The organism is Campylobacter sp. B0100352/1 (assembly GCF_020135855.1).
In the GTDB taxonomy this organism is placed as follows: domain Bacteria; phylum Campylobacterota; class Campylobacteria; order Campylobacterales; family Campylobacteraceae; genus Campylobacter_D; species Campylobacter_D taeniopygiae.
Genome location: NZ_JACHTP010000001.1, coordinates 57672 through 115154 on the forward strand (window position 1 = coordinate 57672; position 57483 = coordinate 115154).

The following is a 57483-nucleotide window of genomic DNA, read 5'->3' on the forward strand; positions in this document are numbered from 1 at the left end:
TTTAAATACAAATTTATCTTTAAGATTTCAAGAAATTGTCGAAAAATGCAATATTTTTTTTCAAAAAGATGAAAATCTTGAAGAATTGCTTTTGTTTTTAAGCAGTGAAAATTTGCAAAGTTTGTTTAGTGATTTTGATTTTTTTATAAAAGAAAATTCTTTTTATGAAGGTTTGCAAAAGGATAAACTTTTTAAACAAATTTTAGCTAATGAATTTAGAAAAAAGCTGATTTTTTTTAAAAAAAATTTATTGAAAAATTTTGAGAATGAAAAATTTTCAAGGAGTTTTTCAGAATTGTTAATTTTTTTAGAATATTTTTGCAATTTTTTTGATATAAAATCTTTAAATAAGCTCAATGAAAAATTTTTTCTTTTTGAAACTAGAGAAAAAATGATTGCAAAAATGATTAAAAAAAGAGAAAAATTCTTTAAATTAATTTCTCGATCAAATAAAGGATTAAAAATTTATAAAGGGTATTAATGCAAAAACAAGATAAAATCATAGAAATGTTCAATGAAATTGCTCCAAGTTACGACAAAGCCAATAGAATTTTAAGTTTCGGGGTTGATATAAGTTGGCGTAAATTCGCTTGCAAAAAGGTTTTAAAGTATTACAAACCTGATTTTATCAATATAGTTGATGTCGCTTGCGGAACAGGCGATATGATCGCTATATGGCAAGAAAAAGCTAAGATGCTTTCTAAAAATATTGCAAGCATTAAAGGCATTGATCCAAGCGAAGGTATGCTAGAGATTGCTAAGCAAAAATTTCCAAACATTGATTTTATACAAGCAAAGGCTCAAAATTTACCTTTAGAGAGTCAAAGCGTTGATATCGTAAGTATAAGTTATGGAATTCGCAATGTAGTAGAGAGGAAACAAGCTTTAAATGAATTTTTTAGAGTCTTGAAAAAAGGCGGAATTTTTGTTATTTTAGAATTTACAAAAAGAGAAAAAGGCGGATTTATAGCAACTCTGAGGGATTTTTATTTGAAAAATATTTTACCAACTTTAGGTGGAATTATCAGTAAAAATAAAAGCGCGTATGAGTATTTGCCTAATTCTATTGATGAATTTTTAAGCAAGGAAGAATTTATAAAAGAATTGAGTGACTCTGGTTTTGAAATGATAGATTTTAAAAGCTTTAGTTTTGGTGTTAGTTCAATGTTTATAGCTAAAAAATTATGACTCCAAGTGAATTAAATTTAAAAGCTAAGGCTTTATTAGAAACGCATTTTGTTGATATTGTGCTTAGTGGTGAAATTTCAAAAATCACTATACATGGTTCAGGACATTGGTATTTTGATTTAAAAGATGAAAAATCAAGCATAGCTTGCGTTATGTTTAAAAATAATAATTTAAAAGTTCATTTTAAGCCCGAAGTAGGGGATTTGCTAGAATTGGTTGGCAATGTTAGTTTATATCCTGAAAGTGGAAGGTATCAATTTGTTGCTAATAGTATGAAAAAATCTGGATTTGGTGATTTAGAAAGTCAATTCATTGCCCTAAAAGAAAAATTGCAAAAAGAGGGTATGTTTGATAGTATCCATAAAAAAGCTTTGCCTAAATTTCCAAAAAAAGTAGGAATCATCACTTCAAAAACTTCAGCGGCTTTGCAAGATATGTTAAAGCTTATTGATCAAAAAGAATATTTTTTGGCCAAAATTTATATTTTTAATGCTTTAACCCAAGGCAATACAGCACCAAACTCTTTAATCAATGCTTTAAGAAAAGCCGATGCTATGGATCTTGATATTCTTATTATAGCTAGAGGAGGTGGCAGTCGAGAAGATCTTTTTTGCTTTAATGATGAAAATTTAGCAAGAGAAATTTTTAAAACCAAAACCCCTATTGTTTCAGCTATTGGACATGAGATTGATTATGTTATTAGTGATTTTGTTGCTGATTTTAGAGCGCCAACTCCTTCGGCAGCGATAGATTTTTTATTTTATTCTAAGTTAGATTTAGAGCAAAATTTGGATAATTTAGAGGAAAATTTTAGAAAAACGATGAATCAAAAGATGCAAAATTACCAAGACTTGCTTTTAAATTTGTATCAAATTTTTAAAGCTAAATCTTTAAAAAAAACTATAGGGGATAAACAAGATCAAATTTCACTTTTAATGAAACAAATCAAGCTTTTAATTAAAAATAAATTAGAAAAAGCAAATTTAAAATTGGAAAAAATAGAAAATTCTTTTTTTCAGCATGAAAATTTTTTTAAAAAAAGTGAAAATTTAATTTCATTAAGTCAAAATGGTAAAATAGTAAAATTGCAAGATTTAAAAGATGGTGATACCGTGCTTTTAAGCTCTCAAACTGTGCAAAAACAAGCAAAAATTTTAGAGGAGTGAAAGATGAGAAAGATTAATTTTAGTGCAGGTCCTTCTACCTTACCTTTAGAAATTTTAGAGTATGCAAGAAATGAATTATGTGATTATCAAGGCAAGGGATATTCTATTATGGAAATTTCACATCGCTCTAAAGTTTTTGAAGAAATACATTTTGGAGCTATGGAAAGAGCAAAAGAAATTTATGGTTTAGATGATGATTATGAAGTTCTCTTTTTGCATGGAGGCGCTAGTTTGCAATTTGCAATGATACCGATGAATTTATCTTTGGGTGGAATTTGTGAATATGCTAATACAGGGGTTTGGACAAGTAAGGCTATTAAAGAAGCTCAAATTTTAGGCGTTGATGTTAAAGTAGTTGCTAGCAGTGAAGATGATAATTTCAATCACATTCCAAATATCGATTTTAGCGATCATGCTGATTATGCTTATATTTGCTCTAACAATACTATTTATGGAACGCAGTTTAAAGATTATCCTAAAACAAAAAGTCCTTTGATTGTAGATGCATCAAGTGATTTTTTTTCTAAAAAAGTTGATTTTTCAAATATAGCTCTTTTTTATGGCGGCATACAAAAAAACGCTGGAATTTCCGGCTTGAGTTGTATTTTTATACGTAAAGATATGATCGAAAGATCACGTCAAAAAAATTTAACTAGCATGCTTAAATATGCTATCCATGTTGAAAATCAATCTTTATATAATACGCCTCCAACTTTTGCTATTTATATTTTTGATTTGGAAACAAAATGGATTTTAAAACAAGGTGGACTTGATCAAATATATGATAGAAATTTAAAAAAAGCTACAATGCTTTATGATTGTATAGACTCAAGTAAAGGATTTTATCAAGGACATGCTCATAAAAAAGATAGATCTTTAATGAATGTTAGTTTTTCAATCAATAAAGATTTAGATCCTATTTTTGTTCAAGAGGCTGAAAAAGAAGGATTAATAGGTTTAAAGGGTCATAGAATTTTAGGTGGAATTAGGGCAAGTATTTATAATGCCATCACTTTAGAACAGGTGCAAATTTTATGTGAATTTATGAAAGAATTTAGAAGGAAATATCAATGATAAAACGTTATGATGAATGTCAAAGAATGTCTCAAGTTGTCGTTTATGATGATTATTTTAAAACAGCAGGACAAGTAGCTTTTGATCCTAAAGGCGATATTAAAAAACAAACCCAAGAAGCTTTGCAAGAAATTGAACTTTTGCTTAAAAAAATAGGTGCCAATAAAAATTCTCTCATACAAATTCAAATATGGCTTGCTAATATGGATGATTTTGAAGCTATGAATGAAATTTATGATGAATGGATTAAAGATTATGCTAAACCTGTAAGAGCTTGTGTTCAAAGCATTTTAGCAGAAGGCTATCTTGTGGAAATTCAAGCTTTTGGAAAAATAAGCAATAATTAATTATTGCTTATAATTTTCTCCACCAAATTTTAATAAAGCAGAACCCCAAGTAAATCCTCCTCCAAAGGCGTCAAGCAAGATTAAATCTCCTTTTTTAAGACGTCCTTCCTCATAGGCATCATTCATAGCCATAGGTATAGATGCTGCTGAAGTATTACCGTATTTATGGACTGTAACAACACACTTTTCATCGCTTAAATTTAGTCTCTCTTGAACAGCTTTAATGATGCGCAAATTAGCTTGATGAGGGATAAAAAGATCTATATCTTTAGAATCAATATTGTTTTTTGCTAAAATATCAACAACATCATTGCTAAGTGTTTGCACTGCTACTTTAAAAACTTCATTTCCTTTCATTTGCATCATTAAAGGATGGCAAATGCTAGATTTTTGGGCTCTTTGAGTCATTAAAAGATTTCCAAAATTACCATTACTTGCCGTATGGACATCAAGGATGATATTTTGCTCATCAAGACTGACAATACCAGCTCCTGCACCATCTCCAAAAAGGATACACATGCTTCTATCACTATAATCAATAATAGAACTTGTTTTTTCTGTTCCTACAATAAGAACATTTTTTTTAAGACCACTTTCTACAAAAGCTTTGGCTTGTTCTAATAAATAAATAAATCCAGTACAAGCAGCTGAAACATCAAAAGCCGTAACATCTTTAAGTCCTAAATTTGCAGCAATTTTACAAGCTGTAGATGGCATGGTAAAATAATCAGGACTTAAAGTCGCAACAAGTAAGGCATCGATATCTTCAATTTTTAAATTCGCCCTTTCAATGGCCTTTATGGCTGCTTTTGTTCCCAAATCACTAGCTTGTTCATCATCATTAGCAATTCTGCGTTCTTTAATTCCAGTGCGTTTAACAATCCATTCATCGGTTGTATCTACCATTTTTTCAAGATCAAAATTACTTAAAATTTTATCAGGTGCATAAGAAGCTATACTTTTTAAACTTGCTTTAGGCATTGTACTTCTCTAATTCATTTTCTATTAAGGTGTTAATATTGGATTTTCCAAAATTGATCGCTTGAAAAATAGCATTTTTAATCGCCCTAGCATCGCTTTTTCCATGACTAATGATCACACAACCATTCACTCCTAGCAAAGGTGCTCCTCCATATTCTTGCCAATCCATATGTTTTTTAAGTTTTTTAAAGCAAGGTTTCATCATTAAAGCGCCTATTTTTGCAAAAATTGATTGTCGAACTTCTCTTTTTAAAATTTGAAAAATAGCTGTCGCTACACCTTCGCATGCTTTTAAGATCACATTGCCATTAAAGCCATCGCAAATTAAAATATCAATTTCTCCATTAAAAATATCTCTACCTTCAGCGTTGCCGATAAAATTTGGAATTTGCTTCATCATTTGATGTGCTTCTTTAGTGAGTTCATTCCCTTTGCATTCTTCCTCTCCATTGGATAGCAATGCTAAGCGAGGTTTAGAAATTTTCATTAATTCTTTAGCGTAGATATCTCCCATAATAGCAAATTGAAACAAATGATCTGCTTTACAGTCTGTGTTTGCTCCCACATCTAAAAAGAGAGTTTTGCCGACTACATTTGGCATTAAAGTAGCGATCGCAGGTCTTAAAATTCCTTTTAATCTTCCAAGTCTTAAAGTGGCTAAAGACATACTTGCTCCACTATGACCAGCTGAAACAACAGCTTTGGCTTTACCATTTTTGACTAATTCTATGGCTTTGTAAATTGTAGTATCTTTGCGTTTTAAAGCATCAGTTGCATTTTCATCCATAGAAAAAACTTCATAAGCCTCTTCGTATTGGATATATTGTTCAAAATCTTTTGGAATTAGAGGTTTTAAAATTTTAGAGTCACCTACAAGTACAGCATTAAAAGGTTTTTCTTTTAATGCCTCAATAACGCCTTCTATAATAGGTTTTTCCCCAAAATCTCCCCCCATTGCATCAATAGCAATGCTTATCATTGATTTTAATATTCCTTAGTATTTGGGTTTGCACGATGTGACATTTTATAGCTGCCATCTTTATCTTTTATAGGCATAGGAAGACTAACTTTATAGTGAGTTCTTCTTTTTGCTGCACGAGTTTTACTTACTCTTCTCTTAGGTACTGCCATTTTATCTCCTTTTTAATTTAATTAATTTTTATTTTTACAGTGATTACAATAAAAATAATCACTCAAATAAGCTTCAAGTTCGCTAATTGCAACTTCTATAAGATCTATTTGTCCATCGAAAAATTCTATGGTATTGCTTAATTCGTTATTTTCATCTTTAAAAATACCATCGCTTGCAAAAAGCTCTAGATTTTCATGAACACAAAGTTCCAATTCTTCACCACAGCTATCACAAGGTCTATAAACAAAACCTTGCATTATTGCATTTATTTTAACAAGTTTTGTATTTATTTTTGCTAAATTTCCTTCAAAAATTATATTTTCAAGATTAAGTTTAAAAGGATAGTTTGTGTTATTAATCTTTGAAAAACTAATTTTCATTTAGCAAATTTCATTTGATTTAAAGAAAAACTCAATTTCGTTTTTTGCGTTTTCTAAACTATCACTTCCATGAACAGCATTTGCATCGATACTTTCTGCAAAATCTGCTCTAATAGTGCCGGATTTAGCTTCTTTTGGATCGGTTGCTCCCATTAGTTCTCTGTTTTTTAAGACAGCATTTTCGCCTTCTAGTATAGAAATAACAACAGGACCACTGATCATAAAATTTACTAAATCTTTAAAAAAAGGTCTTTCTTTATGAATAGCATAAAAATTCTCTGCTTGTTCGCTTGTAAGTTGAATTTTTTTTAATGCAATTATTTTAAGTCCATTGCTTTCAAAACGATCTAAAATTTTACCTATGAGATTTTTTCGAACAGCATCTGGTTTGATAATTGATAAAGTTTTTTCCATGATAAACTTACTCCTAAAATAATACAAAAATAATAAATTTGTTTTTTGTTATGTTAAGCAAAGTTGGAATTATACTAGATTTTTTTTAAAAAAAATTAAAGAAAAGCTAGTAGAAACTAGCTTTTGGATGGATTAAGCAAAAACTGGAGTATCTCCATTTCTCATATCTGCACCGATATTATCGCGGCTTGGTTGCCCTGAAGCAACTTCGCTCCATACTATACATCCATCAGTTGGACAAGCGCTTGCACAGGCTGGTTGATCATTATGACCTACACACTCAACGCATTTATCTGCATAAACATAATAACTATCTTGACCTTCTGGATTGCTAGCATCATCAACAATAGCACTAACTGGACACTCATCGATACAAGAACCACAAGCAATACAAATATCTGTAATTTTTACAGCCATCTTTTTTCCTTTTAATTTGAGATTTTACGAAAAAATTGTATCATACTATTCTTAAAAAAACTAAAATTTTGATAATCAAAAAAACTAAAATTTTGATAATAATATTTTAATATTTTATAAAGATTATGTTTTGTAAAAATTCCAAAGAATTTAATAAAATACATTAATTATCTTATTTTAAAATTTTTTAAAGATTTAAATGATATAATTTTGTTACTAATAAAATTTATTATTTAGGAGAAAAATATGATCGTTACAAAAAAAGCTTTAGATTTTACTGCACCTGCAGTACTAGGAAATAATGAAATAGTTCAAGATTTTAATCTTTATAAAAATATAGGACCAAAAGGTGCTGTGGTATTTTTTTATCCAAAAGATTTTACTTTTGTATGTCCTTCAGAAATTATCGCTTTTGATAAGAGATATCAAGAATTTAAAGATCGTGGCATCGAAGTAATCGGAATTTCAGGAGATAATGAATTTTCACATTTTGCTTGGAAAAATACTCCAGTTAATCAAGGTGGTATTGGTCAGGTTAAATTTCCACTTGTGGCTGATTTAACAAAACAAATTGCTAGAAATTTTGATGTTCTTTATGCTGAAGCGGTGGCACTTAGAGGTTCTTTTTTATTAGATGCTGATGGAACAGTTCGTCATGCAGTTATTAACGATTTACCATTAGGTAGAAATATCGATGAAATGATTAGAATGGTAGATACTATGCTTTTCACAAATGAACACGGTGAAGTTTGCCCTGCAGGTTGGAATAAAGGTGATGAGGGTATGAAAGCTGATCCTAAAGGTGTTGCTGAATATCTTAATAAAAACGAAAGCAAATTATAATTAAAATGCCTCTTTAAAGAGGCATTCCTCTTTAAAACTTCTTAAATTTATTGAATTTCATCCTTTTTCATTATATAATTTTCTTATCATTTTAATCAGGATTGTTAATGCCAGGCGAAGATCAAGAAAAAACCGAAGAACCCACGTCCAAAAAAATAGAAGATGCCCGCAATGAAGGTAATGTTCCAAAATCTCAAGATGCTGCAGCTATAGTAACTTTAATAATAGGCTTAGCTGTTACTTTATTTACTATGGGTTTTATAGGCCAAAGAATTACAAATTTATATAGATATTATCAAAGTTTTATTGGTGCGGAATTGGATTTGCGTATAGTTCAAGGTATTATGATTAAAAGTATTTTGGAGGTTTTAATCATGCTTGCACCTATAGTTTTAAGTATTATGGTGGCTGGGGTTTTGGGAAATATTATGCAGTTTGGTTTTATTTTTACTACTAAACCCATTATGCCAAATTTAGGAAAAATCAATCCTTTAAAAGGAATTAAAAATTTAATTTCTTTAAAAAAGATATTAGATACTTTTAAAATTCTTCTAAAAGTAGGAGTGGTTTTTAGTATAGCTTTTGTTGTTCTTTTGAAATTTATGAATGAATTGCCCCTTCTTGAGCGTTATAATTTAGTTGAACAACTTAATTGGCTTAGAGATAAAGTAATTATTTTAGCTTCTATTGTGATCATTGCTTTTTTAGTGATCGCTGTTTTAGATGTTTTTTTAGTGAGATTTCAATATTTTAAAAGTTTGCGGATGAGCAAACAAGAGATAAAAGATGAATATAAACAAATGGAAGGAGATCCACAAGTTAAAGGTAGAATCAGACGTTTGCAAATGGAAGCTGCAAGGCGTCGTATGGTGCAAGATGTTGCTGGAGCTGATGTGGTGATCACAAACCCTACGCATTATGCAGTTGCTATACGTTATGATACTACAAAAGAGCAAGCACCTCGTGTAGTTGCCAAAGGAGTTGATTTTCTTGCTTTGCGTATTAAGCAAGTTGCCTACGATAATAATGTAGTGGTTTATGAAAACCCTCCTTTAGCAAGAGAGCTTTATAAGGTTTGTGATGTTGATGATTTGATTCCTAGAGAATTATTTAAAGCGGTTGCTGAGGTATTAGGCTTTGTTTATAATACTAATAATAAGGGGCGTTTAGCAGGGCAAGTAAAGAAAAATAATAGTTAAAAGAGTAAATTTTATTTACTCTTTTCTATAAGATCTAATACAGATTGTTTAGCGTCTTTATCTTGTGTATCAACTTTAAAATAAATTTCTGCCCGATTGTTTTCTAAAGCTTGAGGATTTCCATTTAGAGGATCATTGAGTCCATAGCTTTTTAGAGTGATATTTTTAGTATTAATTCCACCTTTCATAAGGTATTTTAAAACGCTTTGAGCTCTTGCGTATCCTAACTCATAACTTCTAAGAGAAGATTCACTGTTATCCGTATAACCTCTAATTTCAATTTTTACTTGAGGCGGTAGATATGAAATGAGTTGAGCTATGCGTTTTAGATAATCTTGAATATCAGCAGATTCTATTTCAGAGCTGTTTTTTTCAAATTCAACTTTAGAAGGAAGATTGAGTATTTCTTGATTGTCTGATTGATCAAGTGCAGCTTGAAGTTTTTTAATGATTTCTTGCTGATTAAGAGTCATTTTTTTTAATTTATTTAATTCATCATCTTTTTCTTCTTGAGAACCTTTAAATTTATGGGTATCTTGATTTTGTTGTTGCACTGTTTGAGTCGCGGTATAATCAAAAATTTTAACAAATTCGGTTTTTAAAGCTTCTACTTTAGCTGGATTAGACTTTGAAATAGCCCAAAGAGCAATAAAAAGTGCCAAAAGTAAAGATAAAAAGTCTGCATAAGGAACAGCCCATTTTTCACCAGCTGGGCACTCTGGACATTTTACTTTTTTAGCCATTTTTAACCTTTATCAAATTGTGAAATTCTTACATCATCATGGCTTAAGAAATTAAAGAGTTTAGCTTCTAAATCTCTAGGGTTTGCTCCTTCTGCTATTCCTTTGACGGCTTCTGTAATTACAATTTGTTCTTTAACAAACTCCATACCATTGGCTTTTAATTTTCTACCCCATGGAGTATATAAAGCGTATGCTCCAAAGATTCCCGTAACCGTAGCTGTAAATGCACCTGAAATACCTGCCGCCATTGCTTGAGGGTTATCCAAAAGTTTAAGGGCTAAAATCAAACCGAAAACCGCTCCAACTAGTCCCATAGTCGGACAAGTTTCTCCAAAGACTATCCAATATTCGGCACATTCTTTATAATGCTCCTCTAATTGTTCGGTTTGAATTTCCATACTTTCATGAATTTCTTCAAAACTTTTACCATCAACAAGCATCATCATGGCATTTTTTAAAAATTCATTTTCAATTTCATTAGTTCTTGATTCAAGAGCTAAAAGTCCATCTCTACGTGCTATAACTGCAAATTCAATCAATTGAGCTATTCTTTCTGGTAAATTAACTCCTGAACCCTTGAAAACAATTTTTAATTCTTTATAAGCTGCCTTAACAATCTTTTTATGAGTTGAGGTCATTGCACAAAAAGCGGCAGTTGGCATAACGATAAGAAAAGAAGAAAGGTGAATAACATGTAAAGGATTTCCCCCTTCTAATATATCCCCTACAGAAATACTAGTTACCGCAAGAACCATCCCTAGTATGGTTGAAAGATCCATTATTTCTCCTTATTTGCTTAAATCGCCCCATTTTTTGGCGATGCTAGAACTTGTTTGCAATTTTACTTTTAATTTTACTATATTTTCCATAATATCACTAGCTTTTTTAACAAAATTTACACATAAATCATCTCTAACTTCAAAAATCAATTCATCATGAATTTGCAAAATGAGTTTTTTATTTTCATCTAAATCTTTTGAAATTTCTATCATGGCTAATTTTATGATATCTGCAGCCGATCCTTGTAGGATGGAATTAATACTTTCTCTTTCATACATAGCCAGTTGCATAGGTTTTGCATTTTCAAAATCAAAATAACGTTTGCGCCCTAGCAAGGTTGAAATAAAACCATTTTGTTTTGCTTCTTTTTTGACTTTTTCAAAATAATTTTTAATACTAGTGAAATTTTCAAAATATTTTTCTATATAAGATTTTGCAAGATTGGTTTCAATTTTTAAATTTTTGCTTAAAGTTTTATAGCCCATTCCATAAATAAGGCCAAAATTAATGCTTTTTGCTACACTTCTTGTTTGATAGTTGTTTTCACCAAAAATCATTAAAGCTGTTTTAGCATGAATGTCTTCATTATTTTCAAAAGCATTTAAGAGTTTTTCATCTTCGCTAAAATGCGCGAGCATTCTAAGCTCTATTTGAGAATAATCAAGACTAATAAAACTAAAACCATCCTGTGAAATAAAACATGATTTATAATCTTTGGCATATTGTCCATGAGCTGGGATATTTTGCAAATTTGGATCTTTTGAAGAAAGACGCCCTGTGGCGGTTCCAGTTTGTAAAAAACTTGAATAAATACGTGAATTTTTATCTTTTAAAGCTAGTTTTATTAAAGGTTCGCAATAGGTAGAATAAAGCTTTGCAAGCTCTCTATAATCTAGAATTTTAGCTACAACTGGATGTTGATCAATGATTTCATTTAAAACTTTTTCATCTGTAGAATAACCTGTTTTAGTTTTTTTGCCGCTAGGAAGTTTTAATTTTTCAAAGAGTATATCACCCACTTGTTTTGGTGAATTAAGATTGAATTTATCTTGACATAGTGTGTAAATCTCTTCGCTTAAATTTTTGATTTCACCTTCAAATTTTTTCATTAAACTTTCAAGTGCTTGTGTATCAAGTTTAATTCCATTTTCTTCCATCATCATAATGATTTTTATAAAATTAAATTCATGATTTTTAGCAATTTCTAATAAATTAGAATCAAGATTTTTTAAAAAATAAAGATAAAATTTTAAGGTAATGTAAGCATCTTCAGCTGCGTATTGACAAGCTTTTTCAAGTTCTACATTTGCAAAATTTTCACCTTTTTTTACGAGATTTTCAAAATGTAAGGTTTCATGATTAAAAAGTCTAAGGGCTAAATCATCCATATTAACTTTTAAAGATGGATTAAAAAGCCAAGCTAAAATCATAGTATCTGCGTAATTTTTTGGGGGATTTAAAGCAAAATTGTTTTGAATGATTTGAAAATCGTATTTTAGATTGTGTCCTATTATGAAATGTTTAAAAATTAGTTCTATTGCTTTTTTGGCACTTGAAAGTGAAATTTGTTCTTTTACTCCTAAATAGCTATGTGTTAAAGGCACATAAAAAGCTTCATTTTCGCTAATGCAAAAGCTAAATCCTACAATTTTAGCTTCTTTAGTATCAAGTCCTGTAGTTTCTGTATCAAAGGCAACAATGCTTTCTTGATCAAGGGAATTTAAAATTTCAAAAAGTTTATCTTCATCTAAAATTAAATTAGCTTTAAAATCTAATTTTTTATCGTAGCTTTCGGAATTGTTATGTAATTTTTTTAGCAAGGAATTAAGCTCATAATGCTTTAGAATTTCAAGCACATTTAAAAGAGGCTCACCTTTAGGAAATACAGCTTTTTCGAGTAAATTTTCAAATTTTAAATCTTCATATAAGGAAGTGAGTTTTTTACTCAAAAAAGCATTCTCTTTTCCTTCTAAAAGCAAAGAACGAGTTCTTTCATTGCGGATTAATGTTAGATTTTCATATATATTTTCAATATTTTCAAATTCATCAAGTAGTTTTTTAGCTCCTTTAGCTCCTATACCTTTAACTCCTGGAATATTATCTGAAGTATCGCCACAAAGTGCTAAAAAATCTCTAATTTGACAAGGTTTAACACCATATTTTTCCAAACAAGCTTCTTCGTTGTATTCATTTTTTGAAATAGGACTATAAATGCTTGTTTTTTCATTTTTTATAAGTTGATAAAGATCCTTATCTTGAGTGATAATACGGATAAAAACATCTTCATTTTTAAAAGTTTTCACTACAGAAGCGATGATATCATCAGCTTCATATCCTTCGCAAGAAATATTCATAAACCCCATTTTTTCTATCATGTCAATACAGATTGGAATTTGTTCTAATAATTCAGGAGGCGGAGGAGTTCTATTTTGTTTATAATTTGGATCGATATCACTTCTAAAAGTTTTTCCTTTAGAATCTAGCGCAAAGATAATATAATCGCTTTGATATTCATTTTTTAAACTATAAATGAAATTAGCAAAGCCACTAATCATTCCACTAGCTTGTCCTTGGGAATTTTTAAAACCTTTTAAAGCATAAAAAAGTCTGAAAAAAAAGCCAAAAGTATCTATAATTGTTAAAGTTTTCAAAATCTTTCTCTTAATTTTTGGATTAAAATTTTTTATATTATGTCAATTTTTATATTAAAAACTTATGATTTTAAAAATAACTTGATAAAAAAATGATAAAAAAATAACGGCTAAATTTTCCAAGCAAAATAAAAAAGGTACTTTTTAAGAAAGGATATTTAGCAAAACCTAGTCCAAGTGCAAAAATATCACCAACCAAAGGTAAAAAAGTAAAAAAAGCAAAAAAGGCACCAAATTTAAAAAAATTTGTATTCCATTTTTCAAGTTTTTTTAAAGATTTTTTAAAATATTTTTCCAAAATATTTTTTTTACCCAAAAAAGCTAAGCCATAGGTGCTTAAACTTCCTAAAGTATTGCCTAAGGTAGCTATTATCAGCACAAGTGTTGGGTTGAAATTGAGTTTTATAAAACCTAAAACAAAAGCTTCGCTTGCTAAAGGCAAAAGAGTGCTTGAGAGAAAGCATACTAAAAAAAGCCCTAAATAGCTTATATCACTATATAAAAAATCAAACATTTTAATCCGCCAAATAAAATAATATTATATTTTAAATTGTTTAAAATGTCTATATTTTTATAAAATATTAATTTTATATTAAAAAATTATAATTTTTATTTAATTTTTATTTTTATATAATTTATAATCTTCAAAATCAAGGAGTCAGTTTATGGAATTTACTATACTTGTTTTATTAGCAATTTCTATATTGCTTATATTGATAAAGCCAGAAAGAGAAAGATTGATTTTTGGAATTTTTCTTATAGGTGCATGTTTAAATTATTTTATGTATTTAATAGCTAGTTTTGATTCTGTTATTCCAAGTGGTAATTGGTAAGGAGTGAAACAATGAATGCTTATTTAAATAAAAATGATCAGTATTTTTATCTGTTTATGACAACTGCGGTATTGCTTATACTCGCTGTGCCTGTTGGATTTGCTAACATATATTTAGGATATTTTCACAATGAATCACCTTGCACTCTTTGTTGGTTTGAACGCATAGGAATGGTGATTATAGGTGTTTTAGGAATGTTTATTTTACGTTATGGACCACAGGTAAAATATATTGTTTGTGTTTTTTTATTTGCATCTTATGGAATTTATATGGGAATTCGTCATACTGCTAGTTGGTGGCAAAGAGATATAGGTATAGGACTTGGAGATAAGCTTGTAGGAGCTCATACTTATATTTGGGCTGTTGTAGTTTATTGGTGTGTTGTAGTAGTAATGAGTTTAGCTCTTCTTTTTATACGTAAAAAAAGTTCCATGATGCGAGATTTAGTGAGTGAAAAAATGGAACCAAAGCCTTTAAGTTTATATTCAAAAATTGTATTTACGCTTTCTTTTATAGTGGTTTGCTCAAATGCTTTTCAAGCCTTAATTGTTAATGGAATTCCTCCATTTACTGGAAAATCTAATCCTGATCGTTTGACTTTTGATATGTCGATTATGACAAAAACTTGGACAACTGAAGTTTGGAGTAGATTAGCTAAATTTAATCTTTTAGGTAAAAATGTTCCAGAAAGTGTATTTATCAAAGATTTAAATGAACCAAAAAATTTAACTTTTGAAAGAGATAGCTCTAAAGGTGCCTTTGAAATCAATAAGAGCATTGTATCTCTTAATCACAGTTATGAAATTACTATTCCAGAATTAAATCAATTTAAATCAATTAATGCTATAGCTTATAATAAAAATAGTGACGAGTTTGCTTTAATAACCAATGAAATGGCTGTGGTTTATACTAAAGATTTTAACAGATCAAATGGCTTTGTTTTATTTGATAAAACCAATGGTAATGATATGAAGTATATAGTTGGCGCTACTTTTGTTGGCGATAAATTGATTATAGGGGCTTTTAATAAAACTTTTAGTGGAACTCAAAAAGTTTCTAAAGAAGTGAAAATTGATCCTATGCTTGAATGGCAAGCATTTAAACAAACTAGTGGATCTATTATGCCAGCATTTTTTTCTCATAAGGAAGGGTGGTATGAGCCTTCAAGAAAATATATTTTAACCATAAGATCTAAGCAAAATTATGTTCATTCTTATACCAGTGATGGTAATTTTTTATATCTTATTACGGTTCCAAATCAATTTAGTCCTAAACTTATATTATCTTATGCAAGTACAAAAGATTATCTTTTAAGCGGAGAATCTGTTTTAAGTGTGGATAAAAATTTAAAGCTTAAAAAAGATAGAAATATTAATGATTATTATATTGTTGCAACCGATATAGTTGGAGATAAAATGTTAGCTTTAAGTTTGCGTTATAGCACTATGCTTGTGATTGATTATAAGAATGCTAAAATTATAGATGCATATACAATAAATGGGCTTGAAAATCCAAAATCTATGGCCATAAAAAATGATATCATTTATATTTTAGATCGTACAAATAATCATAAAGATATTATTAAAACCTATAAAAATCCTTTATAGGTTTTAATTTGTTGTTAAATTTTAATGGCAAGATAATCAGTAATTTAAAAAATACTATTTTTTGCACTTGTGTCATTTTTAATTTTTTATATTTTTAAGTTCTAAATCTAGATAATATCCGGTATAAGACCCTGTTTTTTTATGATCTTTAGCTACTTTTTCTACACTTCCTGTACTGATTATTTTTCCGCCTTTTATCCCGCCTTCTGGACCCATATCGATAATATAATCAGCATTTTTAATGACATCTAAATTATGTTCTATAACAAAAACAGAATTTTTAAGATCAACTAAATGTTGCAATACAGAAATAAGTTTATTAACATCCTCAAAATGAAGTCCAGTAGTAGGCTCATCAAGGATATAAAGTGTTTTTCCAGTATCACTTCTACTTAATTCTTTGGCTAGTTTAATTCTTTGAGCTTCTCCACCACTTAAAGTTGTAGCATTTTGTCCTAAAGTAAGATAATCAAGTCCCACTTTAACCAAAGTTTCTAATTTTTGGCGAATTTTTGGCACTGAAGTAAAAAATTCATTTGCCTCTAAAACGCTCATATTTAATACTTCGCTTATATTTTTGCCTTTATATTTGATTTCTAAAGTAGCATCATTATAACGTTTGCCATGGCAAGTATCGCAAACCACCATAACATCAGGTAAGAAATGCATTTCTATTTTAATTTCTCCATCGCCGCTACATTTTTCACAACGTCCCCCTTTGACATTAAAAGAGAAACGTCCCGTTTTATAGCCTCGCATTTTTGCTTCTTTAGTAGCTGCAAAAAGATTTCTTATTTCATCCATAGCACCAGTATAGGTAGCAGGATTGGAACGTGGAGTTCTTCCTATAGGACTTTGATCAAGATAAATAACCTTATCTAATTTATCAAGTCCTTCAATTTCTACACCACCAAGTTTTTTAACTTTTTTGGCACGATTTAATTCTTCTTGAGCAAAAGGTAAAAGGGTTTGAAGTATAAGAGAACTTTTTCCTGATCCTGAAACGCCGGTAATGGCAACTAAATTTTGCAAAGGAAATTTAACGTTTAGATTTTTGATATTGTTAATATTAACATTTTTAAGCTCTAGCCATTCTTCTTGTTTTCTATTGTGAAGTTGTGAAATTTGTTTTTTGCCATTCATATAAAGCGCAGTTTCACTTTTGCTTTTCAAAAGCTCTTTATAAGTTCCACAAAATACAACTTCTCCTCCAAATTTTCCTGCCTTTGGACCAATATCGACTATAAAATCTGCTTCTTCTATAGTCATTTTATCATGTTCTACAACGATTAAGGTATTGCCTTTTTGTTGCAAATTTCTTAAAGTTTTAATGAGTTTTGCTGTATCTCTTTCATGAAGTCCAATGCTAGGTTCATCTAAGACATACATAACCCCGCTTAATCCACTTCCAATTTGAGAAGCAATGCGAATTCTTTGTGCCTCCCCTCCGCTAATAGTTCTTGCATCGCGCCCCAAAGAAAGATAACCAAGACCTACATCATATAAAAAGAAAAGTCTTTCATTGATTTCTTTTAAAATAGGTTTAGCAATAAGCTTTTGCTGTTTGCTTAAATAGGAGAATTTTTTTTCATTGGAAAAAAAAGTCGTGCTATCCTCTATGCTCATATCTAAAATTTCACCCAAATCTTTTTTGGCAACACGCACAGCTAAACTTTCAGGTTTTAAACGGTGTCCTTGACAATCTTTGCAGATTTTTTCACTCATATATTCACCCAAGTCTTTTTCATCTTTTAGCATTTCATAAGCCATTTTAACAACGCCTTCAAAAGTTCTTTTTAAGCGATTTCTTTTCCAAAAAAACTCTATAGTTTTTGCATTGCCGTATAATACAAGACGTTTTTCTTCTTCACTAAGCTCTAAAAAAGGTTTTTTGATAGAAATTTCATTTTGTTCGCAAAAAGCGATTAAAAATTTATAATAATAACTTTTGTTAAAGCCATACATGATTTTTACAGCACCATTTTCTATGCTTAAACTTTCATCGATGATTTTTTTCATATCCAAGGTATAACGAATGCCTAGGCCATCGCAAGATTGACAAGCACCTTTTGGAGAATTAAATGAAAAGCTTAAAGGCTCCAGAGGAACAAAAGAAATTTTACAATTAAAACAAGCTGAATGCTCACTATAGTGATAGTGTTTATTGATGCCTACTTCTTCGTGATTTAAAACTTCGATTTCAATCTCTCCAAAACTTTCTTCCAAACCTTTTTCAATATCGCTTGCAAGTCTTGAAAGTAAATCTTCACTAATTTCAAGGCGATCAATGACTAATTTTATCGTGTGTTTTTTTGTTTTTGCGAGTTCTATTTCTTCATCAAGTCTAACTAAAACTCCATCAATTTGTGCTCTAACGTAGCCTTTATTGCGTAAATTTTCAAGCAAATCAGTATAAGTGCCCTTTTTTTCTCTTATTAAAGGTGCATAAATAATAATCTTTGCTCCTTTAGGAAATTTTAAAATTTCATTGACTATATCATTAGCACTCATGGATGAAATTTCTTGACCGCATTGATGGCAATGTTGAATGCCTATCCTTGCGTATAAAAGTCTTAGATAATCATAAATTTCAGTGATAGTCCCGACAGTAGAACGAGGATTTTTAGATGTAGTTTTTTGATCGATGGCAATGGCTGGAGTTAAGCCTTCTATTTTATCTACATCGGGTTTGCCTACTTTATCTAAAAATTGCCTTGCATAAGCACTTAAACTTTCTATGTAGCGGCGTTGTCCTTCAGCATAGAGTGTCCCAAAAGCAAGTGTTGATTTTCCACTACCGCTAAGCCCTGTAAAAACTATAAGTTTATTTTTTGGAATTTCAAGATCAATATTTTTTAAATTATTCTCTTTAGCACCGATAATTTTAATTTTATCATTCATCATTTTTCCTAAAAATTTATATTAAATAAATTAAAATTTTAACACAATTTTACTAAAAGCTTATGATTGCAAGTTTTTTAAGTAAAGAATGAGTTGTCCCAAGTATGGATAAGGCATAAATGCAAAGTAAAATTTTTCTATGAGAAGAAATTTGCATTTTTTCAATGATTTTTATACCAATGAAAACTCCTATCATAGAGGCAATGCCTACAATAATACCTTTATGAATTACTACATGATCAATAACTCCTGAAGTTGATAAAGACAAAATCCCAGAAATAGAAGCAAAAATAACAAAAAATAAAGATAAAGAAACTACTTTTTTGCTATCATATCCTAAAAAATAAGCCAGAATTGGAGCGATCAAAAGTCCTCCGCCTATACCCAAAGAAATCGCAAAAATTCCAGTAAAAGAGCCAGCTATAAATAAAATAATATTTTTTTGCAAAGCACTTCTTTCACTTTTAACGGCATTTTCTTTAAAGCCAAAAGCATATTTTATAAAAAAAACACAGCTGACGCATAAAAAGATTGTTGTTAGGCTAATATCATTTAAAAATTTTAAAAGCAATCCGCTAAAGCTTGCGCCTAAAAGTCCGCCAAGTCCTATAACGATACCATCTTTAATATTTAAATTTTTCTTTCTGTAATTAATATAAGATCCAAAAATTGCAGCAAAAATCATTTGTAAGATTGAAATTCCAATCGCATGATGGGAACTCTCGTTTAAAACGAGCATCGCAGGAACGATAACCATACCTCCACCTATACCAAAAAGACCTGAAGTTATACCTGAAAATATGCCTATTAATAAATAAGGTAGATCTGAAAAATCCATAATTTTTCCTAGTAATTGTTATTTTTAAGTTAAATATTTTATCTTATTAAGCTAAGTATTATCTTATGTTTAATATTAAAAGGTATTTTGGCATTTATAATTTTCGCATTATTTATTCGATATAAATAGTTTATAAGCAAATTTATTTTATTATATTTTATAATAATTATAGGGTTTTAATTAAAGGCGGTTAATAGATTATGTTAAAAACTCTTGAATATTCCATAATACATTTTTTTGAGCACATTTTACAGGTTCATATGGAACCCGTTGAAGAATTAAAAGGTGAATTTTATGGCTCTAGCATTTCTGTGGTAGAAAAAAGCGGTAGAGAATATAATTTTTATTTATTTTTTTCGACAGAATTTTTACATTTAGTTTCAACCATTTTCATTGGAGAGGAAGATTTTCAAGAAGATGATAGGTGTGATCTTGTTAAAGAATGTGCTAATCAGATTGTAGGATATGCGAAAAAATTACTCAATGATGCTAAAGGTGGTGATGATGAGTATAAACTCGGCATACCAGAATATTTAGGAAGAATACATAATCCAAATATTATTTTAGACCAGTCATTAACTTATGGTTTTAAAGATTATTGTTTTAGAATAGGATATTGTCAATAATGAGCAATGAGATAGAATTTGAAACTCACGGACTTTTACAATCTTATGAAGATATTTTAGATATCAGTGTAGATTTTGTCAGTGAGCTTGGTACAACAAATATGAGTGTGGCAGATCTTTTAAGATTGGAAGTAGGTTCAGTGATTGATCTTGAAAAACCTGCTGGTGAAAGCGTGGAACTTTATATCAATAAACGTATTTTTGGCAAGGGTGAAGTTATGGTTTATGAGAAAAATTTAGCGATAAGGATTAATGAAATTTTAGATTCTAAAACTGTGCTTCAATATTTTAAAAAAGAAATATAAATGAAATTTTTTTTATTGTGTTTTTTGACTTTGCCTTTGTTTGCGGTTAAATTAGTCGATTATAATATTTATGATAGAAATGATCGGGTAGATTTGATGCTTTCTTTTGATAATGCTTATAATGGAAAAATTTCTCAAACAAAAGATAAGAATTTTATTCTTTTAACTTTTAGCAAATTAACGTATTCTAAAGACGAGTTAAAAAATTTAAATTCTAAACTCGTTGATAGAGTTAGTATTAGCTCGAAAAATAATGATACTTATATCATGTTAAAAAACAAACAAAATATTTCACTTAATGTGAGTTCTATTAATGATAAATTCGGAGTAAGAATTCGAGTTACACAGCAAAATAAACAAGAAAATTTGAGTCAAGATTCTATTTTGAAATCAAATCAAGAAAAAGAAACTTCATTTGAATTTAAGGATGCAAATTTGGTTAAATATGATTATACAAACTATATTTTAGTTATGGTGATTTTAATAATTTTACTTATAATACTTTGGTGGCTTAAAAATTCTTTGATTTCAAAAAAAAGCGGTATTTCAAGAGATTTTCGTATGATTTTTCAAAGATTTTTAGATAAAAACAATCAATTAGTCGTTTTTGAATATGCCCATAAAAGATATATTATGATAATAGGTAATTCTAATATTGTTTTAGAGAGTGCAGAAGCAGAGCAGGGGCAAATTGATTTAGAAAAAAAAGAAAAGAATTTTGATTCTTTTTTTGAGGAAAATAAAAAACGCATACAAAATCTTATAGAACAACGTCAGAAAAAATAGCTCTAAGGCTTTTGATTAAAGCTTAAAGCTATTGATGCAGGTTTTGCAATTTTTTTCAATTCTTCTTTTGGTAAATTTAGTTCTTTAAATTCATTAAAAATATAAAGCGTATTATCTAAAACGGTAAAATTGATTTTGCTTTCATTGGTATTGTTTAGAGTTTTTGCTAAATTGAGTATGAAATTTAACCAAGAAAGAATATGAAAATTAGGCAAAAGTTGTTTATGAGGCTCTAGATTATATGGGTTGATTTTTTTTCCATTTAGCTTAATAATATTTGCGATTAAAACTTTTTCTTTGTGTGAAAAACCATAATTTAATCCACCTAAAATAAAATGCGCAGAGTGTTCATTTGAAAAATAAAAATTCAAATACTCTCCTATATGACATAGTTTGGCTGCAGCTAACAAGCTTTGTTTATAATGATCATGAATTTTGTGAATGTTTTTTAAAGCATTGAATAATTGCATTGCAAATTTGGCTGTATGATTATTTTTATCTTCTTGTAGAAATCTATCTTGCAAGGATTTTAAACTAGGGTTGAAATTTACAGGAAAACGATTGTTTGGGCGTAATAAATCTTTTAAATATATTCCTTCTCTAATTCCCACTCCACTTGTTATAATATGTTTCGTATTGAGTTTTTGGGCAATTTTTAAAAATATAAAAATTCCTTTTTTAATAGTATCAAAACGGTCTTTTTTGATGCCAAAATTTGCCAAAGAATCAACTTTAGCTTCAAGAATTTTTTCAATATGCTCTCTTTCTTCTTCTAAATCATAACGAAAATCGTGTAAATTTTTCAAAGGATAAGAATTTTTTTGCATAATAGAATTTGAAATAGCTCTTAAGCTTCCACCTATGGCTATAAGATTGTGATTACAAAATTCTTTAGGAATTTGTTTTAAAATAGGATCGATAAACTGATCTAAAGATTTGGTTTTTCCTTTGTCAAAAAACAATTCTTTCAATCTAACTGTTCCTATGTCTAAAGAAATACAAGAAACTATTTTATTGTTTTTAATCAAACAAAGCTCACTTGATCCTCCACCTATATCAAGAGTAGTGGCATCTTTAAAAGGGCTTAAAAGATTTAAAGCGGCTAAACCACCTAGATAACTTTCTTCTTTCCCATCAATACATCGTATATTTAAATTAAGCTTGGTTTTGATTCTTTTTATAAATTCTTTAGAGTTGGGGGCATCTCTTAAAGCTGAAGTTCCTATGATGAAAATTTTTTTACATTTGTGTTTTAAAGAGCATTGCTTGAAAAATCTTAAAGCATTTTCAGCTTTTTGCATAGCTTCTTCTTGAAGAATTTTACCATTATTGTAAGAATTTTCACCTAATCTTACTTTACGTTTGTATTCACAAGTTGTATAAAAACCATATCTTGAAGTTTTTTCAAAAATCACCATTCTAATAGAATTTGATCCTAAATCAACAACAGCGGTTTTTTTGGCCATTATAGATCTCTATTGCGATTTTTTAATTTTAACTCTTCTATACTTTCTATGTTATCAGGATCTGGAATAATACATTCATAAGGGCAGGCCACTATGCAAGCAGGTTCTGAAAAATCATTCACACATTCAGAGCAAAGATCAGCGTCAATAACATAAATTGGACTATGTTCATAAATAGCCTCATCAGGACATTCTTCTCTGCAAGCGTCGCAACATACGCAATCTTTTGTTATTAAAAGAGCCATTATAACCTTTCATAAACTAAATAATATTTGTCTAGTTTATACAATAATCAAACTTAAATATAATATAAAATTAAATAAAAAAGATAAATTTTACACCAAGAAATGGTGTAAAATTTTTTTCAAGATTTTTTAGGAAAGCAGAAACGATATCCTCTTCTGCGAACTGTTTCAATAGTAGAAATATTTAAAGGTTTGTCCATTTTTTGGCGAATTTGATTGATAGCCACTTCAATAACATTTGGGGTTACAAGTTCAGGTTCTTCCCAAATAGCATCTAAAAGTTGTTCTTTAGATACAATTTGATCTGAATGTCTAGCTAAATGAGTTAAAACCTCAAAAGGTTTCCCTTTGAGTTCTATATCTTGATCCTTATAAGTGATTTTTTCTTCATCTGGATCAATGATAAGATCTTCAATTTTAATCACATTTGTTCCACCAAGTCTTAATCTTGCTTCAATTCTTGCTAGTAAAATATCAAAATCTAAAGGTTTTTTTATAAAATCATCAGCTCCTGCTTTAAGAGCTTTTATTTCTGTTTCTTTATCAGTTTTTGAAGACATGATAACTATTGAAGTTCTAGGGGATTTTTGTTTTATGATATTGATAAGTTCTGTGCCATCACCATCAGATAGGTTCCAGCTTGCTAATACCAAATCATAATGTCTTATTCCAATATAATATTCCCCATCTTTAAAATTTTCCGATGAATCTGTTTGATAGCCAAATTCATTGAGATTATCTATAATAGACTTATTAAGGCTAATTTCATCCTCTATAACTAAAATTCTCATTGTTTTATCCTTCGTAATAAGAAAATTTTAAAAATTATAACATAGTTTAAGTAAATGTTTAGATATCTTTAAAAAAAAATTAATATCTTTTTTTTAATTTTACTCCAACTTTGCCATTTTTTATTATTTTAGGTTTAAAAGTTGCTATTTTTAAATAAGTGATTTGAGGAAATTTATAATGAAGTTTTTCACTTGTAAAATCCAAAGATTCCTCTAAGGTAAAAAATTTTTCTTTTTTGTATATTTTTTTGATTTTTTTTGAAACCTTTGCATAGTCTAAAAAATCATTTGCCTTAGCTTTTAATTTAACACAAATTTTTTGCTTTTTTTTGCGTTCAAAGTTTAAAATTCCGATAATACATTTAAAATGTATTTTTATGCTTATATGACTTTGCATTCTTTTTTGAAAATTAATCTATAAATATTTGGAATATGCTTATAAAAAATAAGAAAAGCTATGATAAATACAGGTGCGTGAGTATTAATAACTTCCATATTGTAATTAAAAATAAAAGAACTTCCAATAAAGGTTGCTAAGGCCAATAAAGATGCCAAGGAAGAAATTTTAAAAATTTTACCCACAATAAACCAAACAACAAAAGCTGTTACAACCTCTAAAGGTAAAAGTACAATCATAGCTCCAGCGCCTGTTGCAACACCTTTTCCGCCTTCAAATAATAAATAAATAGAATAACAATGTCCAAATACAGCTAATACAGCAACGCTCCAAAGTACATTTAAATCATAATTTAAAAATTTTAACACAAGTAAAGGTAATGCAGCTTTTGCAAAGTCTAAAATCACTGTTGCAATGGCAAGTTTTTTAGCTAAAGTGGGATTATATTCTTTTACAACCCTTAAAACATTAGTTGCTCCTATATTTTTTGATCCTTGATTTTTGATATTTATATTTGCAAATTTTTTTGTCAAAATTAAGCCAAAAGGAATTGCACCTAAGCAATAAGCCATAGCGTAAATAATTAAATTTTCCACTGTTATAAACCTCATAATATTATTTTTAGGTTGTTTGTAAAGGAATATTATAGATAAAAAAAATAAATAAGTCTAGCTAAGAATAAAAAATATTAATACATATTTTTTATTCTTATTTAAGCGTTAAAAGAATAGTATTTATTCATAATTTATTAATATAGATTAATAAATTTAAAATTTTTAATTCTATATAAAGGAGTAAAAGATGAGATTTTTGTTGTTTGCAGCAATATTTGTTGCTTCAAGCCTAAGTGCAATGAATTTAATTGATGAGGCTAAAAATTCTGGTTTAAAGCCTTTGCCAAAAGATCAAAAAGGCGTTGAGGAAATTTTAAAATCAAATGGGGTGAAAGTAAGTCAATTTGATCTTAGAAAAGTTGAACTTGGTAAAAAACTTTATTTTGATCCTAGACTCTCAAAAAGTGGTATTATTTCATGCAATACTTGTCATAATTTAGGTTTAGGTGGTGCAGATGGAGTTTCAACTGCTATAGGAAATAAATGGAAAGAAAATCCTCATCATTTAAATTCTCCAACCGTTTATAATGCATTTTTAAATAATGTGCAGTTTTGGGATGGTCGTGCGAAAAATTTAGCAGATCAAGCCAAAGGCCCTATACAATCAGAACCAGAAATGGCTACTCCTGCAAAATTAGCTGTTGAAAAAATTTCATCTTTACCTGAATATGTGAAAGAATTTAAACAAATTTATGGCAAAAGTGGTGTTAGTTTTGACAATATAGCCGATGCGATTGCAAATTTTGAAAGAACTTTGATCACTCCATCTCGCTTTGATGCTTTTTTAAATGGCGATGAAAAAGCCTTAAGTAATGATGAGAAAAAAGGTTTAAGACTTTTTATAGACAAAGGATGTGTGGCTTGTCATAACGGAGTTAATTTGGGCGGAAATATGCAACCTTTCGAAGTAGCTGGAAAATATAAATTTTCTAATTTGGGTGATTTTAAAGGAGATGCAAATGGAATGGTTAAAACACCAACTTTAAGAAATGTAGCTGAAACAGCACCTTATTTTCACAATGGGGCGATTTGGAAATTAACCGATGCTATTAAAGAGATGGGAAGTGTGCAACTTGGAATTAACATTTCTAATAAAGATGCAAAAAGTATAGAGACATTTTTAAAATCTTTAACAGGTGTTAAACCTAAAATAATTTATCCTCAGCTTCCAGTTTCCACAGAAAAAACACCACTACCTCAATTCTAATTAAACTAATAGACTTTTTTAAGTCTATTAGTTTTTCAGACTTTATTTTTTGTTATAATTTAAAGTAATACTATCAAAAAAGGATATAAATGAAACTTTTTGGAACGGATGGCGTAAGAGCAAAAGCTGGAGAATTCCTAGATAGTTTCTTAGCGATGCGTTTGGCTATGGCTGCTGGAATTTATTTTAAAGATAAAAGTATTACAAATAATATTTTAGTAGGTAAGGATACTAGGCGAAGTGGTTATATGATAGAAAATGCTATTGTATCAGGTTTGACTTCTATAGGATATAATGTCATTGAAATAGGACCTATGCCAACTCCTGCTATTGCTTTTTTAACAGAAGATATGCGTTGCGATGCAGGTATAATGATCTCGGCTTCTCATAATCCTTATTATGATAATGGTATTAAATTTTTTGACGCACATGGAAATAAGCTTAATGAAGATGTTGAAAGAAAAATAGAAGAAATTTATTTTAATGACAAACTTATACAAGATTCTAAAGTGAGTATGGATCAAATAGGACAAGCTAAAAGAATTGATGATGTTATAGGACGTTATATTGTTTCAATTAAAAATTCTTTTCCTAAAGATTTGACTTTAAAATCATTACGTGTTGTTTTAGATGTGGCACATGGAGCTTCTTATAAGGTAGCACCAACTGTATTTAGAGAGCTTGGGGCAGAAGTTATTGTGATCAATGATCAACCAAATGGGCTTAATATTAATGAAAATTGTGGAGCTTTGCACCCGTCGAATTTAGCATCTGAAGTGATAAAATTTCGTGCAGATGTTGGTTTTGCTTTCGATGGAGATGCTGATCGTTTGGTGGTAGTGAATGAAAAAGGCGAAGTGGCACATGGTGATAGCTTATTAGGTGTTTTAGCTCTTTATTTAAAAGAGCAAGGCAAGTTAAAATCAAGCGTTGTTGCAACTATTATGAGTAATGGGGCGTTGAAAGAATTTTTAAATAAGCATGAAATTTCACTTGAAACTTGCAATGTTGGAGATAAATATGTACTCGAAAAACTAAAAGCCATCGGTGGAAATTTTGGTGGAGAACAAAGTGGGCATATTATTTTTAGTGATTATGCTAAAACAGGAGATGGGCTTATAGCAGCCTTGCAATTTAGTGCATTAATGCTTTCAAGGAAAAAAAGTGCGAGTGCGATTTTAAGTCAAATTAAGCCTTATCCGCAACTTTTAACAAATTTGAAAATTTCTGAAAAAAAAGACTTAGAAAAAATTAAAGGTTTAAAAGAACTAAAAAAAGATTTGGAAAATAAAAATATTAATTATTTATTTCGTTACTCTGGAACTGAAAATTTGATTAGGCTTTTGCTAGAAAATAAAGATAGTAAAGTTTTGGAAAAAGAAATGAATAATGTTATTAATTTTTTTAAGAAAGCTTTAAATGAGTAAAAAATTACAATTTATCCTTTGTTTTATAGCAGCATTTATCCTAGATCAATGGGTTAAGCAATTGACTTTAGGGGGGATGAGGTGGCAAAGTGAATATTTTGATTTAACCTTTGCTCTAAACACTGGTATTGCATTTTCAATGCTTAGTTTTTTAGATCATTATTTAAAATATTTTCATTTGGTATTTATATTGATACTTGTCATGTATCTTTTTTGGCAAAAAAAATTTTTAAAAGAACATATCGTAGCTTTTGGGATAATGTTAGGTTCTGGATGCTCAAATCTTTTGGATCGTTTTGTACATGGTGGAGTTGTAGATATGTTTTTTTGGCACAAATGGTTTAATTTTGCTATTTTTAATGTAGCAGATGTTATGATAAATATTAGTGTTGCGTTGATTTTTATACAAGAAATTTTTATAAAAAGAAGGAGTAAAAATGACAGAATGGATTAATGAGTATTATTTTTGGATTAAATGGGTGCATTATCTAGCTTTTGTTTCTTGGATGGCCGGACTTTTTTACTTGCCAAGACTTTTTGTATATCATGTAGAACATAAAGAAAATAAAGGTTTTACTGATGTGGTAAAAATTCAAGAGAGAAAACTTTATTTTGCTATACAAAATCCTGCAATGATTGCGACTTTGATTACCGGAAGTTTAATGTTGCATGCTCATAAAGAAATTTTAATGGAAGGGGCAGCTTATATGCATGTAAAACTTACCTGTGTAACGCTTTTAATCCTTTTTCATATACACAATTATTTTTGTTTAAAAGCTTTATCTAAAGATATTTATACAAAAAGCGGAAAATACTTTAGAATTTATAATGAATTTCCCACAATTATGTTTATCATCATCGCTTTAATGATGGTTGTCCGCCCGTTCTAATCTTAATTCGCCTTGATCTCCATACTAGCGGGTTCAAGCGGATTAACATCTTCTTTCATAATGTCGATAAAGTTTTTATTTTTAATACGCTTACTATCTCTAAAAACTGCACGAACAAGATCCATTCCAGTGTAAAAATCTTTCATTAAAACAACAAAAAGATATTGACCAAATTTGCTTGTAGTTAAAAAATCATCTTCTTTTTTGATGGCTCCGCTCATTTTAAGACCCAAAAGCTCAATAAAAAGCTCTTTTTCAAGATCGCAATTAAGAGTTTTATTGAAGCGTTTGATATCTATTTTTCCCGCAAAAATTTCAGTTAAAAAGACGTATTTTATGATTTCTTTTTTATCAAAATTAGCTTTTGCAATATTTGCATTTTGTTTTTCTTTTATAAGTCTTGAATAATCGTTTAAATCAAAAGCATTGATTAAAAGTTCTCCATCTAAAAAACTAAAAGCACCACTACCTACTCCTAAATATTCATGATGAGAACTTACATATTCATCATTGAATGTGTTTTTTTCCAAAGAGAAACTCCAGCCATTATTTTGCTGATAATCTTTAAAAAAGTCTCGTATGATTTGATAAAATTTAAATTCATTATCTTCAGTGCTTACGCCTAAACTTTTAGCTATATTATCTTTGGTTAATCCTGATTTCATTAAGGGATAAGTTGTAATTTGTTGAGGAGCTAAATTTTTAGCAACAGTTAAATCATTTAAAAGTTGCTCTGTTGTTTGCCCTGGAAGATTAAAGATCAAATCTATACTAAAAATAGGTAAAATATTTATTGCTTTTGAAATTTTTTCTTGAAGCATTTGAGAAGAGCCAAATTTATTATATCTTGCAACTTTTTTTAAAATATCGTCATTGAAACTCTGAACTCCGCAACTTAACCTATCGATTACGCCTTTAAACATGGAAAGTTTTTCAGGTTTTATATGATTTGGATCCGTTTCGCAAGAAATTTCTTTAATATTGAAAATTTTTTTACAAAGTTCCAAGGTTTTTAGTAGTTCTTCTTCATGAATAAGAGTTGTGCCGCCACCAACATACATAGAGGTAAAATCAAACCCCTTTTCTTTAATTAAGAGTATTTCTTTTCTTAGATTTTCAAAATAAATTTTAGCTAATTCTTCATCATAATAATATTTATGAAAACTGCAATAAGGACAAAAAGTATGACAAAAAGGTATATGAGCATAAAGCATATAAGTTTTATCATTTTTTGGGATTTTTTCTTTTGGATCCTTTAAAAGCTCAACATTAAAACCTTTTTCTAAAGATTTTTCCATCATAATATGAGAATATTTTAAAGCTAAATTTTGAAACAAATTCATCGAATAAACCTAATAATTAAAGTATGATAGAGAACTTTATCAAATTTTTACTAAATTAATGGTAAATTTTTTATATTTCAATAGAAATTATTTTAAAAGGATGTGATATTATGGAAAAATCAGAAATTGTCAAGGATTTAAATGCCTTATTTAAAAAAAGATCAGAATTTTATTCTTTTTTTGATGAAAATATTGAAAAATTAAAAAATACTGAAGTTTTTGATTTTAAAAATGCAAAAGATTTAAATGCCCAAGAGATGTATAAACGATTTTATCATTATGATTATGCAATAAGAAAAATATTACCAGCTATTTATAAGGCCTATAAAATCACAAGCGCTGATTTAGAAAAAGATTTCTAAATCAAACGTTTATTTTAAAGAATTTTCTAAATTTTGAAACTCTTCTTTTTGGGCATTTTCCCAAGAATTTTCATCTTGTTGATCAAATCCACCGCCAAAGGCTTTGATAACATCTACGATAGAGTTAGCATAAGAGTATTTTGTATTGTTGAAATTGATTTGAGAATTAAGCCAATTTTTTCGAGCTTCTAAATAATCTTGCAAAGACATTTCTCCTACATCATAACGCTCTTTAGCAATTTCATAAATCCTTTTATAGGCTTGTTCGCTAGATAAAGCATTATCGTATTGTAAGCGTATGTTTTTTCTAGAAACTAAAGCGTACCGAATTTCCCCAAAGGCCGTTTTTAAAGTATTCTCATAGTTTATAAAGGCTTCATCTTTATTTAATTTGGCTAAATTAACATTTTCATTAATTTCACCCCAGTGGAAAATAGGCATTAAAAAACTTCCACCTATATTCCACGTTTTAGAGCCATTTTTTACCAAAGTATCTAAATCATTACTTTCAAAACCTAAAAGTCCGGTTAAGGAAAGACTAGGTAAAAAAGCTGAACGAGCAACGCCTATAAGATAATTTTTTTGCATGAGTTTTTCTAAAGAAGAGCTGATATCAGGACGTTGTAATAAAATTTCGCTAGTGATTCCAGTTGGAATATCAAACTCTTTAAGATTAAAGGTTTGGTAGTCTTGATTTTGATAAAGTATATTATTTAAATCATTGGAGGTTAATATTTTTAAAGCTTTAAGATAGTTTTCTTTATTAAGTCGTGCTTGATTGTATTGTAAAGAAATACTTTCAAGATTGGCTTTAGCTTGAGATAATTCATACTCTCCAGTAGTTCCTGCTGAAAATTTTTCATTATTAATGCGATAAATTTCTTGTGCTGCTTCATAAGCTTGCTTTAAAGCATTTTCATTTTCATAAGCATTTACGAGATTAAAATACGTTTGAACTGTATTTGAAATAATGGAAAGTCTTGCCGCTTCATAATCATATTTACTTGCCTCAAAAGAAGCTTTACTTGCTCTATAAGAATCTCGGTACTTGCCCCAAAGATCAATTTCATAGCTTAAATTTAACCCCATTTTAAAGTCATTGCCATAATTAAATTGACCACTTTTATTTGTTGGTGCATTTATCGAAGTTTTACTTCTTAGAGCATTTGCACTTGCATCAAATTTTGGCAATAAATTGCTAAAATCGATCCCTAATTGTGCGCTAGCTTGTTTTAAATGTATATAAGCAATTTTTAAATCAGAATTGTTCCTAAGGGCTAAATCAACAAGTTTATTTAAATGTTCATCTTGAAATTCTTCCCACCATCTTTGATCAATACCGTTATTATTTTCTTGTTTGCTATCAGCAAGGGTATAATTTGTTTCAGGAATATTTAAATTTGGGCTTAAAGAGCAGGCTGAAATCAATAATCCAAGACTTGTAATAATGCTTATTGAAATAATCTTATTCACGGATTTTACCTCTTTTCTTGTTAATCCAAATACTTAGATTTTCTAAAAGATAGAAAAATAATGGAACAAAGAAAATCGCTAAAGTAGAAGCAGCGATCATCCCACCTATAAGCCCCGTTCCTAAAGCATGACGGGAAGCACTTCCTGCCCCATGAGCAAAAATCATTGGTAAAACACCAAAAGTAAAGGCTAGTGAAGTCATAACAATAGGTCTAAATCTTAATTTTGCAGCACTAATGGCAGCATCAAAAACACTTTTTCCTTTTTTAAGATGTTCTTCCATAGCAAATTCAATAATCAAAATTGCATTTTTTGCAGAAAGTCCGATTAAAAGCAAAAGTCCAGTTTGAAAATATATATCGTTGTCAAATCCCGAAAGAGCTACCAAAAGAAAAGATCCAAATGCTGCAAAAGGAACAGCGGTAACAACAGCAAGTGGAATAAGCCATCTTTCATATTGAGCTGCCAAAATTAAAAATACAAAAACCATTCCTAAGGTGAAAGCAAATAATCCAGTGCCTTTAGAATTAACTTCTTGATAAGCAGTTCCTGCCCAAGCAATTGAATAATCACTTCCTAAGGTTTCTTTAGCAACAGCTGAGATCGCTTCAATAGCTTGTCCAGAAGAATAACCCGATGCAGGATCTCCTTGTATAAGAGCAGCTGGAAAAAGATTAAATCTTTTAACATCATCAGGCCCAACACTTCTAGAGAGGGTTAAAAATGAGTTAAGAGGGATCATTTTTCCATCATTTGATCTTACAAAGATATTTCTTAACGCGTCTTGAGTATTTCTAAAATCTCCTAAAGCTCGAATATTAACTTGGAAATTTTTTCCCAACATAGGAAAATCATTAACATAATAAGTTCCTATTGTTGCACTAATAGTATTAAAAACATCTTGCATATTGAGATTAAAATATTTCATTTTATCTCGATCAATAATAAGTTTATATTGTGGAAAATTAGTATCAAGGGTTGTTTTTACATTAAATAATTCTTTTCTTTTTTTTGCTGCTTCTAGTAATTTATTAACATCTTGTTGAATTTGATCATAAGTTTTTCCGCTTTTATTTTGGACATACATTTCAAAACCACCTGTTAAACTGATTCCAGGGATCGCAGGAAGGTTAATAAAAAAGCTTTGAGCGTTTCTATCGTTTGCATATTTTCCAAATAACATACCAATGATTTGATTAGAATTTAATTTTCTTTCACTCCAATCTTTTAATTTTAAAAATGTTACTGTAACATTTTCTTTTAAAGAGCTTGTGAAAAGATCAAATCCTATAAGAGAAATAGCTGATTCTACACCATCCATTTTGTAGATATCTTTATTCATATTTTCTACTTCTTCTATGGTTTTATGTAAAGGTGAGCCAGCAGGTAGATTGATAAGACTTATAATAGCACCTTGATCTTCACTTGGAACAAGAGAACTTGGTACAATTTTATATAAATAAAAAATCGCTCCTAGCATAATACAAAAAATAAGAACAAAGCGAATAGTGCGTTTTAGCATATAGGCTACACCAGCACTAAATACAGAAGTACTCCAGTCAAAAAAATCATTAAATTTTTGAACAAAATAGAAAGGTTTTGATTCATTTCTTGTTAAAAAAATTGCAGACAATGAAGGAGTCAATGTGAGTGCAACAAATCCAGAAATAGCAACAGAAGCGGCTAAGGTTAGGGCAAACTGTTTTTGAATTTCTCCTACAAACCCTGAAATAAATGACACAGGGATAAAAACAGCACATAAAACAAGAACAATAGAAATAACTGGTGAACTTACTTCATGCATAGCTTGAATAGCTGCATCTTTGATCGAAATATTGGGGTTAGAATGTATAATTCTATCAATATTTTCAACCACTATGATAGCATCATCAACAACAATACCTATGGCTAAAACAAGGGCAAAAAGAGTCAAAAGATTAATGCTAAAGCCAAGTAAATAAAGCACAGCAAAAGTTCCCAGTAATGAAACAGGAACAGCGATCATTGGAATAAGGGTTGATCTGAAATTTTTTAAGAAAAGATACATAACAATAAGAACTAAAATTAAGGCTTCAGCAAAAGTTTTTATCACTTCTTTAATAGAAGCTTTAACGAAAATTGTTGTATCAAAAGGAACTTTATATTTTAAACCTTGAGGGAAATTTTTAGAAAGTTCTTCAAGTTTTTTATTGACTAATTTTGCAGTGCTTACAGCATTAGCACCTGATTGTAAATTAATCATAATTGGAACAGCTGGTTTAGTGCCTAAACGTCCGGTTGAGGTATATTCTTGAGAACCTATTTCTACATTTGCCACATCTTTGATTCTTAAAAAAGATCCATCTTTATTAACTCTTATAATGATATTTTCAAATTCTTTAGGAGTGGAAAGTCTTCCTTGCATTGTTATAGAAAGTACTTGAGCGGATTTATTGATAACAGGTTCTTCGCCAATTTTTCCTGTCGCATATTGAGCATTTTGTTCATTAATTGCATTGATAACATCTGTAGCGGTTATGTTAAATTTGTTTAATAAATCAGGTTTAAGCCAAATTCTCATAGAATAGTTTTTACCACCTATGGCGTTAGCATCTCCAACTCCAGGAATTCTTTTTAATTCATCTAAGATATTTAAAGTAGTATAGTTAAAAATATCTACATCGCTCATCGAATTATCATCCGAATAGATGGAAACAACTTCAAGTATCGAAGAAGAAGATTTTCTAACGGTTACCCCAAGTTTTTTAACTGCTTCTGGGAGTTTTGCTGTTGCTGCTGAAATTCTATTATTTACATTCACAGTTGCTTGATCAGGATCAGTTCCTATATCAAAATAAACAGTGAGTTTCATTTGGCCTGTAGAACTCGTAGAATCCATATAAATCATATTATCAACGCCATTGATTGCATCTTCAATAGGAGTTGCAACAGTTGAGGCTATCGTTTGAGCATCTGCACCAGTATAACTTGCTGTTACTTGAACTGTAGGGGGAGTTAGCGCAGGATATTGCTCTACAGGTAGATTGATTAAACCTATGGCTCCAGAAATTGAAATAATAATGGCAACAACAGAGGCAAATATTGGTCTTTCTATAAAAAACTTAGAGAACATTATTTACTCCCAATTTCTTGAACTTCAGATCCAATGTGAATTTTTTTGAAATTATCTAAAATAATTTTATCATCATTTTTAAGTCCAGAGTCGATGATGGCATATTCATTGTTTTGATAGCTGATGTGGATTGGGCTTTTTGTAACTTTGTTATTAACTATGGTATAAACATATACTTCATTTTGATCTTGTTTGATGGCGCTTTGTGGTATTTTAAAGCCATTTTTTTGGATAAATCCTTCTGAAGTGATTGTGGCGAATGCTCCTGGTAAAAGACTAGAATTGTTATTATCAAAAATAGCTTTAGCTTTAACAGTTCCACTATCTGCATTTATCACTGAATCGATAAAATAAAGTTTTCCTTTAACTTCTTCTCCATTTAAATTCAATGTAGCTTGAATATTTTTAAGATCCCATTCTCCACTTTGAGTATTTCGTATAATATTAAGTTTATCTGTATCAGAAATGTAAAATTCTGCATAAATTGGATTAAGGTTTGTAACGCGGACTAATTCTGTATTTGCGGAATTAACATAATCTCCTACATTGACTAAAGCATCACCGACAACTCCATCAAATGGTGCAAGAATTTCAGTATGACTAAGATCAATTTTAGCGTTTTGTAGATCAGCTTTGGAACTTGCAAGTTCTGCTTTTGCACTATCAAAATTTGCTAAAGAAGTATCGTATTCTTTTTTTGAAATGGCTTTTTTTGAAAATAAAATTTTGTTTCTTTCATAATCTTTTAGAGCATTGTCAAAACTAGCTTTTGCCATTAAGAATTTTCCTTGTGCAGAATTAACATTTGCTTCAAATTTATCAGGTTCAATGAGAAATAATTTTTGACCCTCTTTAACTCTATCGCCGGCTTTAAAATATTTTTTTAATATCACTCCGCTTACTTGAGGTTTTAATATCACATCATAATCGCTTACGAGTTTTGCTGGATAGGTGAAACTAAGAGGTAAATTTTCAGATTTTGCTTTCATAAAACTTACAGATATTGGATCTTGTTGCATTTTGGGAACTTCTTTTTTTTCGCAAGCACAAACTAAAAATGCAATACTTATTAAAAAGATATTTTTTACAAATTTCATCATTTTTACCTTAATTTTTGTATTTTTTATTATTAAAATATTTAAACATTGGTATTCTAATTAAATTTTATTAATTAAACTTGAATTTAATATTTTTTAGGTTTTATTTGAAATACCATTTAAAAAAAGATCAACCATAAATTCTATATGTTCTTCTTGTTCTTTATTATTCATAAGCGGGGAATCTACTAGAACATTTAAAGTATAATAAGGTTCTTTTAGCATATTGCAAAAAGTAATGGCCAACTTTGCGGCATTATCGCAGATGTATTTATTTTTTTGCTTTGAAAAAAGATTTGCTAAGATGTTACGAGCGAAAAATTTTTGATTATCTTGTATCCAATTTTGAAGATAAGCTGTATTATAAACTTGAGAAAAAATAATTTTTCCCAAAGAAACCATTGGAGCTGTATTATATATATTGACAAAAACTTTAGCAAAAGAAATTAAATTTTCTTTTAAATTTTTATTTTCAGAGATATGAATTTGAGATGCAATAAGATCAAAATGTTTCTTGCAAACATCATCTAAAATTTCAAAAAATAAACCCTCTTTGCTTTGAAAACAATCATAAATATTAGAATAAGAGCCCCCAGAAATTTTGATAATATCACTTAGGCTGGTTTCTTGAAATCCTCGTGCTAAAAAAAGTTCGCAGGCGACTTTTTTTATTTTATCTTTTCGAGCCAAATTTTTCTTAGAAAGTATTTTGTTTGAATTCATTTTACCTCCTTAAAAATTGAAACTTTAGGATAAATAAAAATCGTTTTTCTAAAAATAACGATTTTGTTATCATCTTTAGCATAAGCTTTAATTGAAAGCGGAAAAATAACATCTTTATGATTATCGTTAGCAAGTTTTTTTATAGCCTTAATGATGACAATTTTTTTGCTCTGTTCTCCGGCTGAAATTTTAAAAGGTTTGCTCGGACGAATAATTTCAATACCGTTGTCAATACCTTCTATTTTAGCTTCAAAATAATACTCATGATCTTTTATATCTGTATTTTGAAATAAAAATGTATATGCGTTTGAAACTTCTATATTGTCACCTACGCGCGAAATCTGATACAACTCACTACTTCGGTTGATATTTAAAAGCATGTGTTCTTTTTTACTACCCATAACAAATAAGGCAATTAAGACAATTGTAATAACGATTAAATAACCAACAGTTCGAAAGCGAAAATATTTAATTTTTTGATCGGTTTCTATTGATTTGACACTTGTCCAGTTAATAAGGCTTGGGCGATTAAATTTATTTTGAATTTTAGAACAAGCATCGGCACATTCTAAGCAATTAATGCATTCAAGCTGCATTCCTGCTCTAATATCAATATGTGTTGGGCAAACGCTCACACAAGCTTCGCATCCTATACATTCTCCTTGAGGAGGTTTTTTATGAAGTTTAAATTTACCATCAAAAATAACTCCTCCGCGTTTTTCATTATAAATAACTTGCATAGTATCGCGATCAAACATAACTGATTGTATTCTAGCATATGGGCAAACATAGATACAGAATTTTTCTGCTAGATAAGTGACATCAAGGGTAAAAAGTAGACTTCCAAAAAATAAAATTCCCATCAAAAGAAAATGCTCATTGGGATTTTTTATGTATTCAAAATACTCTTCTGGTGGAACAAAATACCAAAGTAAATTACTTATAGCAATTAAAGAGATAAAATAAAATAAAATAACGGCAATTGTTTTTTTTAAATATTGACCGGAATATTCTTTTTGTTTATTGTTGATATTTTTTCTAATTTTTAAAATTTTTGTTTGGATTAAATCTCTATAAATAACCCTAAAGATAGTTTGAGGACAACTCCAAGCACACCAAATTCTACCCCCTAATGTCGTTATAAAAAATATAAATAAAAAAAGAAGTATAAGGACAAAAGGCATAAGATAAAATTCCTGAGTGGAGAAAGAAACAAAGAATAAATTTAATTTAGCATGGACAAAACTTAAAAGAAAAAAATGATTCCCATTGATTCTAATAAATGGCAAACTTAATGCAATAATACTAATAATACCATAAAGAATATAACGCTTTTTCGTATAATCGGTAATAAAATTTTGCATTTAACTCCTTTTTATTTCTGTTTTCTATGGCTATTATAATTCATAAAAACTAAAATATTTTTTAAATGTTTTCTAAGTTACCTTTAATAAGAAATATTTAATGATAAATATTTTATAATCTTTCTCTTAACAATGAAATTTTGTTAAGCAAAATTAAATTACGAAAGGTGGTGAGGATAGTGCCAGGAATTAAGGTGCATCCTAACGAGTCTTTTGACGAAGCATATCGTAAATTCAAAAAACAAGTTGATAGAAATCTTGTTGTAACTGAAGTTAGAGCGAGAAGATTTTTTGAGCCTATGACTGAAATTCGTAAAAAACAAAAAATTTCAGCACGTAAAAAAATGCTTAAAAGACTTTATATGCTTAGACGATACGAATCAAGACTTTAAATCAAAGGCCTTTTCAAGGCTTTTGATAATCCTTGAATCTTCTTTAAAACTCAATTAAAAATTTTTTAAGTACAAAACTATTTTAATTTTTCTAATATCAAAGAATGAATTTATTATTTTTTGTTAGAATTAATCATTAATTTTTTTGATTATTAGGGGTGCTTATTTATGAAAAGGATTAAAAAAATTATTCAAATCGGTATGATAGGTGGTTTAGCAGCTGTAGCAGGGGGTGCTTTGGTTGCTTGTAGTAGCGATAACTCAGATACTTCAAATCAAATTTCAAATATGCAAGGTGCTTTTGTTGTCATAGAAGAAGTTGCACCGGGTCAATATAAAATAAAATATCAATTTCCTAGCGATGAAACCGTGGTAATTTTAAAAGATTTAAATGGTACAGAACGAATTTTAAGCAAAGAAGAAATGGATGCGCTTATAAAACAAGAGGCCGAGAAAATAGATAATGGAACTTCTAATCTTACTCAAAGTAATCATCAAATGAATAGTGGTGGATTGAGTTTAGGTGAAACTTTACTTACAAGTGCTGCTGGAGCTATTATAGGAAACTGGATTGGTTCAAAACTTTTTGGCAATCAAAATTTTATTAATCAACAACGTGGAGCCTTTACAAGTCAAAGTGCTTATCAAAGAAGTGTGAATAGTTTTAATAAGGCAAGTACAAGTAAATCTTCTAGTTCTTCAAGATCGGGCTTTTTTAAAGGTGGATCTAAAACAAGTTCTGGTTTTAGTTTTGGTTTTGGTTCTTAAGGAAGGTGTATGAGATTATTAAAAGTTAATAAGCTTCAAAAGGATTATTTAGAAAGTATAGGCTTTTCTTGGCATACTGACGAAGATGGTAGTGATTATATCAGTGATGCTTTAGTTTGTGTTAAAGAAAATGAGGCAAATGCTTATTATGAAGCGGCTAATGAGCTTTATGATATGTTTGTAGCAGCTGCACAAAATGTGATCGATAATGATCGCTTTGATGAATTAGGTATTCCTTTTAACCTTGTAGATGCTATTAAAATGAGTTGGGAAAATGATGTTCATTGGCATTTATATGGAAGATTTGATTTTGCGGGAGGATTGGATGGAAAACCTATTAAGCTTTTAGAGTTTAATGCGGATACTCCAACATCTCTTTTTGAGAGTGCAATTTTACAATGGGCAATTTTAAAACAAAACAATATGGATGAAAGTTATCAATTTAATAATATTTATGAATCCTTGATGGAAAATTTTAAAAGATTAATTACACTTAATGATGATACTAGTTTGTTTGAAAATTACTATCAAGGCTGGAAAATTCTTTTTTCAAGTATCGCTGGAATCAAAGAAGAGGAAATCACAACGAAATTATTAACTCATATTGCTAATGAAGCGGGTTTTGAAACTAATTTTTCTTATGTGGATGAGGTGGAATTTAGTGATGAGGGTATTTTTAAGGATGGAATTAACTATGAATATTGGTTTAAATTGATACCTTGGGAAGATATAGCGATAGAAGAAGGAGATCTTGCTATGCTTTTAACGCAGATCATGCGTAATCAAAAGGCCATCATTTTAAATCCTGCTTATACTTTGATATTTCAATCAAAAGGCATTATGAAAATTTTGTACGAGCTTTACCCTAATCATCCATTACTTTTAGAAACAAAAGATCAGCCTTTAGTTGGAAAAACTTATGTTAAAAAGCCGGTTTTTGGTAGAGAAGGGGCTAATGTAAGTATTATTAAAGATGAGCAAATTTTAAATGAAAATGAAGGACCTTATGAAAATAACAAATTCATTTATCAAGAATACGTAGAATTAAATTCTCATGAAAATGAGTTTTATCAAGCAGGAGTATTTTTTGCTTATGAAGGGTGTGGTTTAGGTTTTAGAAAAGGTGGAATGATACTTGATAATTCCTCAAAATTTGTTGGACATATTATTAAGGAGTAAAAGATGAAAATAGTATGTTTAGATGCGGCAACTTTAGGAAATTATGATTTTAGTGTTTTTGAAAAATTTGGAGAAATCAAACTTTATGATACAACTAAAGATAAAGAGCAAGTGATTGAGCGTTTAAAAGATGCTGATATTGCGATGACTAATAAAGTAGTGATCGATAAAGAAATTATAGATGCTTGCTCTAATCTTAAGCTTATACTAGAAACTGCCACGGGATTAAATAATATTGATGTTGATTATGCTAAGGAAAGAAATATTGTGGTAAAAAATGTTGCAGGATATTCTACAATGAGTGTTGTACAGCATACTTTTGCTTTGGTTTTTGCTTTTTTAAATCATATTCCTTATTATGATCAATGGGTAAAAAATGAAAAATGGTGCAAAAGTCCTATTTTTACAGATTTTAGTAGAATTTTAGTCAGCATGGAAGGTAAAAAACATGGTATTATAGGACTTGGTTCTATAGGAAAAGAAGTCGCTAAAATTTCAAAGGCTTTTGGAGCTAAAATTTATTATTACTCTACAAGTGGGGCAAATACAAATTCTGAATTTGAACGTTTAGAATTAGATGAACTTTTAAAGATTTGCGATATTGTAAGTATCCATGCTCCATTAAATAATAAAACGATAAATTTATTAAATTTGGAAAAATTAGAATTATTAAAAAATGATGCGGTTTTGATTAATGTTGGTAGAGGTGGCATTATAAATGAGTTAGATTTGGCAAAGGTGATGGATCAAAAAAATATCAAGGTTGGGCTTGATGTATTGGAAAAAGAGCCTATGTTAGAAAATCATCCACTTTTAAACATTAAAAATAAAGATCATCTTATCATCACTCCTCATATTGCATGGGCATCTAAAGAAGCTATTAATACTTTAATGAGTAGAGTTTATGAAAATCTTGAAGAATGGATAAAAAATGGCAAGTGAACATAGTTTTGATATTTCTGCAGCAATAGATAAACAAGAGCTTAAAAATGCTTTTGAGCAGGCAAAAAAAGAATTAGACTCAAGATATGATTTAAAGGGTATTAAAACTGAAATTGAGTTGAATGAAAAAGACAGCATTTTCAAACTTAGCTCCTCAAGTGAGTCAAAACTCGATGTTTTAAAAGATATTGTTATTTCTAAACTTATCAAAAGAGGTATTAATTCTAGTGCTATTAAGGAGCTTTCTCGTGAAAATGGAGCCATGTTTCATTTAAATTTAAAAGCAAATGATTCTATAGATGGTGAAAATGCTAAAAAAATCAATAAGGCTATAAAAGAGAGTAAATTAAAGGTGAATTCTTCAATCAGAGGAGATGAAATTCGTGTTGTGGCAAAACAAATTGATGATTTGCAAGCTGTGATGAAAATTGTTCGTGAGCTTAATCTTGAGCTAAATATCAGTTTTAAAAATTTAAAATAAGGTTTAGAATTTTGAAAAAAATATTTTTTTTCTTTTTGATAATATTCTTTTTTAATGCGTGTGCCATAAAAAATCAAAATAATCTCAGTCAAAGTATAGCAATAATCATAAATTCACCTTTTCTTAAAATGAGTGATTTTGGATTTTTAATAAAAGAAAATCAAACCTTAAATTTAGAGGTTTATCATTTAGGTCAAGCTTTTTTTAATTTGAAAATTAAAGATAAAATTTGTTTAAATGCTGCATGTTATGATAAAAAAGTTTTTAATAAAAAATTTTTTAAAAATGAATATTATGATGATATCTTAAGTGATATTTTAAATGCAAAACCTTTATGGCAAGGAAAAAATTTGCAAAAAACAGCTAGTGGATTTAAACAAAATTTAAAAGCAAAAAATTACGAAATTTTTTATGAAGTTTCTAAAAATAAAATCAGTTTTTTTGATACAGTTTCGCGTATAAAAATCATTTTGGGTTACCAAGGATAAAATTTTGAAATTTTTTTTATTTTTATTTTTTGCTATCAGCTTACTTTTTTCTAAAAATTATAAAGGTGAAGCGTATTTTTATGATCTAAAAGACAAGCAAATTTTTGCCATAATTTATGAGGATGCACCTTTTATACCTGTATTTGATAAGGATATCAATCAAACAAGCCCCAGCTTTATAGCCCTAAGCGATCTTAATACAAGCAAAGAAATTCCTATTTTTAAAATTTCAAAGGTTTGGAAAGATCAAGATGATATTTATGTAATTAACGAAGCAAAAGAATTAATACTGGATAATAAAAAAATCAAAGCGCAAAAATTAGGTTTTACAAATTTATATCTTTTTGAAGATCAAAATAATATTAAAATTAAAAGTTGTTTGGATTTTTTAAAAAATGATGAATTTAAAAAAATTCATCAATTAAGCAATAAAGATTTTGATTTTGAGCAAATTATTCAAAAACCTATATTTTTAAAAGATGGAAAATTGAGTTTTCAAGAGCAATATTATTTTTATAAAGATGAAATGGAACGCCCGATTTTAGAGCTTAACAATTTTGTTTATGATATTAAAAAAAATACTTTTATTCATTTAAATCAATTATATGATATAAAAAATCATCAGTTTTTAGATCTTTTGCATCAAAAACTTAAAAAATTTTGTGCAGAATGTTTTGAGGATATTGATAAAATGGATTTTAATGATAATTTTTTATTGACTCCTTATGGGATTAAAATATGCTATTTACCTTTTGAAAATCATTTTTTAGATGAAAATATTTGTATTGATTTTTTTAATAATGAAATAGAGGAATTTAAGAAATAATGCTAAAACTCAAAGAATTTTTAAATTTAAAAACCATAGAAAAAACTCAAATATATAAAGAACTGAAATGTTCTAAAAACGAAGCTTTGATTTTAAGAGAACTTTGTAAGCATTATGTTATTTCTGTTGCTTCTGTGAATGCATTTACTTTATTATCCAGTATTTTTGGCATGGAAAAATATGCATATTTAGATGTTTTAGGAGATTTAAAAAAACTGATAGAAAGAGGTTTTGTTAATCAAAATTCAAGTTTTTTTAAAAATATTGAAAGCAATAAAAATCAAACTTTAAGTTTAAATTTATTGCAGTGTGAGCTAAGCTTGAGTGAGTATTTTTTAGAATTTTTAGAATCAAAATCCAATAATTTAGATTTTAGCAAAAAAGAAGCTTACGCTGATTATTTAGAATATCTTAAAGATGAATTTATGCGCGTTGAACTTTATGAAAGATTGAGTTTTATTAGAAAAAGTGCTTACAATAGTGAATTAAAAGAGCAAATTAAACTTTGCGAAGATTATATTAAAGAGCGTTTGAAAAAAAGTAAATTTTATAATGTTTTATCCGATATCTTTAAGGAATTTAATCTCAATCAAAAAGAGCAAATTATTTTTTTAACACTTTTAAGAGAAGAATATTTATTGAGCAATGAAAATTCGACTTTTAGAGAAATGAATTTTTTATTGTCCCTTGTTAGCGAAGATGAGCTTGATAAGCATAAAAATAAAAGACTATTACAAGAAAATTCTCCACTTTTAAATTTAATAGAATATGATGAGTATTTGAATTCTTTTGGAGATATTTCAAAAAGCTTTTTTATTACAGATGAAATTTTACAAAGAGTGATTAATTTTGAGCCAAAACAAAGTAAAAAAGTTAAAATTGAAAATGTTTTAAAAGAGCAAGATATTTTTGAACTCATAGAACCAAGGGTTAATATCAACGATATTATTATGCCTGAAAATACCAAAGAGCTTTTAGAAAGCATTCTTAAACAACAAGATAAAAAAGTGCTTGAAAGATTAAATTTATGGGGTATAAAAAACAATAAAAATATAGAAGCTAAAATTATTTTTTATGGGCCTGCTGGAACAGGAAAAACTATGTCAGCCTTAGCTATGGCTAAGTCGATGAAAAAATCAGTTCTTAGCTTTGATTGCTCTAAAATTCTTAGCAAATGGGTAGGAGAAAGCGAGCAAAATGTTAGGAAAATTTTTGATACCTATAAAAATATAGTGCAAACTTGTAAGCAAAGTCCTATTTTATTGTTAAATGAAGCGGATCAATTTTTAAGCACAAGGGTTGAGAGTAGTGCAGGAAGTGATAAGATGCATAATCAAATGCAAAATATCTTTTTAGAACAGATCGAGCGTTTTAGCGGAGTGATGATTGCAACTACGAATTTTTTAGAAAGTTTAGATACGGCATTTTCAAGAAGATTTGATTATAAAATAGAATTTAAAAAGCCTGATTTTAAAGATAGGCTAAAAATGTGGGAAAAATTTTTACCCAAAAAAGCCGAATTTGATAAAAAATTTGATATTAATATCTTAGCTAATTATGAATTAAGTGGGGCACAAATTTTAATGATTATAAAAAATACAGCCTTAAAAGTCGCAATTTCCAAAGAAGGAATTTTTCACATGCAAGATTTTTTAGAAAGCATACAAAAAGAACTTAATTCTAGTTTCGATAAAAGCAAAATCGTAGGTTTTTAATATAGCGTAAAATAAAATAAATCATTGCTATAATTAAAGCACTCCACTCCCAAAACATAGGAATTTTAGGACTTAAAAAATAATGATAGCTTGAAATAACTAAGCATAAATATCCTAATTTTCTTATTTTGCGTATTTTCTTAAAGCAATTAAAAGAACTTAAAAACATCAAACAAATGATAATAAAAGCTATAAATCCAGTTGTTTCTAAAAAATGGAATAAAATATCATTTAAAAGTCTTGAAATTTGGGCATTTCTATCAAAAATAAAATAGTTTAAAAAATGAATAGCACCCCAAAAAGTTGCAAAAAATCCCAAAATTTTGGGATAATTTTTGGTTGATTTGAATTTAAATAAAGAAAAAAATAAACTTAAATTTAAAAATATTAAAGCAAAAATTCCTGTATTAAAATAAATTTCTTTTACAAAATCAAAGGCTTTTATGACATTGTAAAAAGAATAAATCAAACTTGCTAAGAAAAATATGAAAGCAAAAAAATTAAAATACTTACTCATTAAAAATTAACCTTTAAATCCATACCTTCATAAAGTTTTGCAACCTCTTTTTCATAGCCATTAAACATTAAAGTAGGTTTTGTGAAAAAATCACCCAAGGCTCTTTCATTTGCTTGAGACCATCTTGGATGGGATACATTTGGATTAACATTGGCATAAAAACCATATTCATTTGGAGCATAATTTTGCCAAGTTGTAAGAGGTTGTTTTTCTACAAATTCAATTTTTACAATCGATTTGATACTTTTAAAACCATATTTCCAAGGAACAACTAAGCGTATAGGAGCACCATTTTGTGGTTTTAAAGGTTTTTTATACATTCCTACAGCAAGCAAGGTTAGTGGATGCATTGCTTCATCCATTCTAAGCCCTTCAACATAAGGATAGTCTATAGTTGGAAAAAGTGCATCTTGATCAGGAAATTGATTTTTGTCAAAAAGTGTTGTAAATTTAATAAATTTAGCCTTTTGAGTCGGTTTTACCTTTTCTATTAGATGACGCAATTCAAAACCAATCCAAGGAACTACCATAGACCAAGTTTCAACGCAACGAAATCGATAAATTCTTTCTTCTAAAGGAAATTTTAAAATATCTTCCATGCTAAGAGTTATAGGTTTTTCAATTTCTCCGCTGATTTCAATTTTCCAATTTTGAGTGTTAAAATTTTGAGCTAAGGCTACAGCTCTTTTTTTATCGGTGGAGAATTCATAAAAATTGACATAATTTGTAGCCAATTCTTCATCACTTATTTTTAAATTATCAAGATTTTTATCTTTAATGAAGTTAAAAGCGGAAAGTTTGGAACTGATTAAAGTTGAACTTATAAGTGCTCCAATGCCTAATTTTAAAAATTTCCTTCTTTTTTGATATAAATATTCAGGCGTAATATGCATAATTTTTCCTTGTTAAAAATTTTTATTATTAAAGCATATTAGAGCTAATATAAGATTATTTTTGGGTTATTTTTTCAAGTTCTAGATTGTAAAGAATTTCTCCACATAGTTCTTTGTAATTGTTTGATAGTTTTAATTTTGAAATTTCTTGCATAAGAATTTGGACTTCTAATTCTTTAAGTTTGGCAAGTTCTTGTTTAAAATTTTGATCTTTTGGATACAATAAAGAATATTCTTTTAAGATGATCTCATAAATATTAAAAGAGCCATCAATAAGATAATTAATCGCCTTATCAAGATGTTGATTATAATCTTTTAAGTTAAGAGGATTAAGGATCATAATACAAAGATGAATCATTGCTAGGTGAAAATTATTAAGGCACCTTTCTGGAAGGGTTAAAATATCGCTTTTTTTAAAATGATCTAAATTTTGAAAATTTTCTATTGAAAATTTATATCCAAAGCTTTCATCAATGCTAGATATAATGATTTGGAGTTTTTGTTCTTCATTGAGTTTTTGTCTAAAAGCGACAAAATAGCCCAAAGCCTTATAAAACATTTCAAAAAATTCAATATGTTTATTTTCTCTTAAACAAGAAAGATTAAGACTTTTGGGTGCTATAGAATATTGCTGCATATATTTTTGAACTTTTAGGGCGATTTTATTTCTTATGCCCGTTAAGTAATTAAAATCTTTTTGTTTTAAGATTTGATGATAAAAAAATACAAAATCTTTGATTAAAATTCGATTATTTTTTTCAAAAGAAATAGTAGAATCGACACTAATAAATTGATTGTAAAGATTAAAATAATCACATTCTAATTGCTGATAATTCAATACTTTATCCCACACTTTTGATAAAATTCTTTTAAGGCTTTTTCTTTATCGGGTTGGGTTTTGATCCATTCTTCAAAATTTTTGCAAATATCCCATTCTTTTTTTTGATTGTTTTCATAAATTTGATCTATATTTTCTTCATTTATTTTTTCTTTGCTCATATAAGCTCCAAAATCTTTTCGCAGATCGCTTTAGGATCTTTATCTTTATATATAGGGCGTCCTATGACTATAAAATCACTTTTATTTTCTTTAGCTGTTTCTAAATTAGCAACTCGTTTTTGATCGTCATTATTCTCTCCAAAAGGACGAATGCCTGGTGTTAATGTTAAAAAATTTTGATGAGTATTGTTTTTGATATTTTTGCTTTCAAAAACAGAGCATACCATACCATCAAGCCCATTTTGATAAGACATTTTAGCGAAATTAATTACAGCTTCATCAATGCTTTGTTTATAAATATTGAAAAAATGCTCTTCATCAAAACTAGTTAGAGCAGAAACAGCCAAAACTAAAGGGCGTTTAGAAAATTTATTAAGTCTGTTCATCACTTCTTGCATGGCTATATTTCCAACACTTGCATGAATATTGATCATATCAACTCCAAGTTTGGAAATTTCTTCACAAGCATCCGCAGTTGTATTAGGAATGTCATGAATTTTTAGATCTAAAAAGATTTTAAAATGATCTATTTTTTTTAATTCTTCTATAAATTTAAAACCATCTCTTAGATAAGCTCTTAGGCCTATTTTAAGCCAAAGATCCAAGCCTTTTAATTCTTTGGCTATATTAAGACATTCTTCTTTGGTGGCAAGATCTAATGCAACGCATAATTTCATTTTTTAGCCTTAATCAGTGAGTCTAAAACTCCATTGATAAATTTAGGAGAACTATCATTAGCTAATTCTTTAGCTAATTCTATCGCTTCATTAATGATGATTGCGCTAGGTGTGTCTGTAAAAAGCAACTCATAAGCTCCAAGTCTTAATATAGCTCTTTCAATATATCCTAATTTTTCAATTTTGTTTTCATTAAGATGAGTATTTAATTTCTCATCAATATTGGAAAGATTATGAATAATGCCTTGATATAAATTTAAAGTAAATTTTTTTTGCTCATTGCGAATCTTTTTTTCATTTAAATAATCATCAATAAAATTTTCATTTTTTTCATTCATTTCTAAAGCATAAAGCAAAGAAACAACACTTTGTCTGACTTGATGACGCGTTGCCATTAAATTTCCTTGCTTAAATTAAGCATTTCTATAACTGTAACCATAGCCTCAAAACCTTTATTTCCAGCTTTGCTTCCTGCTCTTTCTATGGCTTGTTCTATAGTATCAGTGGTGAGTACGCCAAAACTTACAGGAATATTATGATTTAAACTTACATTGGCAATGCCTTTTGTGGTTTCTGCTGCAACATAATCAAAATGCGGAGTCGATCCTCTAATAACAGCACCTATGCAACAAATAGCGTCAAATTTTTGACTTTCTATAGCTTTTTTTAAGATGAAAGGAAGTTCAAAAGCCCCTGGAACAAGAATAAGGCTTAAATTTTCTTCTTTACCTCCATGTCTTAAAAAGGCATCTTTAGCACCTTCAACAAGACGATCGGTGATGATGTGATTAAATCTTGCATTGATAATTGCAATTTTTTCATTAGAGTTAAGATTTAGTTTTCCTTCAATAATTTTCATTAAATATCCTTTATAATATTTTGTATTTTTAAGAGTGTTTCAACACAATTTTTAAGACGTGAAATATCTAGCATATTTGGTCCATCGCATAGAGCCTCACAAGGATTGATATGGGTTTCAAAGAAAAATCCATCTACTCCAACTGCTGCTGCTGCTCTTGCTAAAGGCTCTACAAATTCGCTTTTACCTCCGCTTTTACCTCCTGCAGTTCCTGGCATTTGAACACTATGAGTCGCATCAAATACAACGGGTGCAAATTCACGCATAATAACTAAAGATCTCATATCTACAACTAAATTTCCATATCCAAAGCTAGCGCCTCTTTCGGCAACAAAAATTCCATTTTGTTTCGCTACTTCATAGCCTTCTTCATTGATACCTCTAGTTTGAAGAATTTTTTTAACGCTATATTTAATATCGTTTGGGTTTAGAAATTGGCCTTTTTTGATATTGACTTTTGATTTGGTTTTAGCAGCCTCAACAAGCAAATCAGTTTGACGACACAAAAATGCTGGAATTTGAAGTACATCAACGACTTCACTCGTAATTGATGCTTGAGTACTTTCATGGATATCGGTTAAAATTTTCATGTTAAATTCATTTTTTACACTTTGTAAAATTTTAAGTCCTTCTTCGATTCCAGGTCCGCGAAAAGAATCAATGCTTGTGCGATTAGCTTTATCAAAACTGGATTTAAAATAAAATTCTATATTTTCATTTTCATTAAAAAATTTAAGTTGTTCAGCGACTTTAAATACTAAATCTTTGCTTTCTATGACGCAAGGACCAGCGATTAATATCATTTTTTTCATTTTTTTCCTTTTACGACTAAGATTAATCCTCCACAAATTATCCCTATTATACCTAAAAAAACCATAGCACTTGGTAAATTATCGCCCAAAATTAATCCAACAATTAAACTAAAAATCACATCAAAATAACTTACACCCGCGACAATACCAGCTTGTTTAGCTATCCCATAGGCTTTGGTGACATGAATTTGATAAATGGTGCCTAAAATTCCCATGATTAAAATAATGATCCATGATTTTAAACTAGGCATTACAAATGGAGCTAAAATAAAATCCATATGCAAAGAATGAAAATCTTTAGATTGAAAAAATTCAGCTCCTATCATTGAAAGTAAAGGCATGAGTGTGCCAAGAAAAATAAATGAAAAAGCAATTTGTTCTGTGGTGTAAGATTTTCTAAGTTTTCTCACGCTTGTAAGGGCTAAAGCAGCTAGAAAGCCACTTGAAATTCCTATGATGGAATTTTTTAAATCAAAGCCCGAGTGATAGGCTTTATCAGCCCAAGGTTGAGTGATTAAAAGCATGCCTAAAAAAGCGATAAAAATTCCTATACAAGCCTTTTTTTCTAGTTTTTCTTTAAAAACAAAAAAAGCAATGAGGGTGATAAAAATAGGTGCTGTTTTTTGAAAAGCAAAGGCTCCACCTAAGGTGATGTTTGAGATATTATAAAAAAACATATAAAGTGAAAGTGTGCCCGCAACACCTCTAAAAACTAAAAGCCAAAAATACCCACCTTCTTTGTGAACTTTTGATTTTTTCAATAACCAAAGTAAAAATACAACTCCTATGATATTTCTAAAAAACATAATTTCAATAGAGCTTATTTCTTTGCTTAAAATTTTAGCACAAGCTCCCATAAGCGTAAAATCCAAACATGCTAAAAGCATAAAATAAATTCCAAGATTATGTCTGATAAGTTTTCGCATTTTTATTCCTTGAGGATTAACTTGAAAAATGGATTAATTCTAGTCTTTTTTTGCTTAATATTAAGGCAAATTTTATATAATTTTTCTTAAAAAAATTTTACTTTGAAAAATAGGAAAAAAATGCAAAGCATTATATTAATAGGAAAGCCTAATGTTGGAAAATCAAGCCTCTTTAATAGGATGGCAAAAAGAAGAATAGCAATCACAAGTGAAATTTCTGGCACAACAAGAGATACAAATAAAACTGAAGCTTGTATTGGCTCTAAGAGCGCTTTTATTATTGATAGTGGCGGACTTGATGAGAGTGATGAGCTTTTTAAAAATGTTAAAAAAAATACTTTAAAAGTTGCCAAAGAAAGCGATATTATTCTTTATCTTGTTGATGGAAAATTAGCTCCTGATGAAGAAGATAGGCGTTTTTTTTATTCTTTAAAAAAATTAAATAAACCGCTAGCCTTAGTTATCAATAAAGTGGATAATAAAAAAGATGAAGAAAGAGCATGGGAATTTGCAAATTTTGGTGTAAAAGAAATTTTCAATATTTCAGTAACTCATAATGTAGGACTTGATGAGCTTTATAGCTGGCTGGAGCAATTTTTAAATGAAACTAGCTTGGTTCCTGATGAAGAACAAGATTTAGAGGATTTTTTAGAGCATTATGATGAAAACAAACAAGAATTGCAATTTAAAGAGATAGATCAAAATCATATTAGAGTAGGGATTGTAGGTCGTGTTAATGTTGGAAAATCAAGCCTTTTAAATGCTTTAGTCAAACAAGAACGTAGTGTCGTTAGTAGTATAGCTGGAACTACAATTGATCCTGTAAATGAAGCTATAACTCATCAAGATAAAACAATAGAATTTGTAGATACTGCAGGGATTAGAAAACGTGGAAAAATTCAAGGGTTAGAAAGATTTGCCTTAAATCGTACTGAAAAAATTTTGCAAAATTCTCAAATCGCACTTTTGGTTTTAGATGCAGATGAAGGCTTTAATGAACTTGATGAAAGAATAGCAGGACTTATTGCAAAGTATTATTTAGGTGTTATCATAGTTTTAAATAAATGGGATAAAAGTGAGCTTGATTTTGATAAAACGGTTAAAGAACTAAAACTTGATCGTTTTAAATTCTTAGCTCATGCGCCTATTGTTAGTGTTTCAGCTTTAAGTGGTAAGAGAGTGCATGTGATACTTGATAAAATTTTGCAAGTTTTTGAAAATTTCATACAAAAAATCCCAACTTCAAAACTTAATAATTTAATTGAAAGTGCAACCAAAGCACACCCATTGCCACATGATTATGGAAAATTGGTTAAAATTTATTATGCTGTGCAATATGATGTTGCTCCTCCAAAAATCGCTTTAATTATGAATCGTCCAAAAGCCTTGCATTTTAGCTATAAGCGTTATTTGCAAAATAAGATAAGAAAAGAATTTGATTTTGAGGGAGTGCCTTTAATCATTGCTTCACGCAAAAAGGGAAGCAAGGAAAATGATGAGAATGGATAATATTATTTTCATCGGTTTTATGGGATGTGGAAAAAGCACTATAGCTAGAGTATTGGCTGTAGAGTTAGACCGAATTTTTTTAGACAGTGATTTATTGATTGAGACGAAATTTAAGCAAAGTGTTAATGAAATTTTTAAAAACAAAGGCGAGTGTTTTTTTAGAGAACAAGAACAAAAATTAGCTGATTTTTTTATTTTTTGTCAAAATGCTTGTATTGCAAGTGGTGGCGGTTTTGTTAATGTAAAAAATTTGGAAAAAATCGGATTGAGTGTTTATTTAAGGGCTGATTTTGAGTATTTGAAAAAGCGTTTAAATAAAGATGAAATTGCTAAAAGACCTTTATTTTTTGATGAAATTAAAGCAAAAAAGTTATATAATGAAAGAATAAAAATTTATGAAGATAAAGCTGATGTGATATTGGATATTGAAAATAAAAGTATTGATGAGCTTATAAGTGAATTAAAAAAGGTAGTTAAATGAGAGTATTAACCGGAATTCAGCCTAGTGGAGATTTGCATATCGGAAATTATTTTGGTGCGATTAAACAAATGATAGATGCACAAAATACAAGTGAAATGTTTATATTTATCGCTAATTATCATGCTATGACTTCTTTGCAAAATGGGGAAAAATTGAAAGAAAATTCAATAAAAGCGGCCGCAGCTTTTTTGAGTTTTGGTATAGATCCACAAAAAAGTGTTTTTTGGTTACAAAGTGATGTGAAAGAAGTGATGGAGCTTTATTGGATTTTATCACAATTTACCCCTATGGGTTTATTAGAGCGTGCGCATAGCTATAAAGATAAAATTGCTAAAGGGCTAAGTGCTTCTCATGGACTTTTTTCTTATCCTGTTTTAATGGCAGCAGATATTTTACTTTTTGACACTCAACTTGTTCCTGTAGGTAAAGATCAAATTCAACACGTAGAAATCGCACGTGATATCGCTTTAAAAGTAAATAATGAATGGGGAGAAATTTTTATTTTACCCGAAGCTAAAATCAACGAAGATCTTGCCGTTATTGTAGGGACTGATGGGGCTAAAATGAGTAAATCTTATAAAAATACTATAGATATTTTTAATGATGATAAAACTTTAAAAAAGCAAATTTCATCGATAGTAACAGATAGCACTGCTTTAGAAGATCCTAAAAATCCTGAAGAATGTAATGTTTTTAAAATAGCAAAATTATTTTTAGATAATGAAGGACAAGAAAATTTGAGAAATCGTTATTTAAAGGGAGGCGAGGGATATGGACATTTTAAAATGTATTTAAATGAGTTGGTGATTGATTATTTCAAAGAAATAAGAGAAAAATACAATGAGCTTTTAAATAAGCCTTCTTATTTGAAAGAGGTTTTGGATTTTGGTGCGAGTAAAGCAAGAAAAATTGCTCAAGAAAAGATGCAAAAAATTTATACTAAAATAGGCTTATAAGGGGTGTAAGATGCTTGATTTAAAAAAATTACAAAATCAATTTGATGAGGTGAGTCAAAAATTAAAAAATAAAAAAGTTGATGAGGAAACATTAAAAAAATTAGCTGATTTATTTGCATTATTGAAAAAAGAAAGGACAATTTTAGAAGAGCTTCAAGCCTTTCAAAATAAATTCAGTAAAGAACTTGCAAGTGCGCAAGATAAAGAAGAGTTGAAAACAAAATTGAGTGAAAATAAAATTAAAATCAACAAACAAAGTCAAAAGGTGGGTGCTTTAGAAGATGAACTTGAAAATATTGCCCATGCTATTCCAAATATTCCAGATGATATTGTTCCTGTTGGCGAGGATGAAGATGAAAATGTGGAAATAAAAAAAGTCCTCACTCCACCAAGTTTTGATTTTGAGCCAAAAGAACATCATGATTTGGGTGAAAGTTTAGATTGGCTTGATTTTGTAAGAGGGGTTAAAATTTCTGGAAGTCGTTTTTGTGTGCTTAAAAACGAAGGTGCTTTATTGAGTCGAGCTTTGGTTAATTATATGATCGATTTTAATAGAAGTCGTGGTTTTAATTTTGTCAATGTGCCTTATTTGGTTAATGGCGCTACAATGTTTGGAACTGGGCAATTGCCAAAATTTAAAGATGATATGTATAAAGTCGATGATGAGGATTTATATCTTATTTCAACTTCTGAAATTCCAGTAACCAATCTTTATAGTGGAGAAATTTTAACCAGTGAAAGCTTACCGATAAAAATGACTTGTTATAGCGCTTGTTTTAGAAAAGAAGCGGGTAGTGCAGGGCGTGATACAAGAGGAATCATTCGTCAGCATCAGTTTGAAAAAGTAGAACTTGTAAGTATTACTAAACCTGAGCAAAGCGATAGTGTATTTAATGAAATGGTAGAGTGTGCGAGCGATTTATTAAGCTCTTTAGGTTTGACTCATAGACATTTGATGCTTTGTACGGGAGATTTGGGTTTTAGTGCTGCAAAGACTATTGATCTTGAAGTTTGGATTCCTTCTCAAAATAAATACCGAGAAATTAGTTCTGTATCTAATTGTCGTGATTTTCAAGCAAGACGTGCCAAAATTCGCTATAAAAATGAGCAAGGTAAAAATGAATTAGTCCATACCTTAAATGGTTCTTCATTAGCTGTAGGTAGAACTTTGGTTGCCATTATGGAAAATTATCAAGATAAAGAAGGAAAAATTGCTATTCCTGATGTTTTAAGAAAATATTTTTAAAGAAAATAAATGGCAGAAAAAGAAGATATAGTATTAGAAAGATCAGAAGACGATTTAAATAATAAAGAAAGACTTGATGAAAGTTTAGGAGAATTTAAGGGGCAAGAAGGTCAAGCCCCTGATGATGAAGAATTTGTATCTTTATCTGAAGGATCCAATGAAGATGATGTAGGTTTTAGTTTTACAAGAGAAAGTGCACCTGAAGAATTTTCTTCTTTTGAAAAAACTAGGAGTCAAGAATTAATCCCTTGGTATAAAGATAGAAAATTTATGTCTCTTGTTGGAGTTTCTTTAGTTATTATCTGTATTTTGGTTTTTACTTTAACTTATTTGATTTTTAGCGAAGGAAATATTAAAGCAGATATTATTGCTTCAAAACCAGTTGAAAAATCTGAAATTGTCCCTGATGAATCTTATAAGTATAAAGATATGGCTAAAGTGGATGCTATGATACAAAAAGCTAATGCACTTTATCTCAAGGGAGAAATTCAACAATCTTTGAAATTATATAAACAAATTGCAATTTATAATGAATCTTTGTCTAATTACAATTTAGGCGTTTCTCAAATGAATGAAGGAAAATTGCAAGAGGCTTTTGAAAGCTTTAAAAAAGCTATAGCTAGTGGTGAAAATCAAACTGTATCTGCTATTAATGCTGCTGTGTGTGCTTTAAAGCTTAATGATAAAGAAAAATTTAAATATTATATTGATTTAGCACAAGTTTATCTTCCTAAGGAAGGAAAATCAAAATTATATAATTATTATTTGGCTTTGATAGATTATTATAAAGGGTATTATCCAGAGGCTTTGCAAATGTTTCAGCAGGTAAATATTGATCCTTATAATGATATTTCTAAATATTTATCAGCTAAAATTTATACTAAGATGGATTTTGATGCTAAGGCAGTACAACAGCTAAATTCTCAAGGAAATTTTGAACCCAGTCTTTCTTTGGGTCTTTTATATGCTAGAATGGGAGAATATGATAAAGCTAAATCTTCTTTAAATACTGCTATGAAAATCGATAGAGATTTCAATCAAAGTTTGGCAGCTTTAAGTCTTGTTGATATTAAAACGGGTGATTATCAAGATATGCTTATGCGTTTGCAAAATGCTTATAAGAAAGAGGAAGATCAATATAAAATTTTAGATCGTTATAAAATAAAAGTGCGATTAAACAATGATTTGTTTAATATCGCTATAGCACAGAGTCATTTTTCTAAGGATTTATTGAAAAATTTAAAAAATCAATTTGATTTGCTTTTTTATTACGCCCCTTATCAAGTTTTTGATTCTAAACAAGCATCATTATATATAGAAAAAGCTAATGTTACAAATTTTGTCGATGATAGTGCGGATTCAGGAGAGTATTTAACAACGAGTAATGTTTTATCTTCTACAAATGTAAAAATTGCCAATATTATTAATCATGCTTTAAATCAGCAATTAAGACTTGCCAATGAAGAATTTCAGCAATTGTTGAAAAATTATCCAGAACATAGTATTTTACAGTATAATTTAGCTTTATCTTACGCACAGATGCAAGATTATGAACAAGCTTACAAATATTTTTTCAGCTCCTATCATTTAAATCCTAAAAATTATTTAGCAGGAGTTTTTGCTTTATTTTGTGCTAAATTAAATGATTTAGATACAACTAAACTTTATAATGAAATTGTTGAAAATATGAGTGCTGATACGAATTTTAAAGCAAATATGCAAAAAAGTATGCTGTTTTTGGTTAAAAATGATTATGTCTCAATGCTTCCGTATTTGGATGAAAAAACTTCTGATACGCCTTTAAGTTTAATGTTTAAAGCAATCATTGCTAAAAATAATAATCTTAGTAATCGTATGGATGTTGAAATGGCCAAGTTAAGATCACAACTACCAGAAGATATTATTGCAAATATTTTATATTTTAATTCTTTAAATTCTAATTTTAATATTAAAGAGTATGCCCAAAATGCACAAATTCATTTTAAAAATTTAAAACTTGATTATCGCAGTGTTTTTGGGGGTCCTAATATTGCTAGAGAATTTTATGTTGATTTAATGCATGTGTCTGGACTTTTAAATTTGGAAAGAAATAAATTTAAAGAATTAATGAATACTTCTAAATTTGAAAGCGAAAGTATTATACAAACTTTAGCATATTTAGATATTTTTGCTAAGCAATTTGAAGAGTCTTATGCACTTTATAATATTTTAATTGATGATTATAAAATTAAAGATACTAGAACTTTATTTTTAGCTGCAGTTGCAGCCATAGGGGCAAATAATCCAAATTCGGCTATAGCTTTATTGCAACTTTCAAAATTAACTGATAAAAATAATAAAGAAAGTAAAGCTGCCTTAGGTTTGCTTTATCAAGAAGTGCAAAATTATGAAGCTGCTATTAATCAATATAAAACACTACCGAATGATTTTAAGAGTAAATTTTTTACCTTTGATATAAAAAATTAAAGATGTTTAAATAATTTTAAACATCTTTATGGATTAAGCTTGAAGATCTAGAGTTTTTCCTCCAAGTTCGTCAATGCGATCAGTAACTTTTTTAATTGCTGCATCCATTGTATCTTGGCTGATTTGAGGAAGCTTTCCACCCCACATTTTTTCTGCTTGCTCAAATCCTTTTTTTATCCCATCAAGCCCCTCTTTAAGTTTATCGACATCGTTTCCAGCTCCATTGATTACAAAATCAGCGATACGATTTGCCGTATTATTAACACCAAAAAATCCATCTTCGCTTACAAGCTGTTTTAATTCATCGGTATTCATTGAAAGTGGATTTTTACCACTATAACCTAAAGATGTAAAATCAATACTAGAAAGAATAGATTTTGCGGTATCTAAATTTCCTCCATTTAAAAGACCTTCAATTCCAGCTTGAGCATTGCTCGTGCCAAAAACTGTATTCATAGTTTGTTGTTGGAATTGAACCATATAGAGTTGAGTAATACCTTTTCCTCCAAGTGAGCTTAGTTTTTCAAGAGCATCTTTATTGATATCCTTGCTTGAACTAGCACTTTGAAGGTTTGCATCTTTGGTATTTTTTTTAGCATCTTCATCTACCTTCTTATTGCTAACTTGGG

Annotated in this window: 61 protein-coding genes and 1 pseudogene (2 of these 62 running past the window's edge); 30 read left to right on the top strand and 32 right to left on the bottom strand. The window is 29.1% G+C overall.

Translation table 11 applies throughout. From position 1 onward, the window contains the following. The 5 genes in view from H2279_RS00300 to H2279_RS00320 are tightly spaced (at most 3 nt apart) and all read left to right on the top strand, a layout consistent with a single transcriptional unit that may run on beyond the window. Positions 1 to 481, top strand: partial view of a hypothetical protein gene (locus H2279_RS00300; RefSeq protein ID WP_337195214.1) — the final stretch only. Its footprint begins 722 nt before the window's first position; only the last 481 of its 1203 coding nucleotides appear in the window; the start codon falls outside the window, past its left edge; the stop codon is at positions 479 to 481. Then, positions 481 to 1188, top strand: coding sequence for a bifunctional demethylmenaquinone methyltransferase/2-methoxy-6-polyprenyl-1,4-benzoquinol methylase UbiE (gene ubiE / locus H2279_RS00305; protein ID WP_137623289.1), 708 nt, complete (start codon positions 481 to 483; stop codon positions 1186 to 1188). Before H2279_RS00300 ends, ubiE begins: the two co-directional genes overlap by 1 nt. Beyond that, complete coding sequence (xseA, locus tag H2279_RS00310) at positions 1185 to 2354, top strand: exodeoxyribonuclease VII large subunit (protein ID WP_337195215.1); 1170 nt, start codon at positions 1185 to 1187, stop codon at positions 2352 to 2354. Before ubiE ends, xseA begins: the two co-directional genes overlap by 4 nt. Before the next feature lie 3 nt (positions 2355 to 2357). Next, positions 2358 to 3428: a phosphoserine transaminase gene (gene serC / locus H2279_RS00315; protein WP_337195216.1), complete on the top strand. Its 1071-nt coding sequence runs from the start codon at positions 2358 to 2360 to the stop codon at positions 3426 to 3428. Beyond that, positions 3425 to 3775, top strand: a complete 351-nt coding sequence (locus H2279_RS00320; RefSeq protein WP_137623286.1) for a RidA family protein — start codon at positions 3425 to 3427, stop codon at positions 3773 to 3775. Before serC ends, H2279_RS00320 begins: the two co-directional genes overlap by 4 nt. On the opposite strand, the gene H2279_RS00325 is transcribed toward H2279_RS00320, so the two are convergent. The 6 genes from H2279_RS00325 to H2279_RS00350 all read right to left on the bottom strand — a co-directional run bounded on the left by H2279_RS00325 (position 3776) and on the right by H2279_RS00350 (position 7099). Continuing rightward, entirely contained in the window at positions 3776 to 4756 is a 981-nt protein-coding gene (locus tag H2279_RS00325) for a beta-ketoacyl-ACP synthase III (RefSeq protein ID WP_337195217.1), read from the bottom strand. Beyond that, positions 4749 to 5735, bottom strand: a complete 987-nt coding sequence (plsX, locus tag H2279_RS00330; protein WP_337195218.1) for a phosphate acyltransferase PlsX — start codon at positions 5733 to 5735, stop codon at positions 4749 to 4751. Before plsX ends, H2279_RS00325 begins: the two co-directional genes overlap by 8 nt. A gap of 5 nt (positions 5736 to 5740) precedes the next feature. Continuing rightward, positions 5741 to 5887 (bottom strand): 50S ribosomal protein L32, encoded by a 147-nt coding sequence (gene rpmF / locus H2279_RS00335; RefSeq protein ID WP_337195219.1) that lies wholly within the window; start codon positions 5885 to 5887, stop codon positions 5741 to 5743. Positions 5888 to 5908: 21 nt separating this feature from the next. Beyond that, entirely contained in the window at positions 5909 to 6268 is a 360-nt protein-coding gene (locus tag H2279_RS00340; protein WP_137623283.1) for a hypothetical protein, read from the bottom strand. Further along, positions 6269 to 6682 (bottom strand): nucleoside-diphosphate kinase, encoded by a 414-nt coding sequence (gene ndk / locus H2279_RS00345; RefSeq protein ID WP_137623282.1) that lies wholly within the window; start codon positions 6680 to 6682, stop codon positions 6269 to 6271. A gap of 132 nt (positions 6683 to 6814) precedes the next feature. Continuing rightward, entirely contained in the window at positions 6815 to 7099 is a 285-nt protein-coding gene (locus H2279_RS00350) for a DUF362 domain-containing protein (protein ID WP_137623281.1), read from the bottom strand. 246 nt (positions 7100 to 7345) lie between these two features. Here H2279_RS00350 and H2279_RS00355 point away from each other — a divergent pair, with 246 nt between their 5' ends. Beyond that, a complete protein-coding gene (locus tag H2279_RS00355; RefSeq protein ID WP_137623280.1) occupies positions 7346 to 7942 on the top strand; it encodes a peroxiredoxin in 597 nt (198 codons plus the stop codon). A gap of 107 nt (positions 7943 to 8049) precedes the next feature. Beyond that, entirely contained in the window at positions 8050 to 9141 is a 1092-nt protein-coding gene (gene flhB, locus H2279_RS00360; RefSeq protein WP_137623279.1) for a flagellar biosynthesis protein FlhB, read from the top strand. A gap of 11 nt (positions 9142 to 9152) precedes the next feature. On the opposite strand, the gene motB is transcribed toward flhB, so the two are convergent. From motB to H2279_RS00380, 4 genes are all read right to left on the bottom strand, one after another. Then, positions 9153 to 9884, bottom strand: coding sequence for a flagellar motor protein MotB (motB, locus tag H2279_RS00365; RefSeq protein WP_137623278.1), 732 nt, complete (start codon positions 9882 to 9884; stop codon positions 9153 to 9155). Positions 9885 to 9886: 2 nt separating this feature from the next. Next, a complete protein-coding gene (motA, locus tag H2279_RS00370) occupies positions 9887 to 10663 on the bottom strand; it encodes a flagellar motor stator protein MotA (RefSeq protein ID WP_137623277.1) in 777 nt (258 codons plus the stop codon). Between the two features lie 9 nt (positions 10664 to 10672). Further along, a complete protein-coding gene (gene polA, locus H2279_RS00375) occupies positions 10673 to 13315 on the bottom strand; it encodes a DNA polymerase I (protein WP_337195220.1) in 2643 nt (880 codons plus the stop codon). Between the two features lie 70 nt (positions 13316 to 13385). Continuing rightward, positions 13386 to 13829, bottom strand: coding sequence for a YqaA family protein (locus H2279_RS00380; RefSeq protein ID WP_337195221.1), 444 nt, complete (start codon positions 13827 to 13829; stop codon positions 13386 to 13388). Between the two features lie 151 nt (positions 13830 to 13980). Here H2279_RS00380 and H2279_RS00385 point away from each other — a divergent pair, with 151 nt between their 5' ends. Beyond that, positions 13981 to 14148 (top strand): hypothetical protein, encoded by a 168-nt coding sequence (locus tag H2279_RS00385; protein WP_171000065.1) that lies wholly within the window; start codon positions 13981 to 13983, stop codon positions 14146 to 14148. 11 nt (positions 14149 to 14159) lie between these two features. Next, positions 14160 to 15755, top strand: a complete 1596-nt coding sequence (locus tag H2279_RS00390) for a disulfide bond formation protein B (RefSeq protein ID WP_337195222.1) — start codon at positions 14160 to 14162, stop codon at positions 15753 to 15755. A 78-nt stretch (positions 15756 to 15833) separates the two neighbouring features. Here the strand turns inward: H2279_RS00390 and uvrA are convergent, their stop codons facing one another. Beyond that, positions 15834 to 18656, bottom strand: a complete 2823-nt coding sequence (uvrA, locus tag H2279_RS00395; protein ID WP_337195223.1) for an excinuclease ABC subunit UvrA — start codon at positions 18654 to 18656, stop codon at positions 15834 to 15836. A 52-nt stretch (positions 18657 to 18708) separates the two neighbouring features. Next, on the bottom strand, positions 18709 to 19494 hold the full coding sequence (locus tag H2279_RS00400) for a sulfite exporter TauE/SafE family protein (protein ID WP_137623272.1): 786 nt from the start codon (positions 19492 to 19494) through the stop codon (positions 18709 to 18711). Positions 19495 to 19694: 200 nt separating this feature from the next. On the opposite strand from H2279_RS00400, the gene H2279_RS00405 reads away from it, so the two are divergent. Genes H2279_RS00405 through H2279_RS00415 form a run of 3 tightly spaced genes read left to right on the top strand, consistent with a single transcriptional unit; the run spans position 19695 to position 21211 of the window. Continuing rightward, the gene (locus H2279_RS00405; protein WP_337195224.1) at positions 19695 to 20120 is read left to right on the top strand and encodes a hypothetical protein; all 426 of its coding nucleotides are present in this window, start codon (positions 19695 to 19697) and stop codon (positions 20118 to 20120) included. Then, positions 20120 to 20425, top strand: a complete 306-nt coding sequence (fliN, locus tag H2279_RS00410) for a flagellar motor switch protein FliN (protein WP_137623270.1) — start codon at positions 20120 to 20122, stop codon at positions 20423 to 20425. The genes H2279_RS00405 and fliN overlap by 1 nt, the downstream gene beginning before the upstream one ends. After that, complete coding sequence (locus tag H2279_RS00415; protein ID WP_337195225.1) at positions 20426 to 21211, top strand: hypothetical protein; 786 nt, start codon at positions 20426 to 20428, stop codon at positions 21209 to 21211. A 2-nt stretch (positions 21212 to 21213) separates the two neighbouring features. Here the strand turns inward: H2279_RS00415 and H2279_RS00420 are convergent, their stop codons facing one another. From H2279_RS00420 to plsY, 5 genes are all read right to left on the bottom strand, one after another. Further along, positions 21214 to 22677, bottom strand: a complete 1464-nt coding sequence (locus H2279_RS00420; RefSeq protein ID WP_337195226.1) for a Ppx/GppA phosphatase family protein — start codon at positions 22675 to 22677, stop codon at positions 21214 to 21216. Continuing rightward, positions 22677 to 22922, bottom strand: a complete 246-nt coding sequence (locus H2279_RS00425; protein ID WP_137623267.1) for a YfhL family 4Fe-4S dicluster ferredoxin — start codon at positions 22920 to 22922, stop codon at positions 22677 to 22679. The genes H2279_RS00420 and H2279_RS00425 overlap by 1 nt, the downstream gene beginning before the upstream one ends. A 119-nt stretch (positions 22923 to 23041) precedes the next feature. Continuing rightward, complete coding sequence (gene hsrA, locus H2279_RS00430; protein WP_137623266.1) at positions 23042 to 23713, bottom strand: homeostatic response regulator transcription factor HsrA; 672 nt, start codon at positions 23711 to 23713, stop codon at positions 23042 to 23044. A 79-nt stretch (positions 23714 to 23792) separates the two neighbouring features. Beyond that, a complete protein-coding gene (locus H2279_RS00435) occupies positions 23793 to 24110 on the bottom strand; it encodes a dihydroneopterin aldolase (RefSeq protein WP_337195227.1) in 318 nt (105 codons plus the stop codon). Beyond that, a complete protein-coding gene (gene plsY, locus H2279_RS00440; RefSeq protein ID WP_337195228.1) occupies positions 24095 to 24706 on the bottom strand; it encodes a glycerol-3-phosphate 1-O-acyltransferase PlsY in 612 nt (203 codons plus the stop codon). The genes H2279_RS00435 and plsY overlap by 16 nt, the downstream gene beginning before the upstream one ends. A gap of 205 nt (positions 24707 to 24911) precedes the next feature. Here plsY and H2279_RS00445 point away from each other — a divergent pair, with 205 nt between their 5' ends. The 4 genes from H2279_RS00445 to hemJ all read left to right on the top strand — a co-directional run bounded on the left by H2279_RS00445 (position 24912) and on the right by hemJ (position 28248). Continuing rightward, positions 24912 to 25931 (top strand): cytochrome-c peroxidase, encoded by a 1020-nt coding sequence (locus H2279_RS00445; protein ID WP_137623263.1) that lies wholly within the window; start codon positions 24912 to 24914, stop codon positions 25929 to 25931. A gap of 89 nt (positions 25932 to 26020) precedes the next feature. Then, positions 26021 to 27358, top strand: coding sequence for a phosphoglucosamine mutase (gene glmM / locus H2279_RS00450; RefSeq protein ID WP_137623262.1), 1338 nt, complete (start codon positions 26021 to 26023; stop codon positions 27356 to 27358). Beyond that, a complete protein-coding gene (lspA, locus tag H2279_RS00455) occupies positions 27351 to 27812 on the top strand; it encodes a signal peptidase II (protein ID WP_137623261.1) in 462 nt (153 codons plus the stop codon). Before glmM ends, lspA begins: the two co-directional genes overlap by 8 nt. Then, positions 27796 to 28248: a protoporphyrinogen oxidase HemJ gene (gene hemJ, locus H2279_RS00460; protein WP_137623260.1), complete on the top strand. Its 453-nt coding sequence runs from the start codon at positions 27796 to 27798 to the stop codon at positions 28246 to 28248. The genes lspA and hemJ overlap by 17 nt, the downstream gene beginning before the upstream one ends. Positions 28249 to 28250: 2 nt before the next feature. On the opposite strand, the gene H2279_RS00465 is transcribed toward hemJ, so the two are convergent. Next, on the bottom strand, positions 28251 to 29591 hold the full coding sequence (locus H2279_RS00465; RefSeq protein WP_137623259.1) for a coproporphyrinogen III oxidase family protein: 1341 nt from the start codon (positions 29589 to 29591) through the stop codon (positions 28251 to 28253). Positions 29592 to 29701: 110 nt separating this feature from the next. Here H2279_RS00465 and cmeU point away from each other — a divergent pair, with 110 nt between their 5' ends. After that, positions 29702 to 29953, top strand: a complete 252-nt coding sequence (cmeU, locus tag H2279_RS00470; RefSeq protein WP_137623258.1) for a CmeU family protein — start codon at positions 29702 to 29704, stop codon at positions 29951 to 29953. A 9-nt stretch (positions 29954 to 29962) separates the two neighbouring features. Here the strand turns inward: cmeU and H2279_RS00475 are convergent, their stop codons facing one another. The 5 genes from H2279_RS00475 to ccoG form a co-directional block, all read right to left on the bottom strand. Next, positions 29963 to 31426 (bottom strand): TolC family protein, encoded by a 1464-nt coding sequence (locus H2279_RS00475; RefSeq protein ID WP_337195229.1) that lies wholly within the window; start codon positions 31424 to 31426, stop codon positions 29963 to 29965. Continuing rightward, positions 31419 to 34538: an efflux RND transporter permease subunit gene (locus H2279_RS00480; protein WP_337195230.1), complete on the bottom strand. Its 3120-nt coding sequence runs from the start codon at positions 34536 to 34538 to the stop codon at positions 31419 to 31421. The genes H2279_RS00475 and H2279_RS00480 overlap by 8 nt, the downstream gene beginning before the upstream one ends. Continuing rightward, entirely contained in the window at positions 34538 to 35638 is a 1101-nt protein-coding gene (locus H2279_RS00485) for an efflux RND transporter periplasmic adaptor subunit (protein WP_337195231.1), read from the bottom strand. Before H2279_RS00485 ends, H2279_RS00480 begins: the two co-directional genes overlap by 1 nt. Positions 35639 to 35731: 93 nt before the next feature. After that, complete coding sequence (locus H2279_RS00490) at positions 35732 to 36358, bottom strand: TetR/AcrR family transcriptional regulator (RefSeq protein WP_337195232.1); 627 nt, start codon at positions 36356 to 36358, stop codon at positions 35732 to 35734. Beyond that, positions 36355 to 37722 (bottom strand): cytochrome c oxidase accessory protein CcoG, encoded by a 1368-nt coding sequence (gene ccoG / locus H2279_RS00495; RefSeq protein WP_137623253.1) that lies wholly within the window; start codon positions 37720 to 37722, stop codon positions 36355 to 36357. Before ccoG ends, H2279_RS00490 begins: the two co-directional genes overlap by 4 nt. A gap of 179 nt (positions 37723 to 37901) precedes the next feature. On the opposite strand from ccoG, the gene rpsU reads away from it, so the two are divergent. The 8 genes from rpsU (at position 37902) to H2279_RS00535 (ending at position 44513) form a co-directional block, all read left to right on the top strand. Then, positions 37902 to 38114: a 30S ribosomal protein S21 gene (rpsU, locus tag H2279_RS00500; RefSeq protein WP_002780697.1), complete on the top strand. Its 213-nt coding sequence runs from the start codon at positions 37902 to 37904 to the stop codon at positions 38112 to 38114. Between the two features lie 168 nt (positions 38115 to 38282). Further along, entirely contained in the window at positions 38283 to 38882 is a 600-nt protein-coding gene (locus H2279_RS00505) for a UPF0323 family lipoprotein (protein ID WP_337195233.1), read from the top strand. Between the two features lie 9 nt (positions 38883 to 38891). Next, positions 38892 to 40061 (top strand): glutathionylspermidine synthase family protein, encoded by a 1170-nt coding sequence (locus H2279_RS00510; protein ID WP_137623251.1) that lies wholly within the window; start codon positions 38892 to 38894, stop codon positions 40059 to 40061. 3 nt (positions 40062 to 40064) lie between these two features. Continuing rightward, positions 40065 to 41003, top strand: coding sequence for a D-2-hydroxyacid dehydrogenase (locus H2279_RS00515; protein WP_337195234.1), 939 nt, complete (start codon positions 40065 to 40067; stop codon positions 41001 to 41003). Continuing rightward, positions 40993 to 41484, top strand: a complete 492-nt coding sequence (locus H2279_RS00520) for a YajQ family cyclic di-GMP-binding protein (protein WP_137623249.1) — start codon at positions 40993 to 40995, stop codon at positions 41482 to 41484. Before H2279_RS00515 ends, H2279_RS00520 begins: the two co-directional genes overlap by 11 nt. Before the next feature lie 11 nt (positions 41485 to 41495). Further along, positions 41496 to 41972, top strand: coding sequence for a hypothetical protein (locus H2279_RS00525; protein WP_337195235.1), 477 nt, complete (start codon positions 41496 to 41498; stop codon positions 41970 to 41972). 4 nt (positions 41973 to 41976) lie between these two features. Continuing rightward, complete coding sequence (locus tag H2279_RS00530) at positions 41977 to 42798, top strand: hypothetical protein (protein ID WP_337195236.1); 822 nt, start codon at positions 41977 to 41979, stop codon at positions 42796 to 42798. Then, on the top strand, positions 42798 to 44513 hold the full coding sequence (locus H2279_RS00535) for an ATP-binding protein (protein WP_337195237.1): 1716 nt from the start codon (positions 42798 to 42800) through the stop codon (positions 44511 to 44513). Before H2279_RS00530 ends, H2279_RS00535 begins: the two co-directional genes overlap by 1 nt. On the opposite strand, the gene H2279_RS00540 is transcribed toward H2279_RS00535, so the two are convergent. The 8 genes and pseudogenes from H2279_RS00540 to H2279_RS00575 form a co-directional block, all read right to left on the bottom strand. Then, positions 44479 to 45030 (bottom strand): ferric reductase-like transmembrane domain-containing protein, encoded by a 552-nt coding sequence (locus tag H2279_RS00540; protein ID WP_337195238.1) that lies wholly within the window; start codon positions 45028 to 45030, stop codon positions 44479 to 44481. The two genes, H2279_RS00535 and H2279_RS00540, sit on opposite strands and share 35 nt — an antisense overlap. Beyond that, positions 45030 to 45923 carry a protein-methionine-sulfoxide reductase catalytic subunit MsrP gene (gene msrP / locus H2279_RS00545; RefSeq protein WP_137623244.1) on the bottom strand — a complete coding sequence of 298 codons (894 nt, stop codon included), beginning with the start codon at positions 45921 to 45923 and terminating at the stop codon, positions 45030 to 45032. The genes H2279_RS00540 and msrP overlap by 1 nt, the downstream gene beginning before the upstream one ends. 55 nt (positions 45924 to 45978) lie before the next feature. After that, the gene (locus tag H2279_RS00550; protein ID WP_137623243.1) at positions 45979 to 46761 is read right to left on the bottom strand and encodes a hypothetical protein; all 783 of its coding nucleotides are present in this window, start codon (positions 46759 to 46761) and stop codon (positions 45979 to 45981) included. Beyond that, positions 46758 to 47599, bottom strand: a pseudogene (gene pyrF / locus H2279_RS00555) (orotidine-5'-phosphate decarboxylase). Before pyrF ends, H2279_RS00550 begins: the two are co-directional and overlap by 4 nt. After that, positions 47596 to 47994 carry a transcription antitermination factor NusB gene (gene nusB / locus H2279_RS00560; RefSeq protein ID WP_337195239.1) on the bottom strand — a complete coding sequence of 133 codons (399 nt, stop codon included), beginning with the start codon at positions 47992 to 47994 and terminating at the stop codon, positions 47596 to 47598. Before nusB ends, pyrF begins: the two are co-directional and overlap by 4 nt. Further along, positions 47994 to 48458 (bottom strand): 6,7-dimethyl-8-ribityllumazine synthase, encoded by a 465-nt coding sequence (gene ribH / locus H2279_RS00565; RefSeq protein WP_137623240.1) that lies wholly within the window; start codon positions 48456 to 48458, stop codon positions 47994 to 47996. Before ribH ends, nusB begins: the two co-directional genes overlap by 1 nt. Continuing rightward, a complete protein-coding gene (gene kdsA, locus H2279_RS00570; protein ID WP_337195240.1) occupies positions 48458 to 49270 on the bottom strand; it encodes a 3-deoxy-8-phosphooctulonate synthase in 813 nt (270 codons plus the stop codon). The genes ribH and kdsA overlap by 1 nt, the downstream gene beginning before the upstream one ends. After that, positions 49267 to 50196 (bottom strand): DMT family transporter, encoded by a 930-nt coding sequence (locus tag H2279_RS00575; RefSeq protein ID WP_337195241.1) that lies wholly within the window; start codon positions 50194 to 50196, stop codon positions 49267 to 49269. The genes kdsA and H2279_RS00575 overlap by 4 nt, the downstream gene beginning before the upstream one ends. A 120-nt stretch (positions 50197 to 50316) precedes the next feature. Between H2279_RS00575 and der the strand changes: the two genes are divergently transcribed. Genes der through pflB form a run of 5 tightly spaced genes read left to right on the top strand, consistent with a single transcriptional unit; the run spans position 50317 to position 56854 of the window. After that, the gene (gene der, locus H2279_RS00580; protein WP_337195242.1) at positions 50317 to 51705 is read left to right on the top strand and encodes a ribosome biogenesis GTPase Der; all 1389 of its coding nucleotides are present in this window, start codon (positions 50317 to 50319) and stop codon (positions 51703 to 51705) included. Next, on the top strand, positions 51692 to 52186 hold the full coding sequence (locus H2279_RS00585; protein ID WP_337195243.1) for a shikimate kinase: 495 nt from the start codon (positions 51692 to 51694) through the stop codon (positions 52184 to 52186). The genes der and H2279_RS00585 overlap by 14 nt, the downstream gene beginning before the upstream one ends. After that, on the top strand, positions 52183 to 53142 hold the full coding sequence (trpS, locus tag H2279_RS00590) for a tryptophan--tRNA ligase (RefSeq protein WP_137623235.1): 960 nt from the start codon (positions 52183 to 52185) through the stop codon (positions 53140 to 53142). Before H2279_RS00585 ends, trpS begins: the two co-directional genes overlap by 4 nt. Before the next feature lie 10 nt (positions 53143 to 53152). Then, the gene (gene serS / locus H2279_RS00595; RefSeq protein WP_337195244.1) at positions 53153 to 54388 is read left to right on the top strand and encodes a serine--tRNA ligase; all 1236 of its coding nucleotides are present in this window, start codon (positions 53153 to 53155) and stop codon (positions 54386 to 54388) included. Between the two features lie 9 nt (positions 54389 to 54397). Then, on the top strand, positions 54398 to 56854 hold the full coding sequence (gene pflB / locus H2279_RS00600; protein WP_337195245.1) for a motility protein PflB: 2457 nt from the start codon (positions 54398 to 54400) through the stop codon (positions 56852 to 56854). Positions 56855 to 56887: 33 nt separating this feature from the next. On the opposite strand, the gene H2279_RS00605 is transcribed toward pflB, so the two are convergent. After that, a protein-coding gene (locus tag H2279_RS00605) for a hypothetical protein (protein WP_137623232.1) crosses the window boundary here: on the bottom strand, positions 56888 to 57483 show its 3' portion. It continues 43 nt past the right edge of the window; 596 of the gene's 639 nt are visible here — the last part of the coding sequence; its start codon lies beyond the right edge, outside the window; it ends in the stop codon at positions 56888 to 56890.

Bases quoted from the DNA above. Each gene is read 5' to 3' on its own strand.
- H2279_RS00465 (WP_137623259.1), bottom strand. From the start codon at position 29,591: ATGAATTTGTTTCAAAATTTAGCTTTAAAATATTCTCATATTATGATG.
- cmeU (WP_137623258.1), top strand. From the start codon at position 29,702: ATGGAAAAATCAGAAATTGTCAAGGATTTAAATGCCTTATTTAAAAAA.
- H2279_RS00415 (WP_337195225.1), top strand. From the start codon at position 20,426: ATGAAATTTTTTTTATTGTGTTTTTTGACTTTGCCTTTGTTTGCGGTT.
- flhB (WP_137623279.1), top strand. From the start codon at position 8,050: ATGCCAGGCGAAGATCAAGAAAAAACCGAAGAACCCACGTCCAAAAAA.
- H2279_RS00505 (WP_337195233.1), top strand. From the start codon at position 38,283: ATGAAAAGGATTAAAAAAATTATTCAAATCGGTATGATAGGTGGTTTA.
- H2279_RS00425 (WP_137623267.1), bottom strand. From the start codon at position 22,922: ATGGCTCTTTTAATAACAAAAGATTGCGTATGTTGCGACGCTTGCAGA.
- H2279_RS00400 (WP_137623272.1), bottom strand. From the start codon at position 19,494: ATGGATTTTTCAGATCTACCTTATTTATTAATAGGCATATTTTCAGGT.
- pflB (WP_337195245.1), top strand. From the start codon at position 54,398: ATGGCAGAAAAAGAAGATATAGTATTAGAAAGATCAGAAGACGATTTA.
- glmM (WP_137623262.1), top strand. From the start codon at position 26,021: ATGAAACTTTTTGGAACGGATGGCGTAAGAGCAAAAGCTGGAGAATTC.
- H2279_RS00575 (WP_337195241.1), bottom strand. From the start codon at position 50,196: ATGCGAAAACTTATCAGACATAATCTTGGAATTTATTTTATGCTTTTA.
- rpmF (WP_337195219.1), bottom strand. From the start codon at position 5,887: ATGGCAGTACCTAAGAGAAGAGTAAGTAAAACTCGTGCAGCAAAAAGA.
- H2279_RS00540 (WP_337195238.1), bottom strand. From the start codon at position 45,030: ATGAGTAAGTATTTTAATTTTTTTGCTTTCATATTTTTCTTAGCAAGT.
- H2279_RS00320 (WP_137623286.1), top strand. From the start codon at position 3,425: ATGATAAAACGTTATGATGAATGTCAAAGAATGTCTCAAGTTGTCGTT.
- H2279_RS00350 (WP_137623281.1), bottom strand. From the start codon at position 7,099: ATGGCTGTAAAAATTACAGATATTTGTATTGCTTGTGGTTCTTGTATC.
- H2279_RS00380 (WP_337195221.1), bottom strand. From the start codon at position 13,829: ATGTTTGATTTTTTATATAGTGATATAAGCTATTTAGGGCTTTTTTTA.
- H2279_RS00390 (WP_337195222.1), top strand. From the start codon at position 14,160: ATGAATGCTTATTTAAATAAAAATGATCAGTATTTTTATCTGTTTATG.
- trpS (WP_137623235.1), top strand. From the start codon at position 52,183: ATGAGAGTATTAACCGGAATTCAGCCTAGTGGAGATTTGCATATCGGA.
- H2279_RS00585 (WP_337195243.1), top strand. From the start codon at position 51,692: ATGAGAATGGATAATATTATTTTCATCGGTTTTATGGGATGTGGAAAA.
- H2279_RS00435 (WP_337195227.1), bottom strand. From the start codon at position 24,110: ATGCAAAGTCATATAAGCATAAAAATACATTTTAAATGTATTATCGGA.
- lspA (WP_137623261.1), top strand. From the start codon at position 27,351: ATGAGTAAAAAATTACAATTTATCCTTTGTTTTATAGCAGCATTTATC.
- H2279_RS00510 (WP_137623251.1), top strand. From the start codon at position 38,892: ATGAGATTATTAAAAGTTAATAAGCTTCAAAAGGATTATTTAGAAAGT.
- H2279_RS00405 (WP_337195224.1), top strand. From the start codon at position 19,695: ATGTTAAAAACTCTTGAATATTCCATAATACATTTTTTTGAGCACATT.
- ubiE (WP_137623289.1), top strand. From the start codon at position 481: ATGCAAAAACAAGATAAAATCATAGAAATGTTCAATGAAATTGCTCCA.
- H2279_RS00520 (WP_137623249.1), top strand. From the start codon at position 40,993: ATGGCAAGTGAACATAGTTTTGATATTTCTGCAGCAATAGATAAACAA.
- xseA (WP_337195215.1), top strand. From the start codon at position 1,185: ATGACTCCAAGTGAATTAAATTTAAAAGCTAAGGCTTTATTAGAAACG.
- H2279_RS00355 (WP_137623280.1), top strand. From the start codon at position 7,346: ATGATCGTTACAAAAAAAGCTTTAGATTTTACTGCACCTGCAGTACTA.
- msrP (WP_137623244.1), bottom strand. From the start codon at position 45,923: ATGCATATTACGCCTGAATATTTATATCAAAAAAGAAGGAAATTTTTA.
- H2279_RS00490 (WP_337195232.1), bottom strand. From the start codon at position 36,358: ATGAATTCAAACAAAATACTTTCTAAGAAAAATTTGGCTCGAAAAGAT.
- H2279_RS00385 (WP_171000065.1), top strand. From the start codon at position 13,981: ATGGAATTTACTATACTTGTTTTATTAGCAATTTCTATATTGCTTATA.
- fliN (WP_137623270.1), top strand. From the start codon at position 20,120: ATGAGCAATGAGATAGAATTTGAAACTCACGGACTTTTACAATCTTAT.
- serS (WP_337195244.1), top strand. From the start codon at position 53,153: ATGCTTGATTTAAAAAAATTACAAAATCAATTTGATGAGGTGAGTCAA.
- motA (WP_137623277.1), bottom strand. From the start codon at position 10,663: ATGGATCTTTCAACCATACTAGGGATGGTTCTTGCGGTAACTAGTATT.
- H2279_RS00535 (WP_337195237.1), top strand. From the start codon at position 42,798: ATGCTAAAACTCAAAGAATTTTTAAATTTAAAAACCATAGAAAAAACT.
- nusB (WP_337195239.1), bottom strand. From the start codon at position 47,994: ATGGCAACGCGTCATCAAGTCAGACAAAGTGTTGTTTCTTTGCTTTAT.
- hemJ (WP_137623260.1), top strand. From the start codon at position 27,796: ATGACAGAATGGATTAATGAGTATTATTTTTGGATTAAATGGGTGCAT.
- ccoG (WP_137623253.1), bottom strand. From the start codon at position 37,722: ATGCAAAATTTTATTACCGATTATACGAAAAAGCGTTATATTCTTTAT.
- serC (WP_337195216.1), top strand. From the start codon at position 2,358: ATGAGAAAGATTAATTTTAGTGCAGGTCCTTCTACCTTACCTTTAGAA.
- uvrA (WP_337195223.1), bottom strand. From the start codon at position 18,656: ATGAATGATAAAATTAAAATTATCGGTGCTAAAGAGAATAATTTAAAA.
- ribH (WP_137623240.1), bottom strand. From the start codon at position 48,458: ATGAAAATTATTGAAGGAAAACTAAATCTTAACTCTAATGAAAAAATT.
- H2279_RS00485 (WP_337195231.1), bottom strand. From the start codon at position 35,638: ATGATGAAATTTGTAAAAAATATCTTTTTAATAAGTATTGCATTTTTA.
- H2279_RS00325 (WP_337195217.1), bottom strand. From the start codon at position 4,756: ATGCCTAAAGCAAGTTTAAAAAGTATAGCTTCTTATGCACCTGATAAA.
- motB (WP_137623278.1), bottom strand. From the start codon at position 9,884: ATGGCTAAAAAAGTAAAATGTCCAGAGTGCCCAGCTGGTGAAAAATGG.
- H2279_RS00340 (WP_137623283.1), bottom strand. From the start codon at position 6,268: ATGAAAATTAGTTTTTCAAAGATTAATAACACAAACTATCCTTTTAAA.
- H2279_RS00445 (WP_137623263.1), top strand. From the start codon at position 24,912: ATGAGATTTTTGTTGTTTGCAGCAATATTTGTTGCTTCAAGCCTAAGT.
- plsX (WP_337195218.1), bottom strand. From the start codon at position 5,735: ATGATAAGCATTGCTATTGATGCAATGGGGGGAGATTTTGGGGAAAAA.
- hsrA (WP_137623266.1), bottom strand. From the start codon at position 23,713: ATGAGAATTTTAGTTATAGAGGATGAAATTAGCCTTAATAAGTCTATT.
- kdsA (WP_337195240.1), bottom strand. From the start codon at position 49,270: ATGAAAAAAATGATATTAATCGCTGGTCCTTGCGTCATAGAAAGCAAA.
- ndk (WP_137623282.1), bottom strand. From the start codon at position 6,682: ATGGAAAAAACTTTATCAATTATCAAACCAGATGCTGTTCGAAAAAAT.
- H2279_RS00515 (WP_337195234.1), top strand. From the start codon at position 40,065: ATGAAAATAGTATGTTTAGATGCGGCAACTTTAGGAAATTATGATTTT.
- H2279_RS00480 (WP_337195230.1), bottom strand. From the start codon at position 34,538: ATGTTCTCTAAGTTTTTTATAGAAAGACCAATATTTGCCTCTGTTGTT.
- H2279_RS00420 (WP_337195226.1), bottom strand. From the start codon at position 22,677: ATGGCCAAAAAAACCGCTGTTGTTGATTTAGGATCAAATTCTATTAGA.
- der (WP_337195242.1), top strand. From the start codon at position 50,317: ATGCAAAGCATTATATTAATAGGAAAGCCTAATGTTGGAAAATCAAGC.